This window comes from Nocardiopsis algeriensis, assembly GCF_014203695.1.
In the GTDB taxonomy this organism is placed as follows: Bacteria; Actinomycetota; Actinomycetes; order Streptosporangiales; family Streptosporangiaceae; genus Nocardiopsis; species Nocardiopsis algeriensis.
On record NZ_JACHJO010000014.1, the window covers coordinates 1 to 56134 of the forward strand.

At 69.4% G+C, this 56134-nt stretch carries 54 protein-coding genes and 4 tRNA genes; 26 read left to right on the top strand and 32 right to left on the bottom strand.

The genetic code is table 11. The features are described from left to right. Positions 1-711 precede the first annotated feature (711 nt). Positions 712-1020 (bottom strand): hypothetical protein, encoded by a 309-nt coding sequence (locus FHS13_RS19760; RefSeq protein WP_184293459.1) that lies wholly within the window; start codon positions 1018-1020, stop codon positions 712-714. A 294-nt stretch (positions 1021-1314) separates the two neighbouring features. Between FHS13_RS19760 and FHS13_RS19765 the strand changes: the two genes are divergently transcribed. From FHS13_RS19765 to FHS13_RS19780, 5 genes are all read left to right on the top strand, one after another. Beyond that, complete coding sequence (locus FHS13_RS19765; RefSeq protein ID WP_184293460.1) at positions 1315-2139, top strand: helix-turn-helix domain-containing protein; 825 nt, start codon at positions 1315-1317, stop codon at positions 2137-2139. Positions 2140-2237: 98 nt separating this feature from the next. Continuing rightward, positions 2238-2360: a DLW-39 family protein gene (locus tag FHS13_RS21220; protein WP_343065096.1), complete on the top strand. Its 123-nt coding sequence runs from the start codon at positions 2238-2240 to the stop codon at positions 2358-2360. Between the two features lie 203 nt (positions 2361-2563). Beyond that, positions 2564-2636: transfer RNA gene (locus FHS13_RS19770), tRNA-Ala, on the top strand. A gap of 827 nt (positions 2637-3463) precedes the next feature. Then, on the top strand, positions 3464-3793 hold the full coding sequence (locus FHS13_RS19775; protein WP_184293461.1) for a WhiB family transcriptional regulator: 330 nt from the start codon (positions 3464-3466) through the stop codon (positions 3791-3793). Between the two features lie 329 nt (positions 3794-4122). Next, positions 4123-4677: a DUF1707 and DUF4870 domain-containing protein gene (locus tag FHS13_RS19780; RefSeq protein WP_246405522.1), complete on the top strand. Its 555-nt coding sequence runs from the start codon at positions 4123-4125 to the stop codon at positions 4675-4677. Positions 4678-4794: 117 nt separating this feature from the next. Here the strand turns inward: FHS13_RS19780 and FHS13_RS19785 are convergent, their stop codons facing one another. Continuing rightward, positions 4795-5382 (bottom strand): hypothetical protein, encoded by a 588-nt coding sequence (locus FHS13_RS19785; RefSeq protein WP_184293462.1) that lies wholly within the window; start codon positions 5380-5382, stop codon positions 4795-4797. A 300-nt stretch (positions 5383-5682) separates the two neighbouring features. Here FHS13_RS19785 and FHS13_RS19790 point away from each other — a divergent pair, with 300 nt between their 5' ends. Then, entirely contained in the window at positions 5683-6204 is a 522-nt protein-coding gene (locus FHS13_RS19790) for a peptidylprolyl isomerase (protein WP_184293463.1), read from the top strand. Between the two features lie 230 nt (positions 6205-6434). Beyond that, entirely contained in the window at positions 6435-7232 is a 798-nt protein-coding gene (locus FHS13_RS19795; RefSeq protein ID WP_343065097.1) for a rhomboid family intramembrane serine protease, read from the top strand. A 178-nt stretch (positions 7233-7410) separates the two neighbouring features. Here the strand turns inward: FHS13_RS19795 and FHS13_RS19800 are convergent, their stop codons facing one another. The 8 genes from FHS13_RS19800 to FHS13_RS19835 form a co-directional block, all read right to left on the bottom strand. After that, positions 7411-7665 carry a cell division protein CrgA gene (locus FHS13_RS19800; protein ID WP_184293465.1) on the bottom strand — a complete coding sequence of 85 codons (255 nt, stop codon included), beginning with the start codon at positions 7663-7665 and terminating at the stop codon, positions 7411-7413. Positions 7666-7839: 174 nt separating this feature from the next. Beyond that, entirely contained in the window at positions 7840-9657 is a 1818-nt protein-coding gene (gene pknB / locus FHS13_RS19805) for a Stk1 family PASTA domain-containing Ser/Thr kinase (RefSeq protein WP_184293466.1), read from the bottom strand. A 67-nt stretch (positions 9658-9724) separates the two neighbouring features. Further along, a complete protein-coding gene (locus tag FHS13_RS19810; RefSeq protein ID WP_184293467.1) occupies positions 9725-11218 on the bottom strand; it encodes a protein kinase domain-containing protein in 1494 nt (497 codons plus the stop codon). Further along, complete coding sequence (locus tag FHS13_RS19815) at positions 11218-12663, bottom strand: peptidoglycan D,D-transpeptidase FtsI family protein (protein WP_184293468.1); 1446 nt, start codon at positions 12661-12663, stop codon at positions 11218-11220. The genes FHS13_RS19810 and FHS13_RS19815 overlap by 1 nt, the downstream gene beginning before the upstream one ends. Further along, positions 12660-14069 (bottom strand): FtsW/RodA/SpoVE family cell cycle protein, encoded by a 1410-nt coding sequence (locus FHS13_RS19820; protein WP_184293469.1) that lies wholly within the window; start codon positions 14067-14069, stop codon positions 12660-12662. Before FHS13_RS19820 ends, FHS13_RS19815 begins: the two co-directional genes overlap by 4 nt. 6 nt (positions 14070-14075) lie before the next feature. After that, entirely contained in the window at positions 14076-15458 is a 1383-nt protein-coding gene (locus FHS13_RS19825) for a Stp1/IreP family PP2C-type Ser/Thr phosphatase (protein WP_184293470.1), read from the bottom strand. After that, complete coding sequence (locus FHS13_RS19830; protein WP_184293471.1) at positions 15455-15952, bottom strand: FHA domain-containing protein FhaB/FipA; 498 nt, start codon at positions 15950-15952, stop codon at positions 15455-15457. The genes FHS13_RS19825 and FHS13_RS19830 overlap by 4 nt, the downstream gene beginning before the upstream one ends. 277 nt (positions 15953-16229) lie before the next feature. Further along, on the bottom strand, positions 16230-16994 hold the full coding sequence (locus tag FHS13_RS19835; protein ID WP_420222482.1) for an FHA domain-containing protein: 765 nt from the start codon (positions 16992-16994) through the stop codon (positions 16230-16232). 239 nt (positions 16995-17233) lie between these two features. Here FHS13_RS19835 and FHS13_RS19840 point away from each other — a divergent pair. Next, positions 17234-17316, top strand: a tRNA-Leu gene (locus FHS13_RS19840). A gap of 131 nt (positions 17317-17447) precedes the next feature. Here the strand turns inward: FHS13_RS19840 and FHS13_RS19845 are convergent. Then, on the bottom strand, positions 17448-17957 hold the full coding sequence (locus FHS13_RS19845) for an SSI family serine proteinase inhibitor (protein ID WP_184293472.1): 510 nt from the start codon (positions 17955-17957) through the stop codon (positions 17448-17450). Positions 17958-18038: 81 nt separating this feature from the next. On the opposite strand from FHS13_RS19845, the gene FHS13_RS19850 reads away from it, so the two are divergent. The 7 genes from FHS13_RS19850 to serS all read left to right on the top strand — a co-directional run bounded on the left by FHS13_RS19850 (position 18039) and on the right by serS (position 25132). Beyond that, complete coding sequence (locus FHS13_RS19850) at positions 18039-18371, top strand: rhodanese-like domain-containing protein (RefSeq protein WP_184293473.1); 333 nt, start codon at positions 18039-18041, stop codon at positions 18369-18371. Positions 18372-18447: 76 nt separating this feature from the next. Then, on the top strand, positions 18448-20505 hold the full coding sequence (locus FHS13_RS19855; protein WP_184293474.1) for a PAS domain S-box protein: 2058 nt from the start codon (positions 18448-18450) through the stop codon (positions 20503-20505). A gap of 122 nt (positions 20506-20627) precedes the next feature. After that, the gene (locus FHS13_RS19860) at positions 20628-21233 is read left to right on the top strand and encodes an ATP-binding protein (RefSeq protein ID WP_184293475.1); all 606 of its coding nucleotides are present in this window, start codon (positions 20628-20630) and stop codon (positions 21231-21233) included. A gap of 115 nt (positions 21234-21348) precedes the next feature. Continuing rightward, complete coding sequence (locus tag FHS13_RS19865; protein ID WP_343065098.1) at positions 21349-21705, top strand: STAS domain-containing protein; 357 nt, start codon at positions 21349-21351, stop codon at positions 21703-21705. 4 nt (positions 21706-21709) lie between these two features. Continuing rightward, positions 21710-22513, top strand: a complete 804-nt coding sequence (locus FHS13_RS19870) for a glycosyltransferase (RefSeq protein WP_184293476.1) — start codon at positions 21710-21712, stop codon at positions 22511-22513. A 38-nt stretch (positions 22514-22551) separates the two neighbouring features. Then, entirely contained in the window at positions 22552-23496 is a 945-nt protein-coding gene (gene pheA, locus FHS13_RS19875; protein WP_184293477.1) for a prephenate dehydratase, read from the top strand. A 373-nt stretch (positions 23497-23869) separates the two neighbouring features. Beyond that, positions 23870-25132: a serine--tRNA ligase gene (gene serS, locus FHS13_RS19880; RefSeq protein WP_184293478.1), complete on the top strand. Its 1263-nt coding sequence runs from the start codon at positions 23870-23872 to the stop codon at positions 25130-25132. Between the two features lie 97 nt (positions 25133-25229). Here the strand turns inward: serS and FHS13_RS19885 are convergent, their stop codons facing one another. After that, positions 25230-25775 carry a bacterial proteasome activator family protein gene (locus FHS13_RS19885; protein WP_184293479.1) on the bottom strand — a complete coding sequence of 182 codons (546 nt, stop codon included), beginning with the start codon at positions 25773-25775 and terminating at the stop codon, positions 25230-25232. A 33-nt stretch (positions 25776-25808) separates the two neighbouring features. Beyond that, the gene (locus FHS13_RS19890) at positions 25809-26783 is read right to left on the bottom strand and encodes an NAD(P)H-quinone oxidoreductase (protein WP_184293480.1); all 975 of its coding nucleotides are present in this window, start codon (positions 26781-26783) and stop codon (positions 25809-25811) included. A 185-nt stretch (positions 26784-26968) separates the two neighbouring features. Here FHS13_RS19890 and FHS13_RS21790 point away from each other — a divergent pair, with 185 nt between their 5' ends. Both FHS13_RS21790 and FHS13_RS19900 read left to right on the top strand, forming a co-directional pair. Next, positions 26969-28777 carry a MinD/ParA family ATP-binding protein gene (locus FHS13_RS21790; RefSeq protein WP_343065099.1) on the top strand — a complete coding sequence of 603 codons (1809 nt, stop codon included), beginning with the start codon at positions 26969-26971 and terminating at the stop codon, positions 28775-28777. Positions 28778-28973: 196 nt separating this feature from the next. Next, complete coding sequence (locus tag FHS13_RS19900) at positions 28974-29903, top strand: universal stress protein (RefSeq protein ID WP_184293481.1); 930 nt, start codon at positions 28974-28976, stop codon at positions 29901-29903. Between the two features lie 65 nt (positions 29904-29968). Here FHS13_RS19900 and FHS13_RS19905 read toward each other — a convergent pair whose 3' ends face one another. The 9 genes from FHS13_RS19905 to FHS13_RS19945 form a co-directional block, all read right to left on the bottom strand. Beyond that, positions 29969-30433 carry a hypothetical protein gene (locus tag FHS13_RS19905; RefSeq protein ID WP_184293482.1) on the bottom strand — a complete coding sequence of 155 codons (465 nt, stop codon included), beginning with the start codon at positions 30431-30433 and terminating at the stop codon, positions 29969-29971. Then, entirely contained in the window at positions 30412-32865 is a 2454-nt protein-coding gene (locus FHS13_RS19910; RefSeq protein ID WP_184293483.1) for a molybdopterin oxidoreductase family protein, read from the bottom strand. Before FHS13_RS19910 ends, FHS13_RS19905 begins: the two co-directional genes overlap by 22 nt. Before the next feature lie 87 nt (positions 32866-32952). Then, positions 32953-33258 carry a hypothetical protein gene (locus FHS13_RS19915; RefSeq protein WP_184293484.1) on the bottom strand — a complete coding sequence of 102 codons (306 nt, stop codon included), beginning with the start codon at positions 33256-33258 and terminating at the stop codon, positions 32953-32955. Further along, positions 33255-33620 carry a VOC family protein gene (locus FHS13_RS19920; protein WP_184293485.1) on the bottom strand — a complete coding sequence of 122 codons (366 nt, stop codon included), beginning with the start codon at positions 33618-33620 and terminating at the stop codon, positions 33255-33257. Before FHS13_RS19920 ends, FHS13_RS19915 begins: the two co-directional genes overlap by 4 nt. Positions 33621-33706: 86 nt before the next feature. After that, complete coding sequence (locus tag FHS13_RS19925; RefSeq protein ID WP_184293486.1) at positions 33707-33967, bottom strand: Txe/YoeB family addiction module toxin; 261 nt, start codon at positions 33965-33967, stop codon at positions 33707-33709. Continuing rightward, on the bottom strand, positions 33964-34245 hold the full coding sequence (locus FHS13_RS19930; RefSeq protein WP_184293487.1) for a type II toxin-antitoxin system Phd/YefM family antitoxin: 282 nt from the start codon (positions 34243-34245) through the stop codon (positions 33964-33966). Before FHS13_RS19930 ends, FHS13_RS19925 begins: the two co-directional genes overlap by 4 nt. Continuing rightward, entirely contained in the window at positions 34236-34739 is a 504-nt protein-coding gene (locus tag FHS13_RS19935) for a ScoMcrA-related endonuclease (RefSeq protein WP_184293488.1), read from the bottom strand. The genes FHS13_RS19930 and FHS13_RS19935 overlap by 10 nt, the downstream gene beginning before the upstream one ends. Before the next feature lie 95 nt (positions 34740-34834). Next, positions 34835-35215 carry a VOC family protein gene (locus tag FHS13_RS19940; protein WP_184293489.1) on the bottom strand — a complete coding sequence of 127 codons (381 nt, stop codon included), beginning with the start codon at positions 35213-35215 and terminating at the stop codon, positions 34835-34837. Between the two features lie 526 nt (positions 35216-35741). Next, positions 35742-35830 (bottom strand) — tRNA-Ser (locus FHS13_RS19945). Between the two features lie 105 nt (positions 35831-35935). Between FHS13_RS19945 and FHS13_RS19950 the strand changes: the two genes are divergently transcribed. After that, positions 35936-36400: a DUF4442 domain-containing protein gene (locus FHS13_RS19950; RefSeq protein WP_246405524.1), complete on the top strand. Its 465-nt coding sequence runs from the start codon at positions 35936-35938 to the stop codon at positions 36398-36400. Positions 36401-36503: 103 nt separating this feature from the next. Next, complete coding sequence (gene dnaN / locus FHS13_RS19955; protein ID WP_343065100.1) at positions 36504-37637, top strand: DNA polymerase III subunit beta; 1134 nt, start codon at positions 36504-36506, stop codon at positions 37635-37637. Between the two features lie 268 nt (positions 37638-37905). On the opposite strand, the gene FHS13_RS19960 is transcribed toward dnaN, so the two are convergent. From FHS13_RS19960 to FHS13_RS19970, 3 genes are all read right to left on the bottom strand, one after another. Next, positions 37906-38715: a DUF2786 domain-containing protein gene (locus FHS13_RS19960; protein ID WP_184293532.1), complete on the bottom strand. Its 810-nt coding sequence runs from the start codon at positions 38713-38715 to the stop codon at positions 37906-37908. An 87-nt stretch (positions 38716-38802) separates the two neighbouring features. Further along, on the bottom strand, positions 38803-39201 hold the full coding sequence (locus FHS13_RS19965; RefSeq protein ID WP_184293490.1) for a hypothetical protein: 399 nt from the start codon (positions 39199-39201) through the stop codon (positions 38803-38805). 225 nt (positions 39202-39426) lie between these two features. Continuing rightward, the gene (locus FHS13_RS19970) at positions 39427-39915 is read right to left on the bottom strand and encodes an NUDIX hydrolase (RefSeq protein WP_184293491.1); all 489 of its coding nucleotides are present in this window, start codon (positions 39913-39915) and stop codon (positions 39427-39429) included. A gap of 582 nt (positions 39916-40497) precedes the next feature. On the opposite strand from FHS13_RS19970, the gene FHS13_RS19975 reads away from it, so the two are divergent. Both FHS13_RS19975 and FHS13_RS19980 read left to right on the top strand, forming a co-directional pair. Further along, entirely contained in the window at positions 40498-40665 is a 168-nt protein-coding gene (locus tag FHS13_RS19975; protein WP_184293492.1) for a hypothetical protein, read from the top strand. A 112-nt stretch (positions 40666-40777) separates the two neighbouring features. Next, positions 40778-43774 (top strand): AfsR/SARP family transcriptional regulator, encoded by a 2997-nt coding sequence (locus FHS13_RS19980; RefSeq protein WP_343065101.1) that lies wholly within the window; start codon positions 40778-40780, stop codon positions 43772-43774. On the opposite strand, the gene FHS13_RS19985 is transcribed toward FHS13_RS19980, so the two are convergent. After that, positions 43741-44592 carry an oxygenase MpaB family protein gene (locus FHS13_RS19985; RefSeq protein WP_184293493.1) on the bottom strand — a complete coding sequence of 284 codons (852 nt, stop codon included), beginning with the start codon at positions 44590-44592 and terminating at the stop codon, positions 43741-43743. The two genes, FHS13_RS19980 and FHS13_RS19985, sit on opposite strands and share 34 nt — an antisense overlap. A gap of 508 nt (positions 44593-45100) precedes the next feature. Between FHS13_RS19985 and FHS13_RS19990 the strand changes: the two genes are divergently transcribed. Beyond that, the gene (locus FHS13_RS19990) at positions 45101-45643 is read left to right on the top strand and encodes a lytic polysaccharide monooxygenase auxiliary activity family 9 protein (protein WP_184293494.1); all 543 of its coding nucleotides are present in this window, start codon (positions 45101-45103) and stop codon (positions 45641-45643) included. A 490-nt stretch (positions 45644-46133) separates the two neighbouring features. Here the strand turns inward: FHS13_RS19990 and FHS13_RS21225 are convergent, their stop codons facing one another. The 3 genes from FHS13_RS21225 to FHS13_RS20005 form a co-directional block, all read right to left on the bottom strand. After that, positions 46134-46604 (bottom strand): hypothetical protein, encoded by a 471-nt coding sequence (locus FHS13_RS21225; RefSeq protein ID WP_221443239.1) that lies wholly within the window; start codon positions 46602-46604, stop codon positions 46134-46136. A 338-nt stretch (positions 46605-46942) separates the two neighbouring features. Next, complete coding sequence (locus FHS13_RS21985) at positions 46943-47365, bottom strand: CPCC family cysteine-rich protein (protein WP_425491201.1); 423 nt, start codon at positions 47363-47365, stop codon at positions 46943-46945. Positions 47366-47835: 470 nt separating this feature from the next. Continuing rightward, positions 47836-48657, bottom strand: a complete 822-nt coding sequence (locus FHS13_RS20005) for a transposase family protein (protein WP_184293496.1) — start codon at positions 48655-48657, stop codon at positions 47836-47838. Positions 48658-49660: 1003 nt separating this feature from the next. On the opposite strand from FHS13_RS20005, the gene FHS13_RS20010 reads away from it, so the two are divergent. The 3 genes from FHS13_RS20010 (at position 49661) to FHS13_RS20020 (ending at position 51721) form a co-directional block, all read left to right on the top strand. Then, positions 49661-50459 (top strand): IS5 family transposase gene (locus FHS13_RS20010; protein WP_246405546.1). Its coding sequence is split into 2 segments (ribosomal slippage): positions 49661-49840 and positions 49842-50459, totalling 798 coding nucleotides; the frame shifts between segments, so codons are not numbered across the junction. Between the two features lie 157 nt (positions 50460-50616). Further along, complete coding sequence (locus FHS13_RS21600; protein ID WP_246405526.1) at positions 50617-50862, top strand: hypothetical protein; 246 nt, start codon at positions 50617-50619, stop codon at positions 50860-50862. Between the two features lie 427 nt (positions 50863-51289). Continuing rightward, positions 51290-51721, top strand: coding sequence for a hypothetical protein (locus FHS13_RS20020; protein WP_184293497.1), 432 nt, complete (start codon positions 51290-51292; stop codon positions 51719-51721). 349 nt (positions 51722-52070) lie between these two features. Here FHS13_RS20020 and FHS13_RS20025 read toward each other — a convergent pair. After that, positions 52071-52144, bottom strand: a tRNA-Pro gene (locus tag FHS13_RS20025). Positions 52145-52217: 73 nt separating this feature from the next. Next, positions 52218-53135 (bottom strand): metallophosphoesterase, encoded by a 918-nt coding sequence (locus FHS13_RS20030; RefSeq protein ID WP_184293498.1) that lies wholly within the window; start codon positions 53133-53135, stop codon positions 52218-52220. A gap of 96 nt (positions 53136-53231) precedes the next feature. Between FHS13_RS20030 and FHS13_RS20035 the strand changes: the two genes are divergently transcribed. Then, a complete protein-coding gene (locus FHS13_RS20035) occupies positions 53232-53687 on the top strand; it encodes a GatB/YqeY domain-containing protein (RefSeq protein WP_184293499.1) in 456 nt (151 codons plus the stop codon). A 54-nt stretch (positions 53688-53741) separates the two neighbouring features. On the opposite strand, the gene FHS13_RS20040 is transcribed toward FHS13_RS20035, so the two are convergent. Continuing rightward, positions 53742-56123, bottom strand: a complete 2382-nt coding sequence (locus FHS13_RS20040; RefSeq protein ID WP_184293536.1) for a transglycosylase domain-containing protein — start codon at positions 56121-56123, stop codon at positions 53742-53744. Between the last annotated feature and the right edge of the window lie 11 nt (positions 56124-56134).

Sequence of the window (56134 nt, forward strand, 5' to 3'; positions counted from 1 at the left end):
GTAGGTTGCTGCCACGGTTTTTCTTGAGGGGGGTCGTCTTTGCGGGCGGCCCCTCTTTTTTTGTGTGTGGTGTGTGGGGGGTCCTGGCGGGCCCCTTTTTTTGTTGTGTGCGGGGTGCCGGCTTTGTGGTTGTGGTTGTGGGGAAGGGCCGCTTCCGGGGCCTGAGCCCCGCAGGAGGGTCTCGCCGCCGTCTCGGCCGTGGTGGAACGCAGCTCCGCGGCCCCGGCCTTGCGGCCAGGCCTCCGTCCGGGATCGCCTCGGACAGCGGACCCGGGTGGAGCCCGGCACCTGTTCCTCACCCCCTGGAGCGCAGGGAGAAGTGGGTTCCCGAGTCATGGCCGAGGGAGGAACGCCGCCATCGCTTCCTGTCCCGTGTTCCCGGCTGCTTCCGGGGGAAGCGGCCCGCGCTCCTTCCGGGCGTAACGGAGGAACGCGGGTGCCGAGCGGCCGGGGCGGCGGGTGCCCGCGTGAAGGGGACTGCGAAAGAGGGCTCTAGTCTTCGTCGGCTTCGGGGGACTCGACGAGCTGGCGCAGCAGCGCCACGAAGTCCTCGTCGCTCATGGCCGACCAGTCCACGTGATCGTTCATACCTGCGGTTTCCCCCGAACCACCGACCGGTAAGCCTCCGTTGGTCGAATTGGTGGGAGAAGTCTGGGTCGGCCTCCTGCAGCCCCGCGTGGCCTCCTGTTTCCCTTGTGGGTTCGAGACGGATCAGACGCGACGCTGAAGGGCGCTCCTGCACTCGGGGCAGCGACAGCGCTTGTTGTACCCCGTGACCGTCCCGTGGGGGAGGGAGGGGTCCCTCTGGTCCGTCAGGGTGGCGTCCAGCTGCTCTCCGAACGGCTTCAGGATCCTGGCGGTGGAGAAGACCTTCCCCGGGCTGAGATCCAGCTCTGCGGCCGCCTCGTCGATGTGTCTCCCCATGCGGAGCTTCGCGATGAGACGAGACCTGGTGCTGGGCGGCATCTCCGCCTCCGCGTTCTCGATCAGCTGTTCCGCATCGTCGATGGGGTAGTTCATGGGTTTCCTCTGTGTCTGCGGGAGAGCCCGCCGGAGCGGGCACCTCATGCATCGTACGTGGTTTCTTCCCACCGGCATCAGGTCAAGGCATACGAGACAGGTGAGGGTTGGGGTTCATGTGACCTGTGTTTTCATATTTTGTCACCATAGTCACGTCTGGTGACAAACGAACTGTTTGGTCAGGTCTTAATGCAGGAAATCAGGGGTTGTTTTCTAGAAACGCATTGCTAGATGCTAGACACCGTGTTTCGCTGGTCCCATACTCCCGACACTCAGCGTCATTGGATCAGTGCTATGACCAGTCCCACGGTTCGCCGCCGACGGCTGTCCGCCGAACTCCGCCGCCATCGGATGCAGGCCGGCATGACCCTCAGCGATGTGGCCCAGGAGTTGGAGTGGTCTCCCGCCAAGCTGGGCCACATCGAGACGGGCATCCGCAAATGGCCGTCCGTCATGGAGATCTCCGCCCTCCTGCGGCTCTACGGCGTCACCGGCGGGCGGAGGGAGGCGATTCTCACCCTCGTGCGGGAGTCGCGTCTGCGGCCGTGGTGGACCGAGTACGAGGATGTCCTCTCCTCCGCCTATGTCGGCAACGAGGCCGGCGCGGTCGCCCTCCGGGTGTACGCGGGCATCCTCGTTCCCGACCTGCTCCAGGTGCCGGACTACACGGCCGCGGTGGGCCGCTCCCTCGGGCGTTCGGAGCGCTCCGTGGACCGGATGGTCGCCGCCTACCTCAAACGCCAGGAGGTTCTGGAGAGCGCCCGCCTCCACGCGATCCTGGAGGAGGACGCGCTCCAGAAGATCTCCTACGACCGGGGGCTGCTGCGGGAGCAGGCGGAGCGGATCGTCGAACTGGCGACCGGCTCGGACCGGGTCACGGTCCAGTTGATCCCGACCTCGGCGGGTCCCCATCCCGGGGCGGCCGGGCCCTTCACGATCCTCGAGTTCGACGAGGGCGAGGAGGACCTGGTCTACGTCGAGGCCACCACCGGGGGCTCGATCGTCGAGGCGGAGGAGGCCGTGGACGCCTGCAAGGCGGTATGGGGTGATCTGGCCCGTGTCGCGGTCTCTCCGCAGACCACGGTGGCGATCCTGCGCCGGATGATGTTGCTTACCTGATGGCTTGCTAGTCTGCTAGGTGACAACCTCATAAAGTTCTCTGTGGAGCCTCCATCGGAGGCTTCGGAGGAAACCGGATCAACGAAAGGGTCCAGACAGTGAAGAAGATCATCGTTCTGGCGCTGGTGGCCCTCGGGGCTTTCGCCATCTACCGCAAGATCCAGGCGGACCGCGCCGAGCTCGACCTGTGGACCGAGGCCACGGCGGCCAGCGAGAGCTGATCAGGGGCCGGCGCGGACCGCGCCGCTCTCGGCCGAACACGAAGACGTGGGTGGGCCGTCGATCCCGGGGTGCGACCCACGGCTTTGTGGTTTCCGGTCCCTGAAGCGTGGCCCCCGACCTCCTGGTCCCGGCCATGTGAGCGGGACCGCTTCTCGATGAGGGTATGCTCTGCGTAGTGGCAGGCGCGTGCGCCCGGCCGCGAGGGGCCATAGCTCAGCTGGCAGAGCGCCGGTTTTGCATACCGGAGGTCAGGGGTTCGACTCCCCTTGGCTCCACTCTGTGCGCCGTACCCGACTCCTGGCATCGGAAGATGCCTCGGGAGCTCGGGTACGGCGCTTTCTGTTGCCCCGGTCCCGTGACCGAGGAGCCCGCGGATATGTCGTTCTCATGCCAGGCTGTCCCCCTTGGGCGATATGCGGATCTCGGGAGCTTGGTCGTCCTCCCCTGGGTCTCTGGTACCTATGGGTCCCGGCCGGCGAAAGGCAGAATGGGCCTCGGTGGTCGACGGTAATACCGTTCGGCGCCCAGGGGGGCGAATCCGATTATGTTACTAAACGGTAGTTCTGTATTGCCCGCAACTGCAGGCAAAGAGAAGGAACGCGCGGTTGCGGAGCGTGTGCTCCGACCGGTCCGCATAGCCCGTTCGGGTGACTTCCTGGGCGAAGGGTCTGATTCATCCGGGTATGTCTTTCTGGCGGATTCTACTTTTGTGAATCGGAGAAACCGCAGGTCGCGGCGGCCTTGAGGCGGTCGGTCCGCACCGGATTCCCAATGCGGTCACTGTAGGCTGCTTCTATCACATGACGTGACTCTCCGTGTGTGTATGATGACACTCCATCTAGGTGCAATGGTCCTACTGGGCCATATAAGAAATAGGCCAGTTGGGGTCTGTTGGTGAACTGGGACGGTCCGTAGTTTCGACACCAACGACATCGAGGAAGACAGCACACCGAAACGATCGACCCCCGAACCCGGGTAGGGCGGCCCCCCGTCCGCGCCCGTTCCTGTCCTCGAATCGGTTTGCTGCCTCCTCTTTCATCGAAAAGGCCGCGCTCTGGGCGCGGCCGTTCACCACACATGCTGATCTTGGGAGTGGGGCAACATGTGGAATGAGAAGATGGCGGTCCGCGCCAAATGCCGTGAGATCGATCCGGATGCCCTCTTTGTCCAGGGCGCGGCACAGAACCGGGCCAAGCTGATCTGCCGGGGCTGTCCGGTCCGTACCCAGTGCCTCGCCGAGGCGCTGGACAGCCGTATCGAGTTCGGTGTCTGGGGAGGCATGACCGAACGGGAGCGGCGGGCGCTGCTGCGCCGGCGCAAGGACGTGGTGAGCTGGTACGACCTGCTCACCAGCGCGGAGCGCCACTACCAGGAGCAGGAGGCCGAGAAGGAGGCCGCCCGCAGCGCCGAAGCGGTGGCGGCGGGTCAGTAGGCCGGGCAGGCCGCCGGGGAGGGGAGAGCCTGCGGCCGTGCGAGGGCGGTCGGCGGACCGCCGGGAGGAGTTCCGGTCCGCTGCCCGGGCCAGGATGCGCGGCCTTCCCCCGTACGAAGGTCGGTGGTGTCCCCACCGCAAGTACTACGGGAAGATCAGGGGAGAATCAGGGGCGTTCCCGATGGCATCGGCCGTCCCCCGTCACGCATCATGAAGGGAGTGCGGTCGTACCGGCCGCACTCCCGGCACGGGGGGAATTGGGAGTGGCTGTGCAGAACCCTCAGTACCCGGCGAGGCGTCCGTGGGATCGGCCCCAGCCGGAGATCAGGTTGACCCATGCGGACCGCGACGCCGTGGCGGAGGTCCTACGGGAGGCCTACAGCCAGGGTCAGCTGGACGAGGACGAGTTCGAGGAGCGTCTGGACCTGGCGATGAAGGCCAAGGTCGGCGCCGAGCTGGAGCCCCTCACCCGGGACCTGGGTGTCGAACCCCAGGGCGGCCCGGGGTTCCGGCCGGCAGGGGCCGGCGCGGCGCAGGGCGCAGCGGGCGGGACTTCGGCCAGTACACCGGTGGAGCGGGTGACGGCGGCTGTCGGGCACGCGGGGAACTACTTCTTCCCGGTCGTCGTCCCCCTGCTGCTGCTCGTGGTCAGCGACCGCGTCTCGCCCTACATCCGGCGGCAGGCCATGGAGTCGCTCAACTTCCAGCTGCTGTGCCTGGTCGGGGCACTCGTGAGCGCCCTCCTCTTCTTCCTGGTCGTGCCGCTCTTCGTGCTGGTGGTCATCGGTGTGGCCTGGGCGTTCCTTCCCGCCGTCGCCGCGATCGCGGCCCTGATGGGCAAGGACTGGCGCTACCCGATGCCCTACCGCTTCCTCAAGGACTGACGAGGGGAGCGGGCGGGGACATCGTCGTCCGCCGCCCGCCGCTCCTCGGAAGAAGGTCTCCGGCTGTCCCCGCGCGCCCCGGCAGGGCCGAAGGGCCCGCGGAGAACGCCCTCGGTCTCAGAGGTCGGCCTTGCCGTTCTCCTGGGAGCGGTCACCGGACGTGCTGCGGACCTTCTCCTTGACCTTGCCCGTGGCGGTCTCGGCGGTGTCGGCGGCCTTGGCCACGGTCTCCGAGGCCTTGTCCTCCAGGTTCTCGCGGGTCTCCCGGACCTGCTCGCGGGCCCTGTCGAGGTGCTCCTGCCACTCGGCGTCCTGCGAGGCCTGGCGCATGCGGATCAGCGAGTACACGAGCACTCCGCCGACCACGACGGCACTTCCGACCACGGCGCCGCGGGGAATCCGGAGCCCGGCCCGGCGCATGCCGAGCAGACCCCGGCGGGCCGGGCGGGGGCTGACCCGCTGGGCGGCGGCGGTGAGGGCGCCGGCCACGCGCGGAGCGACCGTCTTCTCGACCTGCTGGGCGGCGGCCTCCAGTCGCGGAGCGGTCCAGCCGCGGGCCTGGATGATCTTCTGGGCGGCCTGGTCCCGGGCCTGTCCGGCGTAGGGGCCGAGCTTCTCGGCCTGCTCCATGGCCAGCCCCTGGAGACGGGCGTAAGCCGCCTCGGTCTCCTTGCGGGCCCTGTGGCGCTTGGCAGTGATGGGCACGTCCGTCGCTCCTTCGTTCGCTCACCGTACGGTCCGCCCCGCCTCGGGGATCCCGGGCGCGGCTTTCCGCCGCCCCTCCCGTTATCGGGGTGTTATCTCAACATACGTCCTCTCCGCCGGCGTCCGCCGTTCGGACACCGCCGACGGAGAATGCCTTGGGGACCCTCTAACCGCGGAGGCCTCCCGCCTAACATCGACCGCTCCGCGCCGTCCCGGCCGCGCTGCCGCCCGCAGCAGCCGAAGTCCGTGGTCGTACGGGTAACGTGAGCACGTAAGCGAAGTCAACGGAAAGGCACATAGGTGTCGGACAAGGCCCAGCCCACCGCGCGGCTGAACACCTCCATGGGAACCATCGTCGTCCGGCTGTTCGAGGAGGAGGCGCCCGAGACGGTGGCCAACTTCATCGGTCTGGCCGATGGCTCGAAGCAGTGGAGCGACCCCGCCACAGGCAAGCTGTCCAACAAGAGCCTCTACGAGGGCACGATCTTCCACCGTGTCATCAAGGACTTCATGATCCAGGGCGGCGACCCGCTGGGCAACGGTCGCGGTGGTCCCGGTTACCGCTTCGGTGACGAGATCCACCCGAAGCTGCGCTTCGACCGCCCGTTCCTGCTCGCCATGGCCAACGCCGGCCCGGGCACCAACGGCTCCCAGTTCTTCATCACCGTCGAGAAGCCGTACTGGCTGGACGGCCGCCACACGATCTTCGGTGAGGTCGTCGAGGGCCAGGACGTCGTCACGGCGATCTCCGAGGTCGACACCGACGCCTCGGACCGCCCGCGCGAGGATGTCGTGATCAACAGCATCGAGATCGTCCGCTAGGACGCGTTCGGTGAGCGCCGGCACCCCTCGCCGGGACGGTCGGGGGTGCCGGCGCGCTCGGGCATCTCCCCACCGAGCCTCCGAGGAGTGAGAACAGGTCCATGAGTGCTTCCCCACCGCCCTCCGGAGCAGAGCCCAGGGGCACGTCTCCGCGCACGTGCTACCGGCACCCCCGTCGTGAGACCGGCGTCAGCTGCACCAGGTGCGAGCGGCCCATCTGCCCGGACTGCATGGTCGAGGCGTCCGTGGGCTTCCAGTGCCCGGCGTGCGTCGCCGAGGGGAACCGCGGGCTCCGCCGGGCCCGTACCGCCTTCGGCGGGCGGAGCGTCGACAAGCCGTACGTCACATGGGCGATCCTGATCCTGATGGGCGTCGGATACGTCGGGCAGATGCTCACCTCCGAGAACCTCCTGCAGGCGGGGGGATCCAGGCTGGTCTGGAACTTCGGCATGCTGGGGTACGGGATCGGCTCCGACGGCCCGATGGGAGTGGTCGCCGGGGAGTGGTACCGGCTGATCACCTCCGCGTTCCTGCACGGCGGCCTGTGGCACCTGCTGTTCAACGGCTGGGCCATGTACGTCCTCGGCAGCCCGCTGGAGCGGTCGCTGGGCCACGGCAGGTTCCTTGCCCTGTGGCTGCTCGGCGCGCTCTCGGGTTCGGTGCTCTCGCTCCTGCTGGCCCCGCCCAACCAGTTCTCCATCGGCGCCTCCGGAGCGATCTTCGCCCTGTTCGGCGCGGTGTTCCTGGTCGGTCGCCGACTCGGGGCGGACATGCGGGTGATCGGCATCGTGCTGGCGATCAACCTCGTCATCACGTTCGTGTTCCCGCAGATCTCCTGGACCGCGCACATCGGCGGCCTGGCGGCCGGCCTGCTGCTGGGGGCCGTGTTCACGTACCTGCCCTCCGGCTCGGCCCGGCCCGCGGTGAGGACGGCCGTCCACACCGCGGCCATCGCCCTTCTCGCCGTGGTGCTCACGGCCCTCGTGGTGGCGGCACCCCACCTCATGCTCTGGGCCCTCGTGCCCTGAGGGCCCCGAAGACGGCCGAAGGCCCCCGGAGAGACGCATGAACTGCGTTTCTCCGGGGGCCTTCGCCCGTGCGCTCGGACCGACCCCGGCACGGAGTACGTCGAACAGAGTTACCCACAGCCTGTGGACAACCCTGTGGAAAACACGGGGAGCCCGGTCCGCGGCCCCCGCCGCCGGGTCAGTGCCAGCGTGTGGCCAGCACGATGGCGACCACGATGCCGCTGAAGCCGATCAGCAGGTTCCAGTTCTGCCAGTCCTGCATGTAGGGCACGGAGGATCCGGCGATGTAGTAGACCGCGATCCAGAGGATGCCCGCGATGAAGAAGCCCAGCATCGTCGGAACGAGCCAGCGCGGGCTGACCTTCGGCTTCTCCTTGGAAGGAGGCGGCGTGTAGACGACCTTCTTCTTGCGATCGCTGCGGGACTTGGGCACGGTCGCTGCTCCAGTACGGGTGGGGCCGATCAGAACGGAAACACAGTCTACGCCCCAGGAGGCACCTACGTCACCGGTGGGCCACACCCTGTGGACGCTCCGCTCCTGGGCCGGAAACCCCGAAGGGACCGGGCACAGAAACCGGGCCGCTCCGAGGGAGCGGCCCGATCACCGTCACACGCCCGGGTTCAGGAACACGAAGCCGTTGTTCTCCGGTCCGCCCTGCTCCGGGCTCTCTCCGGGCTCCTCACCCGGAGGGCCCTCGCCGTTCGGCGGGCCCTCGCCCTCTGTCGGGGGCTCCTCGGGCGCTGAAGGAGCGATCGCCACCGTCACGGTCACGGTCGTTCCCGGGTTGACCGTCTGGCCGGGCTGGATGGACTGGCTCACCACCGTGTTGGGCGCCTTGGCCGGGTCCTCCACCTCGTGGAAGGACACCGCCAGACCGGCCGACTCCAGTGCCGACTGCGCCTGCTCACGGGTCATACCCGTCAGGTCGGGCACCGAGATCTGCTCCGGACCGCTGGAGACGTACAGCGTGATCTGGTCCTCGGGGGCCACCAGCTCCCCCGCCGCGGGGTCGGTGCTGATCGCGTTGCCCGCCGGAACCTCGGAGCTCGCCTGCTCCTCGACGGAGACGTTCTCCAGGCCCGCGTTGTTCAACGTGGTGACGGCATTGCTCTGGCTCTGGCCGTCCACACTCGGGATCTCCACCTCGCCCGGGCCGCTGGAGACGAAGACGGTGATCTCCTCGTCCACCGGGGCCTCGGCACCGGCTTCGGGGTCGGTCTCGATGACCGTCCCCTCCTCCGCCTCGGGATCGGCCCGGGTCTCCTCCACGACCTTCTCGAAGCCGGCCTCGGTGAGTTCGGCCTCGGCCTCCTCGAACGTGGAGCCGGCCACGTCGGGCACCGCGACCTGCTCGGCCTCGTCGGAGCCTCCGCCGCTGAGGAGGACGAAGACCAGGATCAGCGAGGCGATCACACCGACGCCCAGCAGGGCCCACAGGGCGGTCTTGCCCCCCTTGCCCTTCTCGTCGCGGTAGTCGTCGTCGTAGTCGTCGTCGTAGCGGTCGTCGTAGCGACCGCCCTCCGCGGGGGGCATCATCGTCGTCGAGCCCGCCGCGGCCATCGCCATGGTGCCCGCCTGGGTGGGCATGCCCGCCAGGCCCCGCTGGATGTCGGCACGCATCTCGGCCGCGTTCTGGTACCGCTGGTCGCGGTCTTTGGTCATCGCCCGCAGCGTGATGTCCTCGAGCCACTCGGGCACCTGCGGGTCCACCTGCGACGGCGGTACGGGCTCCTCGCGCACGTGCTGGTAGGCGATCGACACGGGGGAGTCACCGGTGAAGGGCGGGCGACCGGTGAGCAGCTCGTAGAGCACGCACCCCGTGGAGTAGATGTCGCTGCGCGGGTCCACCCGCTCACCCCGAGCCTGCTCCGGCGACAGGTACTGCGCGGTACCGATCACCTGGGAGGCCTGGGTCATGGTCGCCTGGTCGTCGTTCATCGCCCGGGCGATGCCGAAGTCCATGACCTTGACCTCGGCGTTGCGGGTCAGCATCACGTTGGCGGGCTTGATGTCGCGGTGGACGATCCCGTTGTCGTGGCTGTACTCCAGCGCCTTGAGGATGCCGTCGACCAGCTCGGCGGACCGCTCGGGGAGCAGCTTGCGGTTCCCGTCCAGCAGCTCCTTGAGGGTGCGGCCGTCCACGAACTCCATGACGATGTACGGGATCGAGAGCCCGTCGACCATGTCGTCGCCGGTGTCGTAGACGGCGATGATGGCGGGATGGTTCAGGGAGGCGGCGGACTGGGCCTCCCGGCGGAACCGGGCCTGGAACACGTGGTCGCGGGCCAGATCGTGTCGGAGGGTCTTGATGGCGACGAGGCGGTCGAGCCGTAGGTCGCGGGCGCGGTAGACCTCGGCCATGCCGCCGCGCCCGACGATGGTGTCGAGTTCGTAGCGTCCGCCAAGGAGCCGGGGCTGGGACATGTCGTGCACTGATCCTTGTTCATCCGGCGGTGGCCCGCGGCCACCGCCTATTCCGAGCGTCTCTCGCTCATGGCCTCGTCATGGTGTCGTTCTGTCCGCCCCCGGTGCCTCCGCTGTCCGCCGGAGGGGTCGTACCTCCGCCGGAGCCGTCACCGGGGTCCCCTCCTGGATCTGGGGTCTCGGTCCCGCCTCCGGGATCCTCCTCTTCCGCGCCGTCCTCGCCATCTTCGGGCTCGGAGGTCTCAGCCGCGTCGTCAGTGGGTTCCGAACTGGGTTCGTATGTGGGTACGTCGGGCACATGAGGGGTCCACTGGGGTGTGTCCTGCTCCACCTGCGGGACGTCCGTGCCGTCCGTCTCCTCTTCCTCCGGCTCGGGTGCGGAGGGCGAGGGAGAACTGTCCACCGCGGCCGGGGGTTCGACGGAGTCGTTCACGTTGTCGGCCTCGGAGGTGCTGCCGAAGTAACCGGCCAGGACCGCGACCACGACCAGGACCGCGGCACCCAGGGCCGCCAGGACCACGGGCAGGCCCATGCGGCGCTGCTCGGACCGGTCGGCCTGCTGCCCTTCCTCGTCCTCGGTCACGACCTGCTGGCCCGACGTGCGCCGGGGCAGCGAACCGGTCCTGCGGCCCGAGTCGGGCACAGGGCGCACCATCATGGTCGGCGCCAGACCCTCCAGACCGGCGGCCGGGGTCGGCGGGCCCGTGCCGGCGTTGGAGCGCAGGACCGCGGCCATGTGGGCGACCTCGCCGGCCGATGACGGGCGCTCCTGCGGGTCCTTCAGCAGGAGGAGGGACACCAGCTCGTCCACCTCGTCGGGGATGTCCTCGGGCAGCTCCGGCGGCTCGTCCCGCGTGTGTGCGAGAGCGAGGGCGATCGGGGTGTCCCCGGTGAAGGGCGGCTGCCCGGTCAGGCACTCGTAGGCCACCACGCCGAGCGCGTACAGGTCCGAGGCCGGTGTCGCGGGACGCCCCGAGGCCTGTTCGGGGGAGATGTACTGGGCCGTGCCCATGACCATGCCGGTCTGGGTGAGGGTCACCGACATGTCCCCGCGCGCGATGCCGAAGTCGGTGAGCTTGAGCTTGCCCTCCGGGGTGACCAGGAGGTTTCCCGGCTTGATGTCGCGGTGCACCACGCCGCGCGCGTGCGCGGCCGCCAGGGCCTTGGCGGCCTGGCAGACGAAGTCCAGGGTCGTGTCCGGGGAGAGGGCGCCGTTCTCCTTCAGGATCTGGGAGAGCGGTTCGCCGACCACCAGTTCCATGATGAGGAAGGCCCGGCCGTTCTCCTCCCCGTAGTCGAAGACCTGGGCGATCCCCGGGTGCGAGAGGCCGGCGGTGATCCGGCCCTCGGTGCGGAAACGTTCTCTGGCGGTGGGCTCCGCCATCTGCGCCGGATGCAGCAGCTTGACTGCCACAGGGCGGTTGAGCAGTGTGTCCGTGGCCTTCCAGACCGATCCCATACCGCCGGAGCCGATCTGCTCCTCCAGCCGGTAGCGGTCGCTCAGAACGGTCCCGGTCAGATCACCGGGACCGTTCTGGGAAGACGGTTCGTAGGCGCTCACTACTGAACCACTGCCTCCATCATCGAGCGTGCGATCGGTGCCGCGAGCTCGTTGCCGCTGCCGCCGCCGAACTCCACCACCACCGCCACCGCGATCTGTGGGTCGTCCGCGGGGGCGAATCCGATGAACCAGTTGTGGGTCAGGTCGGTACCGTTCTCCGCGGTACCGGTCTTGCCCGCCACCTCGATACCGGGGATGGCCGCGTTGGTTCCCGACCCGTTGGTCCCGGTGACCAGCACCATCATCTCGGTGAGCTGCTCGGCGGTACTGGCGCTGACCGCCTCGGAGTAGGTCTCCGGGCTGGTCTGGGTGACCACCGAGAGGTCGGAGTCGCGCACCGTGTCCACTACGTAGGGTCGCATGACCTCACCGTCGTTGGCCACACCTGCGGCGACCATCGCCATCTGCAGCGGGGTCGACTCCACGTTGGACTGGCCGATGCCGGCACGGCCCAGGATGTTGCGGTCCGTCTCCACCGGCGCGTAGCTCTCGGTCACCTCCAGCGGAACGGTGAGCGTCTCCTCCGGGTTGAACCCGAACTTGCTCGCCTGCTCGCTGAGGTTCTCCCCGCCGACGTCGATGGCCCAGTTGGCGAACGAGGTGTTGCAGGAGATCTGGATGGAGTGCGCCAGTGTGTCCGGGGCACCGCCGTTGCAGCTGCCCATGGCGTTGGGCAGGTCGACGCCCAGCGACAGGATGTCCGGCGCGTCCTGCTCGCTGTCCGGGCCGGCGTCCAGGTACTCGATGGCCGCCGCCGCGGTGACGACCTTGAAGGTCGAGCCCGGGGCGTAGCGCTCGTTGAGCGCCCGGTTGAGCAGCGGCTTGCGCGGGTCGTTCTCCAGCTCGACGTAGTTGTTGACGGCCGTGATCTCGTCGGTGATGCTGACGACCTCGTTGGCGTCGTAGGAGGGGTAGGACACCGCACCCAGGATCGCCCCGGTCTCGGGGTCGAGGGCCACCGCAGCGCCGTTCTTGTCGCCCAGGGCAGCGAAGGCGTCGTAGCCGGCCTGCTGGACGTCGGGGTTCAGGGTCAGCTGGATCTGGGCGCCCTCGGGCTCCCGCCCGGTGATGATGTCGCGGAAGTTGCGCACGGCCAGGCGGTCGTCGGTGCCGTCGAGCAGGCTGTTCTCCGCACCCTCGATGCCCGAGGCCCCGTACTGCCGGAACGAGCCGACGATCGGGGTGTAGAGGCCGCCCTCGTTGTAGAAGCGCTGGTAGCGGGCGGGCTTGCCCTCCTCCGCGATGTCCTCGGAGTAGGCGACGTTCTCACCCGCGACCTGGATGGGGCCGCGGGGCTCGCTCAGCCGCTCGCTGAACTGGCGCCGGTTGAGGGGGTCCTCCAGGATGCTCTGGGCCTGGAAGCCCTGGACCCAGGTGACGTTGACCATGAGGACCAGGAACATCAGCAGGCAGAAGATGCTCAGTCTGCGGATCGTCGTGTTCATCGTCGGATCACCTGGGTCGCGCCCTCGTCCTGGATCGCTTGCGGTGCGGGCCGACGTGCGTTGTCACTGATGCGGAGCAGAATGCCCATCATGATCCAGCTCGTCATCAGAGCGGTACCGCCCGCGGACATGAACGGAGTGGTGGAACCGGTCAGCGGGATGACCCGGGAGACGCCGCCGAGGACGATGAAGGTCTGGTAGACGAGCACGAAGGCCATACCGCTGGCCAGCAGCTTGTTGAAGGTTCCGGTGGAGGCCAGGGCGACGCGCATGCCGCGCTCGACCAGGACCAGGAGGACCATCAGCACGGCCAGCAGGCCGGTCAGGCCCAGCTCCTCGGCGATGGAGGCGAGGATGAAGTCGCTGTCCGCCGCGAAGATCTGGTGGGCCTTGCCCGCGCCGATACCGGTTCCGAACAGTCCGCCGTAGGCCATGCCCACGATGCCCTGGACCAGCTGCTGGCTGCCGCCGACCTGCTCGTAGACCTCCGGGTCGAAGGCGTTGACCCAGATGTTGACCCGGGCCCGCACGTGCCAGAACAGGAAGTAGGCGATGGTGGCGCCGGCCCCGAACATCACCAGGCCGATGGTCACCCACGACGAGCGCTGGGTGGCCACGTACAGCATCGCCAGGAACGTGCCGAACAGCAGCAGGGAGGTGCCGAGGTCGCGCAGGACGACCAGCATGCCGATGGCCAGCACCCAGCCGACCAGGATCGGGGCGAGGTCGCGGGCGCGGGGCAGTTCGATGAGGGTGAAGCGGCCGACCTTGATCGGCTTGCCGACGATCTGGAGCACTTGGCGCTTGCTCATCAGGTAGGACGCCAGGAAGATCACCAGTGCGATCTTGGCGAACTCCGACGGCTGCATCGTGAAGGGGCCGAGCTTGATCCACAGCCGGGCGCCGTAGACCTCGTGGCCCAGACCGGGCAGGGCCGGCAGCATGAGCAGAACCAGAGCGACCAGGGCGCTGATGTAGGTGTAGCGCTGCAGGACGCGCGGGTCCTTCATGAACACGATGATGAGGAAGCAGCAGATGAGGCCGATGGCCGTCCAGACCAGCTGCATGCCGACGCCGGCGCGTTCGATGTCCTCGGTCGTGATCGCGTTGAGCCGCCAGATCATGGCCACGCCGACACCGTTGAGGAACAGCGCGCACGGCAGGATCAGGGGGTCGGCGTAGGGTGCCACGAACCGCATCGCCACGTGTGCCGCGACGGCGAAGGCACCGAAGGTCAGGCCCACCGTCCAGGTGGCCGCGGGCACGCGTCCGTTGAGGTTGATGCCCGCGATCGCGATGCCCACCATCGTGATGACGACGGCGAGGATGATGAGGACCAGCTCGGCGTTGCGTCGCTTGACCGGCGGAAGCGCGGTGGGAGCCTCCGGTGCGGAAGTGTCACTCACGAGGTCTCACCCTGTTCCTTCCTCGGGAGCCCCGCCCCGGTCGCCGGCCTCGCTCCCGGGCTTCTCGGCGGCAGCGGCCGTGCCCTCGCGCAGGGCCTCCACGGTCTCGCGCGCGTTCTCCAGGCTGTCGGCCGGGATGTTGTTCGACACGTGCTCGCGGTCGGCCTCGGAGAGGTCGTTCAGGGCGATCCCGGTGTCCTCGCGCTGCTCGGAGAGGCTGAAGCCGGCGATGTCGGTGTCGATGCCTTGGTAGATGGCCACGGTCTCACCGGACCGGGAGGGCCCGACGTAGAACTGACTGTCGACGTACTGGCGGCCGAAGTAGTAGGCGGCGCCCAGGGCGACCGCGACGACGACGAGGAACACGAGCACCATCGGCCACCAGCGGCGGGTGCGGTACTCGGGCGCCCCCGCCGGAGGGGCGCGGCGCTCCGAGGGGGGCGCCTCGTAGTCCTCGTAGGAGTCGTCGTAGGAGTCCTGGGAGGAACCGGAGTAGGACGGCCCGTCGGAACCGTCGTCGCGGATGGGGTCCATCTCGGCGGTGTCGCCGCTGCGCAGCTCCTGGGCGCGCCGGGCCGGGGTGTCGGTGGACTCGACACCCTCGGAGCGCTGGCCCGCGGCACCGACCACCTGCGAGTCGCGGGTGGGGCCCTCGCGGTCGTTCTCGATCTCGATCACGTCGGCGACGACAGCGGTGATGTTGTCCGGGCCGCCGCCGCGGATGGCCAGGTCGACGAGCTTCCGGGCGGCCGCATGGAGGTCGCTCTCGGTCGCCAGGGTCTCGTGGATGGTCTTCTTGCTGACCACGCCGGACAGGCCGTCCGAACAGAGGAGGTAGCGGTCGCCCGGCTTGGCCTCGCTGACGGAGATGTCGGGGTCGACCGGGCTCTTGCCGTCCAGGGCCCGCAGGATGAGGGAGCGCTGCGGGTGGGTGGCGACCTCTTCCTCGGTGATCTTGCCCTCGTCGACCAGGGTCTGCACCAGGGTGTGGTCGTGGGTGATCTGCTCGAACCGGGAACCGCGCAGCAGGTAGGCCCTCGAGTCACCGATGTGGATGAGGGCCACGCGCGAACCCGACCACAGCATGGCGGTCAGGGTGGTGCCCATGTTCTCGAGCTGGGGCTCCTCCATGATGCGCCGGGAGAGGGAGGCGTTGGCCTGCTCGACGGCCTTCTGGAGGGTCTCCGCCATCTCGTCGGCGCGGTGTGTCACGCTGTCGAGGCGGCGGATCGACGAGATCGCGATGGAGCTGGCCACCTCGCCGCCCGCGTAGCCGCCCATACCGTCCGCCACCGCGAGGAGGTTCTGGCCGGCGTAGCCGGAGTCTTCGTTGCCTTCGCGGAGGCATCCTACGTCGGAGTACGCCGCGTATCGGAGAGCGATTGTCATTTGCGCAGTTCCAGGACAGTTTTGCCGATACGGATGGGCTGACCCACCGTGATGGGCTGGGGGCGGTTCAGCTTCTGCTGTCCGAGGTAGGTGCCGTTCGTCGAATTGAGGTCCTCGACGAACCAGCGGCCGTTTTCGGAGTAGACGCGCGCGTGGCGGCCCGAGGCGTAGTCATCGGTGATGACGAGGGTCGAGTCGGGGGCGCGGCCGATGAGGATGGGCTGAGAGCCCAGTTGTACCGTGGTGCCGGACAGCGGCCCCTGGGTCACGGCCAGGACGCTGGGCCCGCTGCGGCGTGAACGCTGGGGCCGTGCGGAGGAGTGCGAAGGGGCGGATCTGCGTGGGGCCGGCCGGGCGGCGGGACGCGGTTTCCTGGCCTTCCTCTTGGAGGGGCCGAAGAGGTCGGTGCGGATCACACCGATCGCCATGAGGATGAACAGCCAAAGCACCGCGAGGTACGCGATCTTGATCAGTATGAGGGTCAAGTTGGACATCGAACTGCTCTTCAGCCCCTGTCGTGCTCCGGCCGGGGTGACGGTCGTCGGAGCCGTCACCGTGTCTTCCCCACCTTCGTTCCGGTGAGTTGGGGTCGCCGGCCGCAACCTGTGGTCACGGCCATTTTGCCCGATCGGTCGGGTCTTTGCGGAGACTACCTTCCTGGCCGGATATCCGACAGCAGGTCCGTATCGACCCGACCCGGATCTGGTTTCTGAGACGCCGGCGCCGAGCCGTTGGTTGTGCCCTGGTCGCCCGTTTTCGGAGCGGCCGGCCTCAGTCCCGGCGGAAGGTCATCGTGGTACGGCCGAGGCTGATCCTCGTACCGTCGACCAGCCGGGCCTGGCTCACCTGTTGGCCGTTGACGAAGGTGCCGTTGGTCGAGCCCTTGTCGACGAGGATGGCCTCGTCGCCGTCCAGGCGGATCTCCACGTGGTGGCGGGAGACCCCGTTGTCCACCAGGCGGAGGTCGCAGTCGGTGCCGCGGCCGAGGAGGGTGACCGGGGTGGTCAGCTCGAAGGACTGCTGCATCCCCTGGCCGGCGATGTTGCCCTCCGCGGTGGCACCGCCGGGGGAGATCAGCAGGCGCGGGCGACCGGGCTGGCGCGGGGCACCCGAACCGGGGTCGCCGACCGGCTGGCGGACCTCGCCCTCCTTGCTGACCATGGTCCCGCGCACCACACCGGACCGGATGCGGAAGCGGCCGGTCTTGAGGTCCTCGTTGGACCTGAAGTGGACCCGAACCGGTCCGACGAAGGAGTATCCCTGCTCTGTCGCGTAGTCCCGCGCGAGCTTGGACAGCTCCTGTCCGAGGCTGTCCGCGTAGACCTCCAGGCGCTCCTTGTCACTGGCGGCGAGTTCGACGATGAAGTCGTTGGGCACCAGCGTGCGGCCCTGGGCGACGATCGCTGCGCGCTCGTCCATCTCCCGCTGGACGGCGCTCGCCACCTCGACCGGTTGAAGCTCCGACTTGAAGGCCATCGCGAAGGTGCCTTCGATCATGCCCTCAAGCCTGCGCTCGAAGCGTTGGAGCACTCCCACGAGGTACCTCCTTTTGTCTCCACATCCGTATGTGTAGACGATCGTAACCGGGTAGCGGTGCCCCTGGTTTCATGCGTACCCCCGCGCAGCCTCCGGAAGGGCCGGCCGGGGCGGCGTCCGTCCCCCTTCGGAAACGGGTGTGCGACCTGCGTCCAGACCGTGCTAGCCTTATCCATGTCGCCAGGGGAACCGGACGAAAGCCCGGATCACCAGACAAAACAAGTGAATGCATGTCACTCGGGCGGGTGGCGGAACGGTAGACGCGCACGGTTCAGGTCCGTGTGTCCGAAAGGATGTGAGGGTTCAAATCCCTCCTCGCCCACACAGGCCCGTGCGGAAAACGATCGCAGATCGTTAGCCGCACGGGCATCTGCTTTGCGTGGATACTTCTGTCACCTGCCACGATACCCGCAGTGGTCCGGGCCGGGTATCCCCTTTTCTCCGGCTTCTCGGTCAGGGGTCGACAACCTCGGCCACCGTGTCGAAGCGCTCGATCTCGCAGCCGTTCTGCTTGGTGAACTCGGTGTCGATCTCCGTGCCGTCGATGTGTCCGGTCACACGGACGACCTCGGACCCGCCGTACTGCAGGGTGCACGGCACGTCCTCGTCCTGGCCGTCGGAGACGAAGGGGTCCGTGCCGACCTCGTCGATCCGGGCGCACGCCTCCTCGGGGGCGGGGTGATCGCCGCCCGCCGGAGCGCAGGTGAGCGTCCAGGTCCCCTCCTGGAAGTCCAGCCCGGGGGCCGCCTCCCCGTCGAGGGAGCGTTCGATGGCGAGCTCGGTGCCCTCTCCCTCCCCGGGAGGGGCATCCTGTTCAGTGGTGGAAGGAGCGGAACCGCCGTCCCCGGGGGAGCCCGGGGCCGTCCCGGAGGGTCCGTTGCCGCAGGCCGCGGCGAGCAGGACGACGGCGGCGAGTGCGGTGAGGCGGGCCGGCAGGGCCGCCGTGAAGGTGTGCTGAGCCATGGTCCTTGGACGCCTCACCACCGCATCGGGTTCCCCTTCTTCCCTACATTTCATCACAGACCAGATATAGGGGGTAATTACATGTTCGGCAATGGTGTTCCCGAGACCGGTGTGACCGAGGTGCCCGAGGACGGCTACCTGCTCGACGTGCGCGAGGACGACGAGTGGAGTGCGGGCCACGCACCCCGCGCCGTGCACGTCCCGCTCGGCCGGCTCGACGAGCGTGCGGACGACATCCCCCGCGACCGGAAGGTCTACGTGGTCTGCCGCGCGGGCGGCAGGTCCGCGCAGGCCGCCGCGGCGCTGAACCGGGCGGGTTGGGACGCGGTCAACGTGTCGGGCGGGATGCAGGCCTGGGAGCGGGCCGGGCTCGACATGGTGGCCGACACCGACGGCGAGCCGAGAGTGATCTGAGTCGCATCTTCGGCTGAAGGCGGCCCGATTGCCCAAAGCCCTGCCTCACCGGGGCTGCGGGTGGCACTATGACGACGTGAGTTCCGAGCGCGGGTTCCTCAGCGCCGAAGCCGTCCTGGCCTCGTCGGCGGACGCGGTGGTCGGTCTCGACAGCGAGCTCCGGGTCTGCCTGTGGAACCCGGCCGCCGAGCGCCTGTTCGGCTGGCGGGAGCAGGAGGTGCTCGGGGGTGAGCTGCCGATCGTCCCCGCGGAGCTGAAGGCCGAGCACGGCGCGGTGCTCGAACAGGTGCGTGCGGGAACGCCTCTGACCATCCACACGCGCCGCGTGCGCCGGGACAGCAGCGCCATCGACGTCCGGATCAGCACCAGCTCCGTGCCCGCTGCCGACGGCGGGCACGGAGGCTGGGTGCTCAACGTCTACCCGACCGACACCGAGGTGCAGGCACAGGCCTCGGCGATGGAGCGGGCCCGACTGGTCCGGCGGCTCACCGACGTGCTGGCGGACATCAACGCCGATCTCAGCCTCGGCTCGGTGCTGGACCGCATCTCGAACGGCATCACCGAGCTGACCGGTGCGGAGGCGGGGGGATTCGTCCTGCTCGACGAGGACCGGGTCGAACTGGTGAGCACCTCCCGGATGCCGAAGGACCTCCGGGGGTACAGCACCCCGCTCGAGGGCAGCCTGTTCGGTGAGCTGCTGGGCAGCGGCAAGTCGGTGCTGCTGGCCAACGACGACACCCGGGGCCTCCAGGGACTGGCCTGGGCCGACCTGCCCGGTCTGCACACCATCGCCCTGTGCGTGTCCAACGTGCACGGAAGACCCTACGGAGCCCTGTACGCGCTCTACAGCCGGCGCAAGGTGGGGCATGTCGAGCTGGAGCTGTTCGAGCTCCTCGCCGCGCACGCCGGGGTGGCCATCGGCAACGCGCAGGCCTACGAGGAGCTCCAGCGCCAGCGCGTCCACGAGCAGGCCGTGGCGGACTCCAGCGCCGACGGGATCGCGGTCCTGGACGCGGGCGGCCGCGTGCGCAAGTGGAACCGCTCCGCAGTGGAACTTACGGGGTATCCGGCCGACACGGTGGAGGGGAGGCACCCGCCGTTTCCGCTCCCCGCCTGCCACGGCCGGCCGATCAAGCACCGCCTGGAGGACGGGCGCTGGCTGGAGATCCTCATGGCGCGGATCCCGCCCACCCACGAGTGGGTGGTGGACTTCCGCGACATCACCGCGCAGAAGGCCATGGAGGACGAGCGGGAGACCTTCCTGGCCACGACGGGGCACGAACTGCGCACCCCCATCACCGCCATCCACGGCTTCGCCACCACCCTGGTCCGCAAGTGGTCCCGGATGAGCTCCGAGGCCCAGCTGGAGGCGGTGCGCAACATCGTCGACCGGTCCACGGCGCTGACCCTGCTGGTGGAGCGGCTGAGCCTGGGGTCGGAGGCCGTGCGCGGGGAGATGGACGTCGACCCCGGCATGTTCGACCTGGGCCGCGTGCTGAGACAGGCGGTGACGACCTTCCGCTCCCTGTCCGAGCGGCACGAGGTGGTCCTGAGCTCTCCGCCCGAGGAGGTGCCCGAGGTGTTCGCGGACCCGCTGGCCACGGGCATCATCATGGACCAGCTGCTGGACAACTCGATCAAGTTCTCCCCCGACGGTGGGACCATCCGCGTCTCCGCGGTGCCCGAGGGCGGGTTCGTCGCGGTCTCGGTGGACGACGAGGGCCTGGGTCTGGGTCCGGGGGACGAGGAGAAGGTGTTCGACCGCTTCTTCCAGGGCGGGGTCCGCGGGGACAGGCGCAGGTTCGGCGGGCTGGGCCTGGGGTTGTACATCGTGCGCAAGCTGGCCCGGGACCAGGGCGGCGACGTCAGGGTGGTGCGGTTGGAGCGGGGGACCCGCATGTGCTTCACGCTTCCCCTGTTCCCCGGTGCCGGCGCGGAGCCGGACGGTCCGCCCGAAAGCGTGGTGGAGGAGCCGGGCGTGGCTGCGGTGCGGGCGGGGGTGACCGGGGGGATGCCTTCTCTGAAGAAGTCCCATGGGTCACCACATGCACATGAAGTACCAAAAATATCTCAAAGCCCTGAAGCCCTGCCACGTCAGCGTTCTCGGGGTTCCGGTACCGGTCGGCACCGCTGATTCGCCGGGGTCAGGGTTTCCTTCCCCGGTGATCGGGGCACTTCCACCCCTGCGGAATTCGCTGCCGCACTTCGGGCGAGTTCCGGTCTGCCCGAGAAGCAACGAAGCGCAGGGACCGATCCGTGTCTGGAGACAACAACCCACTCGACGCCGGGGCGAACCTGCACAAGGTCGAGCGGAGCGTCGTGCTCCCCTACGTCCCGGCCAGCGTGGCGGGTGCCCGACGGCACCTGTGCGGTGACCTGCGCGCCATGGAGATCGTCGAGGAGCGGATCGACGACGCGGCCCTGGTGCTCAGCGAACTCGTCAGCAACGCCTTACGGCACGCCGGACCCCTGCCGGTCCCGGCCCACCCGGAGAACACCCTCGGGGTGGCCTGGAGGATCGAGGTGGACCGGGGCGCGGGGAGCGGCGGCTGGCTGGAGGTATCCGTACGCGACGGCGGGTCGGGCACCATGCCGCGCCTGGCCAGACCCTCCGTCTCCGACCTGGGCGGCCGGGGGCTCGACATCGTTCAGCACCTGTCGGGGCGGTGGGGTACCGAGATGGACGCGACCACCACCACGGTCTGGGCGGTTCTGGACCTCTCCGCGTCGGACGTGGGCCCCGCACCGCGCGACGGGACCGACGGGACGCCCCAGCAGGAGAGCTCGCCGGGCCGGGAGAGCAGCGGTCTCACCGCCCGGGACCTCGCGAAGGGCACGCGTTTCTGGAGCGTGCTGCACTGAATCTGCCGTTATGGCGGGGATGTCCGACGGCCGGTGTGGAGGAACGGGCAGCGATGCCGCGAAACGCCGCCATCGAGGTGGCCGGGCTCTTGAGCTGGACGCTACAGTCGCGACTGTGGAGTTGAAGATATCGAGCCGATCTCAGGACGACGTCGCGGTGATCACCGTGGGCGGTGAGATCGATCTGTACACGGCACCCCGGTTGCGCGACGAGCTCGTCGGGGCCCTGGAGGACGAGGCCCGGCGGCTGGTGGTCGACATGTCGCGGACGGAGTTCTGCGACTCGACGGGCATCAGCGTGCTGCTCTCGGCGATGAAGCGCGCCCGCGACAAGGGCGGGGATCTGGAGATCGCGGCTCCCCGGCCGGCGGTCATGAGGGTCCTGGAGGTGACCGGGTTGGACGCCGTCTTCGTCATCCACCCCGACACCGACGCGCTGCCCGTGCCCGCGGGAACCGGCAGCGCCGAGTAGCGGCGTGGCACAGGGGGAGGACAGCGGGTTCGGGGGGACACGCGTCGCCGTGGTGATCGCGGCCAAGGACGAGGCCGAGCGCGTGGGACGTACCGTCACGGCGGCCCGCGCCCTGCCGGGGGTGGACCTGGTCGTCGTGGTCGACGACGGCTCCGGTGACCGTACCGCCCGCATCGCGTCGGAGGCGGGGGCGCGCGTGGTCCGGCACGGCCGCAACCGCGGCAAGGGGCGCGCGATGGAGACCGGCGCCGCGGAGGTCCGGATCGCCGAGGAGCACGAGGTCCGCGACGGGGCGCCGCCCCGGCATCTGCTCTTCCTCGACGCCGACCTGGAGGCGACCGCCGCCGGCGCCGCGCCCCTGATGGAACCGGTGGCCGAGGGCAAGGCCGACATGTCCGTCGCGCTGTTCCCCGCGACCCGGATGCGCCTGGGCGGCCACGGGTTCGTGGTCCGTCTCTCGCGGGAGGGGGTGCGCAGAGCCACCGGATGGGAGCCCGAACAGCCGCTCAGCGGACAGCGCTGCATCACGCGCGCGGCGTTCGAGGCGGCCGTGCCGCTGGCCTCGGGGTTCGGTGTCGAGACCGGACTGACCATCGACGTCCTGCGGGCGGGTTTCCGGGTGATCGAGGTGGAGGTGCCCCTGGAGCATCGGGCCACCGGTACCGACCTGCGGGCTCAGCTGCACCGCGCGCACCAGTTCGTCGACGTGGCCCGGGCGCTGGCGGTCCGCAAGCTGCCGCCGCCGGTGCGCCGAGGGTTGGAGCGGGGCCGGAGGGGTGCGGTGCCCGCGGCCCGCGAGGAGGCATGAGCGCACCCGGGTGCCCCGGCGGCATATAGCCTGGGCACATGCCCAACCGCTACGCCTACCTCGGCCCCGAGGGCACCTTCACCGAAGCAGCGCTGCGCAGCCTGCGGCCCGATGCGCCGGCCGAGGCGCGCGTCCCCTGCGAGGGCGTCGCCGCGGTCTTCGACGCGGTCCGCTCCGGCTCGGTCGCCGGAGGCGTCGTCCCGCTGGAGAACTCGGTCGAGGGCGGGGTCACCGCGACCGTCGCCGAACTCGTCAACGGGGACCCGCTGCTCATCACCGGTGAGACCGCGGTTCCGGTGGAGTTCGCACTGTTCGCCCGTCCGGGCGCGGCCCTGGAGGACGTCAAGCGCGTGGCGACCCACCCGCACGCCTTGGCGCAGTGCCGCGGTTGGCTGGCCCGCAACCTCCCCGGCGCCGAGGCGCACACCGTCTCCTCCACCGCCGCGGCGGCGCGTGCCGTGGCCGAGCCGGGCGCGCCTTACGACGCGGCCATCTGCGCGGTCATCGCGGGCGAGAGGTACGGGCTGCACGCCCTGGCCACGGGCGTGGGGGACCGCTCCGACGCCGCCACCCGATTCGTCTACCTGTCCCGGCCCGGCGCACTGCCCGAGCCCACCGGCGCGGACCTGACGTCGCTGGTCGCCTTCATCGCCGACGACCACCCCGGCGCGCTCATTGAGGTGCTCACCCAATTCGCGCTGCGCGGGGTCAACCTCACCCGGCTGGAGTCGCGGCCCACCGGCGACGGCCTGGGCAGCTACTGCTTCTTCCTCGACGCCGAGGGGCATGTCGCCGACGCACGCGTGGGGGAGGCCCTCATGGGGGTCCGCCGCGTCTGCCGCGACGTGCGCTTCCTCGGCAGCTATCCGCGCAGCGGGCGGCCCGACGAGACCGTTCCGCGGCTGCGTGCCCGGCCCGCCACCGAGGCCGACTTCGCCGAGTCCGAGCGCTGGCTCGCCCGCGTCCGCGAGGGCCGTAGCTGATCCGGCGTCTGTGCTTGCTTTGGGGCCTCCGCTTCGCTTTGGCCCGCCCGTCGCCCGCCACCACCCTCAACGGACGGCCTACGGCCGCAGCCCCCTTGTTCGGGCGCCTTTGGGGCGCGGTTCTTCGTCGCTCGCTCACGCCCTCGTTCCTCGGGCGTTCGCTCCACTCCTGCAGAACCCCGCCGGCGCCCTCACGGCACACCCCCTGGGGTGCGGGTGTGCTTTGCGGGGAACTGGTGCGTCGGCCCGCCCGTCGCCCGTCGGCGCCCTCGACGGACGGTTTTCGGCCCTGGCTTCCCTCCCGGGCTGCTTTCAGGGCGCCCCCACGGGAAAGATGTGGGGGAAGAGCCGGCCTGACGGTAACCTGCAAGACGTGATCGACCTTCGCGCTCTCCGAGAAGACCCCGAACAGCTCCGCGCCTCGCAGCGCGCCCGCGGGGAGGACCCCTCCGTCGCCGACCGGCTGCTCGAGCTCGACGCCGGCCGCCGCGCCGCGCTCAGCCGCTTCGAGACACTGCGTGCGGAGCAGAAGAGTGTGGGCAAGTCGGTCTCCAAGGCCTCTCCGGAGGAGCGGGAGACGCTCCTGGTCAAGGCCAAGGCCCTGGCCGCCGAGGTCAAGGAGGCCGAGGCCGAGGCCGACCGCCTCGCCGGCGAGCTGGACGCCCTCGTGTCCGGGGTGCCCAACCTCGTGGAGGAGGGTGCTCCCGAGGGCGGCGTGGACGACTTCCGGGTCCTCGAGACCGTCGGCACCCCGCGTACCTTCGACTTCACCCCGCGCGACCACCTGGAGCTGGGGGAGAAGCTCGGCGCCATCGACATGGAGCGCGGTGCGAAGGTGTCGGGTGCCCGGTTCTACTTCCTCACCGGTGTGGGTGCGCAGCTCGAACTGGCCCTGCTCAACATGGCCATGAACCAGGCGGTCGCCGCGGGCTTCACCCCGATGATCCCGCCGGTGCTGGTCAAGCCCGAGACGATGGAGGGCACCGGCTTCCTCGGCGAGCACGCCGACGAGGTCTACCGTCTGCCCGCCGACGATCTGTACCTGGTGGGTACCTCCGAGGTGCCGCTGGCCGGGTACCACGCCGGGGAGATCCTGCCCACCGACGCCCTGCCCCACCGGTACATCGGCTGGTCGCCGTGCTTCCGCCGGGAGGCCGGCTCCTACGGCAAGGACACCCGGGGCATCATCCGCGTCCACCAGTTCAACAAGGTGGAGATGTTCGTCTACACGCACCCGGACCAGGCGCACGAGGAGCACAAGCGCCTGCTCGCCTGGGAGCGGGAGATGCTCGACAAGCTCGAACTGCCCTACCGCGTCGTCGACATCGCCGCCGGCGACCTCGGCACCAGTGCGGCCCGCAAGTACGACTGCGAGGCGTGGGTGCCCTCGCAGGAGGCCTACCGCGAGCTGACCTCCACGTCCAACTGCACGGAGTTCCAGGCCCGCCGCCTCAACGTGCGCTTCCGGGGCGAGGACGGCAAGACGCGCTTCGCCGCCACCCTCAACGGCACGCTGGCCACCACCCGGTGGATCGTCGCCATCCTGGAGAACCACCAGCGCGAGGACGGCTCGGTCGTCGTTCCCGAGGCCCTGCGCCCCTACCTGGGCCGCGACGTCCTGGAGCCGATCCGCTAGCGGATCCGGATCCCTGGCACGAGAGGAGCCCGCCCCTCGGGGCGGGCTCCTCTCGTCTTCTGCGGGGGAGGAGAGACCGGGTTCCGGGCCCTCCGGATCAGAGGTAGAGGCCCGAGCCGTTGTCTTCGCCCTGGCCGGAGGAAGAGGCCGGGCCACCCTGAGCCTGGAGACCGGCGATGCCCTGCGGGAGGGCCTTGCGCATGTTCTCCAGCTGGGCGCGCGCCGCCATCTGCTGGGCGAACAGCGTGGTCTGGATTCCGTGGAAGAGGCCTTCCAGCCAGCCCACGAGCTGCGCCTGGGCGATGCGCAGTTCCGCCTCGCTGGGGGCGGAGCCCTCGGCGAAGGGCAGGGTCAGACGGCTCAGCTCGTCGATCAGCTCGGGGGCGAGTCCGTCCTCCAGCTCCTTGATGGAGGAGGTGTGGATCTCCTTGAGGCGGGTGCGGCTGGCCTCGTCCAGGGGAGCGGCCTTCACCTCCTCCAGGAGCTGGCGGATCATGCTGCCGATCCGCATGACCTTGGCGGGCTGCTCCACCATCTCGGCGAGGGAGCGCGGCTCCTCCTGCTCCTCGGCCTCGTCGGTGCGCTGGTCCGCGCCGAAGACCAGCATCTTCGGTTGTTCCTTCTGGTCGTCCGTGTTGCTCATCGGTTCCCTTACGTGGATGTCTCCGGCACGCTGTCAGCGGGTCAGGAGGATCTTGCCGGTGTGCTCGCTCGATTCCATGACGCGATGCGCCTCCGCCGCGTTCCGCATGGGGAGCACGCGGTCGACGACGGGGCGAATCGCTCCCTGTTGTACCAACGGCCAGACCTGTTCCAGTACTCCCGAGACGATGGCCGCCTTCTCCTCACGGGGGCGCGAGCGCAGGGTGGTGGCGTGGACGGAGAGTCGTTTGACGAGCATGCGGCCCAGGTCCGCCTCGGCCTTGCGGCCGCCCATGAGGCCGATGACCACGAGGCGCCCGCCCACCTTGAGCGAGCGGAGGTTGGCGTCGAGGTAGGAGCCGCCCATGATGTCGAGGACGACGTCGGCGCCGCCGATCTCGCGCATGCGCTCGGCGAAGTCCTCGGTGCGGTAGTTGACGGTGGTCTGCGCGCCGAGTTCACGGCAGCGCTCCAGCTTCGCGTCGCTGCCCGCGGTGACGGCCACGTGGGCCCCCAGGGACCGGGCGAACTGGATGGCGAAGGTGCCGATACCGCTGCCGCCGCCGTGGATCAGGACGGTCTCGCCCTCGGTGAGGCGGCCGGTCATCACCAGGTTGGACCACACGGTGCAGGAGACCTCGGGCAGGGCGGCGGCCTCCTCCAGGGAGACGCCCTCGGGCACGGGCAGGAGCTGACCCACCGGCACGGCGACCTTCTCGGCATAGCCTCCTCCGGACAGCAGAGCGCACACCCGGTCGCCGACGGACCAGCCGGAGGCCTCGGTGCCCCTGCCCAGTGCCGCGACGGTTCCCGAGCACTCCAGGCCGGGGTACTCCGGGGCCCCGGGCGGCGGCGGGTAGGAGCCCTGGCGCTGGGAGACGTCGGCGCGGTTGACCGCGGTGGCGGCCACCTCCACGAGGACCTCGCCCTCGCCGGGGACAGGGTCGGGCACCTCTGACCAGGTCAGGGCCTCGGGGCCGCCGGGTTCGGTGATGAGAATCGCGTGCATGGAGCCGACAGTACCCAGCAACGGAGGAAAGGGACCGTTTGCAGCGCACTCTGTTCACGCCCGGGAAAGTGATGCTTTGCTGGTGCGGGACGGGTAAGAGTGATCCCAAGGGAACGCCGTTCCCGCTCCTTGGCGGTGGTTTCCCCTCCCTCCACAGCACACCCCCTTCACTCAGGAGAGTTCCGGTGTCACACCAGGATCAGAACGGGCCGGGTCGAGGCTTCGAACAGGACCCCGAGGAGCGCCCGGAGCCGCTCTGGACGCGGTCCGAGGACGACCCGAGCAGTACGGGAACGGCCGACACCGCGCCCCGGACGGCCCACGCGCCCTCTCCGAGGGAGCAGTGGTTCGGCGGGTTCGAGGGTGAGGCGCCGCCTCCGCCCCCGTACGCGCGGATGCCCGAGGACACTCCCCCCGGTGGAGAGGAACCGCCGGCGTTCCGGGAAGGCCCGGTCGGACGGGAGGAGGACGCCGAGGAACGCGAACCGGAGGAGAAGCCGGAGGACCGGCCCGCGGAGGAGTACGCGGCGGAGGAGCGGAAGCCGGAGGAGCACCCCGCCGAGAGGATCGAGGAGACCGCGCCGGACGGGACCGAGCCGGACGAGGCCGAACCGACCGTGCGGCTGATGCCGGGCGGCCGCAAGCGCTCCCTGCGCCGTCCGACACGTCCCGGAGGCCCCCGGCCCGGCGACACCGATCCCCTCGGCCCGCGCAGGCTGCGTTCCGACCCCGACGTCCCCGAGCCCGAGCAGCTGCCGCCCCTGGAACCCGCCGGCGCCGAGGAACCCCCCGCCGACGAGAGTGCCCCGGCGCCCTGGGCCGCGGCACCGCCGCCGGTGTCGGCGCCCCTGTCACGGACCGGGCCGGAGCCGCTGGCGGAGCCCGCGGCGGATCCGGATCCCCGAGGGGAACCCGCACCCGACCCCGGCCCCTGGCGCGAGCCCGCACCCGATCGTGGCTCCTGGCGCGAGCCCGGGTCGGACCGGGGGCCCGGGCGGAGCCCCCTCCCCGACCCGTCTCCCTCCTCACCGCCGGCCGAGTCGGCACCCGCCGGCGGGGCACGGGAGACCTCCGACTCCCTCAGCGCCGCGACCCTCGTCCGGAACCGGCACCAGGGCCCCAGCGGCGGTTGGCGCAAGGCCGTGCACGCCGTCACCCTGGGTCTCGTCAACCCGGGGGAGTCGCCCAAGGTGCTGCGGCAGCGGGAGCTGACCGCGCGCGCCTGCACGCCCGTGGCCACCGGGCACCACCGGGTCGCCGTGCTCAGCCTCAAGGGCGGGGTCGGCAAGACCACCACGACGGTCGCCCTCGGCGCGACCCTGGCCTCTCTGCGCGGCGACCGGGTGCTCGCCGTGGACGCCAACCCCGACCGCGGGACCCTCTCGGACAAGGTCCGCCTGGAGACCGCCGCGACCATCCGCGACCTCCTCAACGAGCGGAACCTGGTCTCGCGCTACGCCGACATCCGCGGGTTCACGTCGCAGGCCCCCAGCAGGCTGGAGATCCTGGCCTCCGACCGCGACCCGGCGGTGTCGGAGGCCTTCAGCGACGAGGACTACCGGGAGGTCGCCCGGATAGTCGAGCACTTCTACTCCATCTGCATCACCGACTGCGGGACCGGCCTGCTGCACTCGGCCATGCGCGGTGTGCTGGGCCTGGCCGACCAGGTGGTCCTGGTCAGCTCGGCGTCTGTGGACGGCGCCCGCAGCGCCAGCGCCACCCTCGACTGGCTGGAGGCCCACGGGTACGGGCAGCTCGTCCGCGGCGCGGTGGTGGTGCTGTCCATGGTCCGCTCCAACAGCAAGAGCAGCGTGGATCTCAACCGTCTGGAGGAGCACTTCGCCTCCCGGTGCCGGGCCGTCGTCCGCGTTCCGTGGGACGACCACCTGGAGGAGGGAGCGGAGGTGGACCTCGCACAGCTCGCCCCGGCCACCCGGGACGCCTACCTGCAACTCGCCGCGACCGTGGGGGAGTTCTTCGGCAGGCACCGCTAGAGCGCGTTTTCCTCTTCCCCGTTCGGACAGGGGGGAGGAGGGTCGGGAAGCAGAGGGCGGGTCCCGCGGGCCCGGGACGGTCCGCCTCCGCGGCCGACGACCCATGTCCCGCGAGTCGGGGCTTTGGTCCTAGGCGCCTTCCGGTCGGAACTGATGTACTCGAAGACGACGGTGGACACCGTCGGAAGGGGGAGAGATGGCACACACTGAACAGCGTTCACCCAGGGTCGTGGTGGGCGTCGACGGTTCCGAGCACGCCCAGGCGGCGGTGGAGTGGGCCGCGGCCGCGGCAGCCCGCCGTGACCAGGAGCTCGTCGTCGTGTACGCGCTGGGCATGCCGGTGATCGTGTCCGCCTACGGCGGTCCGGCCCGCTTCGCGCCCTCCGAGGACATCGACCAGCAGGCCGCCGGCCTTCTGGAGGAGGTCCGCGACCGGGTGGCCAAGCTCCAGCCCTCGGTCGAGGTGCGGACCGTGACCGCCCTGGAGGAGGCGCCGCTGGCGCTGCTCCGCAACAGCCACCCCCACGACCTGGTGGTCGTCGGCACCCGCGGCATGAGCTCGTTCAAGTCGATGTTCGTCGGCTCGGTGAGCATCCGCGTCTCCGCCCACGCACCCTGCCCCGTCGTGGTGGTGCCCGACAAGGACGGCAAGCCCGCCTCCACCTCCATGAAGCGGATCGTGGTCGGCGTCGACGGCTCCTCGCACGCCCGGCGCGCCCTGAGCCACGCCATCGACCTGGCTGCGGAGAACGACGCCGAACTGGTGGTCGTCCACAGCTGGCAGGTGCCCTACCCCTACGACCCGCTCGTGATGACGGCGGCCGGCTACATGCCCCAGGACGACCTCTTCGAGAAGCAGTCCGAGCGTCTCGTCGCCGAGCTCATCGCCGAGGCGATGGACGAGAAGCGCGACGACACCCAGGTCGACGTCACGGTGGTACGCAGCGAGAAGGATCCCGCCACCGCCATTCTCGAGGCGGCCGAGGGCGCGGACGCGATCGTGGTGGGCTCGCGCGGGCGCGGTACGGTCCGCGGCCTCCTCCTCGGCTCGGTGAGCCAGGGGATCCTGCACCGCTCCCGCATTCCCGTGGTGGTTCTGCCCAGGCACGCCGACGAGGACGAGTAGGCCCGGCGGCGCCACCGCCTTCCGGGACACCGTGCCCGGCGGCCCGTGCCGCCGGGCACGCCGCCTCAGCTCGTCAGGACCTGGGGCGACGTGGTCTTGAGCATCGCGTTGGCCCACGTGGCCTGGCGCACCGTCTGCGGGTGGCATCGCTCGGTCAGGTGCAGCAGCTCCCGGTCCCCCAGTGCCTGGGCCCCCTGGCCCAGCAGTTCCCAGTCCACCGACACCCCGGACGCCATGCGGTGCAGCTGGCGCAGGTCGGCCAGGAGTTCCAGGTCCGGGTCGCCCGGTCCCCCCTCCACCGCGTCGCGCTCCTCCGCCAGCGGTTCCCCGCCCTCGCCGCCCAGGTCCATCCCGTAGCGCTCGCCCGTCCGGGCGAGCTCGCGCATGTGCTCGCGCGACCAGCGGGCCAGGTCCTTGGACACGTGGACGATCTCGTGCTCCCCGCTGTGGCGCTCCGACAGCGCGAGCAGCGCCTCGACCATGTGGCCCTCCGCGCGGTACAGCTCTCTCAGCGCGATCTCGATTCCCATTCCCCACCTCCGGCGATGTGCTCCCCGGCCTCCGCCCGCACGCCTCCCCTGGTCCGCGGAACCCTTGCGTCCAGCGGCCGGGAAGCGGTGGTCGTCGGCGCGGGGGCGGGCGTGCCGCCGCCGGCCTCCAGAAGCCGGATCCGGGCGGCGGCGGTCTTGAAGAGAGGCTGTTTGGACACCGGATCCCAGTCGTTGACGGTCATCTCGTTGGCGGCACGGTCGTGGCCGCCGTCCCAGTAGCCGTAGTGGAACGGCAGGAACAGCACCCCCGGGCGGATGCCGCAGATCCGGGCCCGGGCGTGCACCACCCCGCGGGGAGAGGCCACCTCGACGAGGTCCCCCTCGCCGATGCCGAGCTCCTCCGCGTCGGACCCCGACACCTCCACCCACACCTCGGGTGCCGCCTCGTTCAGCTGCGGTGCGCGGCCGGTCTTGGTCCGGGTGTGGAACTGGTACAGGGTGCGTCCCGTGGTGAGTGCGAAGGGGTAATCGCCGCCGGGTTCCTCGTGAGGCGGCAGGTACTCGGCCGCTCGGAGGATCGCCTTGCCCTCCGGGTTCATCGCCCGGTACTCGACCTCCTCCATCGGGGCACCGGTGACCAGGTCGCGGCCGTAGCTCTCGCAGACGTCGGGTGCGGCCCAGAACCGGCCGTCCCCGTAGAGGCGCTCGGTGCCCTCCGGCCGGTCCTCGTTGCACGGCCACTGGATGCCGCTGCCGCCCCGCAGCCTGTCGTAGGTGATGCCGGTGTAGTCGCAGGGGCGACCTTCGGTGGCGCGCTTCCACGCCTCGAAGGCCGATTCCGGGTCGTGCCACTGCGGGAACGGGTTCCCGTCCTTGTCGCGGAAGTCCATCCTCCGGGCGTAGTCCAGGAAGATGTCCAGGTCGGGCCTGGCCTCGCCGGGCGGCTCGACGGCCTTCTCGGACAGGTGGACCGTGCGGTCGCTGTTGGTGAACGTGCCGGTCTTCTCCCCCCAGGTGGCCGCGGGCAGCACCACGTCGGCGAGCTCGGCGGTCTCGGTGAGGAAGAGGTCCTGCACCACCAGGAACAGGCTCTCCTTCTCCAGGACCGAGCGGATGCGCGCCAGTTCCGGCAGCGACACCGCCGGGTTGGTGCCGCTGATCCACAGGAAGCGGATCGAGCCCTTCTCGGCGTAGCGGAAGATCTGCATCGCGTGCGTGGGCGGTGTGTAGTGCGGGATCCGCATGTGGTCGATGTTCCACACCGCGGCCAGATCGGTGATGTGCTCGTCGTTGTTCCAGTTGCGGAAGGCGGTGAGATCGCCGTCGGCGCCGCACTCTCGGGTGTTCTCCGCCGTGGGCTGGCCGTTCATCTGCAGGAGCCCGGCCCCCGGTCGGCCGAGCATGCCGCGCAGCAGGTGCACGTTGTTGACCTGGACGGCCGCGGCGGTCGCCTGATGGGACTGGTAGAAGCCCTGGAGCACGGTGGAGAACAACCGCTCGGCGCTCCCCAGCATCTCCGCGGCCTCCCGGATCCGCGCGGCGGGGACGCCGCAGATCTCCGCGGCGGTCTCGGGCGGGTGGTCGCGCACCTGCCGGGCGAGCTCCTCGTAGCCGACGGTGTGCGACTCCACGTACTCGTGGTCGACCATGTCCCGGCGGATCAGTTCGTGCAGGATGCCGTTCATCAGCGCGACGTTGGTCCCCGGCAGCGGTGCCAGGTGGAGATCGGCCGCGCGGGCGACCGGTGTCGCACGCGGGTCCACGCACAGGACCCGGGGAGGCTCGGGGCCGGCCAGCCGGTCGAGCACCCGCGCCCACAGCACGGTCTGGGTCTCGGCCATGTTGTGGCCGTAGAGGGCGAGAACGTCCGCGTGGTCGATGTCGGCGTAGGACCCGGGCTGACCGTCGCAGCCGAACGACTCCTTCAGCGCCGCCGCCGCGGTCGCCGTGCACAGGCGGGTGTTGCCGTCCATGTGGTTGGTGCCGATGGCCCCGTGCCCCACCGCCGCCAGGGTGTAGTACTCCTCCAGGAACAGCTGCCCGCTGGTGTAGAAACCGATCGCGCTCGCGCCCTGCTCGTCGAGCAGCTCCTTGCTGCGCCGCACCACGCGTTCCATGGCGGTGTCCCAGTCGGTCTCGACCAGCTCGCCGTTCTCACGCACCAGGGGGCGGGTGAGCCGCTCACGGGAGTTGTTGGCCTGCCATCCGAACAGGTCCTTGGGGTCCAGTCGCCCCCTGTTGACCCGGTCCTCGGCACGCCCCCGGACCCCGACGATCCGCCCTTCGCGGACCGCGATGTCGAGGGCGTCGCCGTTGGAGTGCAGGATCGACGCGCTCTGCACCCACGCGTCCACCTGGTCGGGGGAGCTTCCGTCCCCGAGATAGGTGTCCACCCGGGTCGGCCATTCCTCCCCGGGCCCGTAGGGCGTCCGCGTGCCCCACGGTTCGGCGATCCGGTCCTTGGACGGCATGGCGGCACCTCCAGCTCGGCTGCCCGCGCCACTACCCGGGGCGCCCGGACACAAACTGAGCAGGGCCAAGGGCGGAAAGCCGAGAACTCACTCCGCCGTGTCGCTGTGCCGCCTCTTGCGGATGTGCAGAAACCAGGTGACGCCGACGGCCAGGAAGAGGAGAGCTGCCGAGGCCCCGTAGATGAGGGCCTCATCAGTACTTTCGCGGCTCAACGCCCTGGCCGACATGACGCCGCACAGGGTGGCGAAGACCAGGTGGAGAAGGACCGAGATTCGTTCCAGAGCAGGATGGCTCCACGCAGGGGGCTTCTGGTGGTCGGTCCTCCAGTTGCGGTGGCCGGGAGATTCCTCCGGGTGCAGCGGTTCGGCAGATTCCTCGCTCGGAAGGCTCATGCGGAGTACTCCAGACAGAACGGGTGTCCGGCGGGGTCCGCATAGATACGGAACAGGTCGTCGGGGTCGTCCTCCGAGACCCCCAGTTTGCGGGCGCCGAGCTCCAGGACCCGCGCCTCGGCCGCCTCGATGTCCTCCACCCACACGTCGAGGTGCATCTGCTGCGGCCTTTCGGGGTCCGGCCACGCAGGAGGCTTGTGGTCGGGCGCGCGCTGGAAGGCGATCTGCGGCCAATCCTCGCCGATCACCACCCAGTGCTCACTCCGCCGCACCACGCTCAGGCCGAGCAGTTCCCCGTAGAACTCCGCGAGCGCATCGGGATCGGGGCAGTCGATGGCCAGGGCGTGCAGTCGTCCGATCATGCCTGCGGTTTTCCCGGAAGCCGACTCCCCAACCCCGCCGGCACGCGCCCCGAAGCCCTCGCACACGCGAATTCAGGGGAATTCGGTCATTCATAGTGGTACCGGGCGCTGATGATCCTCAGCTCACTGTCATCGGCTCGGTAGACCAATCGGTGTTCATCGGTGATCCGGCGCGACCAGTACCCGGACAGATTCGCTTTCAAGGGCTCGGGCTTGCCGATGCCCTCGAAAGGACTCCGCTGAGCCTCGGATATCAGACGGGCCAACCTCCGTGCGGTCTTCCTGTCTGTCGCCGGCCAGTAGGTGAAATCCTCCCAGGCGTTGGGGTCGAAGCGGATATCCCTCACTCGTCATCCGCCAAGCCGGTCAGTTCGTCCGTGGCCATGGTGACAGTGCTGGTGTGGTCACCCTCCTGGTCACGGGCGATGGCTTCCAGCAAACGGGAGGCGTTGGCGGGTGAGCGGAGAAGGTAGACGGTTTCCTGCCAGCCGCGCCAGTCCTCCTCGGACATCAGCACGGCGTTGCCGTACTGGCGGGAGGTGATGTGCACGACGTCGTGGTCGTCGTTGACTCTCTTCAGAAGGGGAAAGAAGGAGGCACGTGCCTCGCTCGCGCTCATGGCCATGTCCATACTCCTTGAGAAGACGTACAGGTTTGCCGTACCACTTTGAGGGGTGCGGGGCAGGCCTTCGGGCACCCGGTGCAGACCGTCTTGGAGCCGTACCTCTTCCCCTGGCGGTGCAGGGCGTAGGTGCGTGCGGGCTTGTAGCCGTAGTTGCTCAGGAAGTCGTCCTGGCCGAGTCGGTTGTACTCGGCGACCGCCTCCCGAACGGTGCTGCGGATGATGCCTGCCAGGCCCATGGCAGCAGACTGGGGCCTCGTTCCGCCCAATGGATCGTCGGTCCGGATCGCCGGCGGGTCCACCTGCCGGAGAAGTACGGCAACCGACGAGGCGTCCACAACCGGTGGGCGCGCCGACGGTGTGTCCTGCTCAGGGGAGTGCGTGATCGTGTGAAGAACAACGCTCACCCCCGCCGCGAGGATCGCCTCAGCTGTCCGGGAGCGCTTTTCCGAGCACCGAAGGAGCTGGACCATTTCGACCAGGTCGATGGTGTCCACCGACCTGATCGAGTACGGCGAGACCCCTGGTCCGGTTCTCTTCGGACTTGGAGGGAGACCCTGGACGTCTGGTACCGGAATATGGCCAGTGGGGGTCAGAGCGGGTCGAGGCGGGCCTTGAGCAGGCAGAATTCATTGCCTTCGGGGTCGGCCAGGACATGCCATGGCTCCTGCCCTGTCTGGCCGATGTCGGCCGGGCGTGCACCGAGCTCCAGAAGGCGTTCGAGCTCGGCGTCCTGATCGCGGTCGGTGGCGTTGACGTCGATGTGCAGCCGGGATTTTCCAGGCTCCGGCTCTTCTCTGTAGCTGAGGATGATCGTCGGCTGCGGACCACCGAACCCCTCACGCGGCCCGATCTCCAGCGTGCCGTCGTCCTCGCGGTCGAGCACGACGAAGTCCAGGACCTCGCACCAGAACCGCGCCAGCAACTCGGGGTCGCGGCAACCGAGTACGAGTTCGCTGATACGACACGCCATGGACACAATCTGCTCTCGAGCTGGGGATTTCCGAAGGGAGCGCATGAGAATTCCATGGCCCCTCAACGATGAAAAGGCTCCGCGATCGTAGCGGACAGGGTGGGCACGGGAAAAATGTTTTTCAGGACCAATTCTGTTCGGGCAGGTGAGAAGGAGTTCGAGCGTGCAGCAGGGAAGCTGGTTTCGAGGCACAGCCCGGTGGCGTTCACGAAGACGGACGGATCCGGCGGGTGGTGATTCCCTGACGTGGAGCTTTCCCGACGTGGGGATTTCGCGCGCATGACGCCGCTCGCTCTGCAGACGCGGCGCTTTTCCGGAATGTTTGCCGGCCGCGCCGCCGGCGAACGCCCTCGACGTCCGATCCCTGGACGACCGTGCCGGCAGGGAGGAACACCGCGCGCCTGCGGGTACCCGCCGGATGAGCCCTACCGGCCCGGGGGACACCGAAGGCCGGAGGTCCTCTGTGGACCTCCGGCCTTCGCCGTGTCTTCCGGGAGCCTTCCACCTGGGAGGCTCCTCGACCTTGCGGAGGGTGTGGGATTTGAACCCACGAAGCCCCGTCAAGGACTTGGTGCTTTTCAAGAGCACTGCACTCGGCCGCTATGCGAACCCTCCACGGGGAGACCCTGTCTCCTCCGCGTGTCATGGTAGCCCACACCCCGCGGACGTCGGGGCGGACCGGGTGACGCATCCGACCGGCGCCTGAGTAGCATGCCGCGCATGGCAAAGATGAACGCTGAGACGGCGGAGCTCACCCAGTCCGGGTTCCTCGGGACTGTGCCCTTCGCGCGTACTCTCGGTGTCGCCTTCGACGACATCGACTTCGGGCGCGCCGTGATGCGCCTGGCCGACCGGCCCGAACATCACGACCACCTCGCCTCCCCCCACGCCGGCGCCCTGTTCACACTTGCGGAGTCCGCCGCCGGTGCGGTCGTCCTCGGCAGCTTCGGCGACCAGCTGGGCCGTGCGTTCCCTGTGGTGGTGAGCGTGGAGGCCCGCTACGACAGGTCCGCGGTCGGGGACGTGACCGCCGAGGCCGTACTGGCCCGGCCGCGGGAGGAGATCCTCGCCGAGCTCGACGAGGGGAGGAACCCCGAGATCCCCCTCGATGTGGAGCTGCGCGACGGCGGCGGTGTCGTCGGCCGGGTGCGTGTCACCTCGACCCTGCGCCTCCAGAGCCGGTAGGGGCGGGTGGGGCCGGGAGCCCGGATCGTTCGGCCGAAACCCCCTCTGAATGTCGGTGCCTCTGGGTAGGTTGCCCTGGTAACCACCCTTGAGGAGGCCGATCGTGAAACTGCGTGTGGACCGCGACGCGTTCGCCGAGGCGGTCGCGTGGACGGCCCGGGCACTCCCCGGTCGGCCCGCCGTGCCCGTGCTCGCCGGCATGCGGCTGGAGGTCGCGCAGGACGGCCCGTCCCTGCACCTGTCCGGCTTCGACTACGAGGTCTCCAGCCGCGCCTCCGTCGAGGTCCTGGCGGAGGAGAGCGGTGCGGCCCTGGTCCCCGGGCGGCTGCTCGCCGAGATCGTGCGCAACCTGCCGTCGGGATCGGTGCACATCGACACCGACGGCACCCGGCTGCGGATCTCCGGCGGCGCCGCGCGCTTCACGCTCATCACCATGCCTCTGGAGGACTACCCCACGCTGCCCGGAATGCCGGGGCGGATCGGCTCGGTCTCCTCCGACGCCTTCGCCGAGGCGGTGCGCCAGGTGACCCCCGCCGCGAGCCGGGACGACACCCTGCCCATGCTCACCGGTGCCTACCTCGACTTCCGCGGCGACACCCTGAGCGTGGTGGCCACCGACCGCTACCGGATCGCGGTGCGGGAACTGTGGTGGAAGCCGGAGGACCCCGGTATCGGGGCCTCCGCCCTGGTGCCGGCCCGTACCCTCCACGACATGGCCCGGAGCCTCATCGCCAGGTCCGACGTCGACATCGCACTGGGTGCACCGCAGGCACAGGGCGAGGGCATGATCGGCTTCGAGAACGGCGGGCGCCGCACGACCACCCGGCTCATCGACAGCGACTTCGTGAAGTACGCGTCGTGGTTCCCCGCCGAGTTTGCCGGGCGCGCCGAGGTCGCGGTCGCGCCCCTGGTGGCGGCGGTCAAGCGGGTGGCGCTGGTCGCCGACCGCAACACCCCGCTGCGGTTGGCCTTCTCCGAGGGGGAGGTCGTGCTCGAGGCGGGCTCGGGTGAGGACGCCCAGGCGATCGAGGCGATCGGCGTGGCCTACGAGGGGGAGCCGCTGCGGCTGGCCTTCCGGCCGGATTACCTCCTGGACGGCCTGACGGCGGTGGAGACCGACACCGCCCATCTCAACTTCACCGAACCGACCAAACCCGCCGTGTTCACCGATGCCCCGGCCAAGGAGGGCGACAAGCCCTCCTTCCGGTACCTCGTGCAACCGTTGCGGGTGGCCTGACCAGGGGTTCCGGTCCCTCTCCGGAGCGGCGTCGAGTTTTCCACAGAGTTATCCACAGGAGGAAGAGTCTTCCTGTGGATAACTTGGGGCGATCGGGCCCCGTAACGGCCTTGTTGGCCCGTTTCTGCTTTCGCCTATGCCCTGTGGCATGCAGAAATGCTCCTCAGGATGGCTCTGTGCACAGCCTGTGGAAAACTCTTCGGCACGCCCATGTGGAAATGTGGAGAAGGCGCACCAAGGCATCGCCAAAAGTGCGAAGCGGCTCGAACTACTCGTTCTTCGGAAGTGCGGACGTACCGCCACTGGTGACGGGTGTGTCCAGGCCCAGATCGGCCTGGCGCCCCCTGCGGTACCCCGCCCGATATCCGGCCGCGCTGTGCGTCCGTTCCGGCCGGTGCTTGCGCAGCTGCGGGAACTGCTTCTGGAACTCCTCCTGGACCCGGTGCACGTCGTCGCGCAGCACCAGGTCCGCCCCGCGGGCCGAGGCCTGTGATCCCTCCGCCGCGCCGGCCGCACCCTCTCCGGACGATGCCGACTCGTGTAGCCGGGCCCGGAACTCGCGGATACGCTCGGCCACCGCCTGCCCGTAGGCCCGCACGAACGACCGGTAGTAGCGCTTGCGCTCCGTCTCCAGCTCAGAGCGCGTGTAGTTGCGCAGCTCGCGGATGTCGGACACGTGCGCCGAACTCATGAACTTCGCCGACGCCTTCATCTGCATGGAGATCGACGGCATCAGCATGCGCAGCGCGTCCAGGGCACTCACCGTGCCGACCAGGATCATCACGCGCTCGGTGTTCTCCGAGTTGTTGCCCCGTACCGCCGACTGGCATCCGTAGGCCGCGGCGATGTCGGCCAGCGCCCGCACCCGGGCCTTCCCGTGGCCGCCGACTCCGGGGACGGTGTAGTCCATCCGGCTGATCGCGTCCGGCTCCTCGCCCCGCTCGGCGCGGGCCTCGGCCTCCGCGATCGCGTGGCGGGTCATCAGCTCGGCGGCCTTGGCGGTGAACGCCTGGCTCTCGGCATCGGTGACCGAGGGGTCCTCCGCCATCCGGAGGAGCCCTCGGACCCGCTCGACCATCTTCTGACGAGCAGCTTCTGTCATGGGCGCCCGGTCGTCTCCCGTAGATGTCGTCTCACGTCCGCACGTGAGCGGAAAACACCGAGCCTAGTTCTTGCTGCCGGCCACCATGGCGATGACTCCCACGATCGCCCAGATCGCCAGGCCGAGGAACAGGCCGCCGAAGGGCGCCAGATTGACCAGGGCGTAGCCCACACCGCCCACCACGGCGGGAACTGCGGCGTACCGGAACGGGTAGGAGGCCGCGTAGCGCCTGCCGCGGCGGTCCGACTTCTTGCTGAGCACACCGCCGATTCCGCCCACGAGGGAGAAGAAGATCACGGCCGTGCCCAGGCCGCCCATGACGGCGGGGAGGAGACCGCTGCTCAGGCTGAGCAGGAAACCGAGGGCACCTCCGGCCGCACCTCCCAGGAGGGACGTCGTCCAAGGCCAGATCATCGTCGCCGAGGCGACGGGAGTGAATGCGTTACCGCGCTCCAGCGTCATGTCCACTGCTCCAGTCGAATCGCGTGACGACCGCTCTTCGCCGGGCCGTCCCCTCCAGCGTGCACCACCGGGGCCCCGCGCACATCAGGGCCCTTCCCTGATCTACCCCCGAGTCCGCGCCCCACCCTCCCGGGGTGGGGCCGCGGGCACCGGTGCGGCCCTCTCGGAGGGACAACGGTCGGAGGTGCCGCAAAGTGCCCGCGGCGCGTGAATCCGGTCCGGGCGTCAGGCCCCTGAGGTCTCCGAGGGGGCGCCCAGGCCTGCCAGCAGCTGCGGCCAGGCGCTTCGGAAGGCGGGCAGGAGCGGCAGCCCTCCGGCCTCGTCCAGGGAGACCCAGCGCACCTCCAGGCTCTCGGAGTTCCCCGGGTGGAAGGGCACCAGCTCCGGCATGCGCACCAGGAACGTGTCGTAGCGCCACACCGAGAGGTCGTGCTCGTGCACCCCCAGTACCGTGTACTCGCTCAGGTCGCCCGTGACCTCCTCCCGGAACTCACGTACAGCGGCCTCCAACGGGGTCTCGTCCCGGTTGCGGGCGCCACCGGGGATTCCCCACAGACCGCCCATGTGTGTCCACTCCGCTCGGTGCTGGAGCAGCACGTGGCCGGTTCCGGACATGTCGTCGGCATACAGCAGCAGCCCGGCGGCCCCGTAGAGACCCCACCTCCGGGAACCGTCCGGAAGGCTCACCCAGCCGTTCCCGTCGCCGTCCTGCATCGGGGCATCCTCCTTCACGAACCGTGTCGCGGGCGCTGTCCACTCCCTGTGGACAACCAACCAACACCGGTGTTTCATGCCCGCCATCCCCGAACCTATGGCCCAGCACACAGCTTCCGCAGCCCCTCGGCCGAGACCGTGCGCATCGGAAGGCGGGCGGTGGACGGACGCCGCGACACCGCGTGCTCTTGGGCACCATCGCGGAGTGCATTTCGGGACTTGTGTCGGAAAACTCGTGACACGGTGTGCGTGAACGGTTCTGGAAGGCGGGGGGAATTACTCGCGGGATTCGAACGAAATCCCTGTTCGGAGGCTGTAAGGAGACTGAAAGCGGGGTGGAAGAGGATCTCTCTAGTGTTGAACACGTTCGGCGCGGCCGGTTCCCCCCCCGAGAGGACGGCTCGGGGGCTCCTGGACCGGCGCGGCGTTCGTCGGACACATGCACCCGCGGTGAGCCTGAGGCGGAGGCCGCCGCGGGTGACCCGTCCGGTGAGGGACGGCGGAGGTTCCCCCATGATGCTGCGTAGACGGCGCAGAGCCACGTTGCGGCTCTACACGAGTGCTGTGAGAAAAGGAGTTCGCGTGCCGAAGATGCTGACCGTGGACGAGCGGTTCGAGGCGCTCGTCGCCGAGATCGGGCCCGAGGCGAAGATGGTCCCCCTGCAGGAGCCGGACCCCGAGAAGCCGACCCCGGCCGAGCAGGCGCCCGCCGAGGGCGCTCCCGCCGAGGAGGGGACCGGCGACCGGTAGGCGCCCGCAGGGTGATTCCCGAATTGCTCCGAGTACCCGAGGGAGGAGGTGCTCGGAGCTTTTGCCGTGCGGGATTCCATTCCGCCGAAATCCCCCTTGCTAGGGTTCCCCTGTGGAATTCGGAGTGCTCGGCCCCATCGCTGTGTGGTCCGGGGGCAAGCCGGTCCCGGTCGGCGGCCCCCGCCAGTGCTGTGTGCTCGGAGCACTCCTGGTCCACGTCGGCCGCGAGGTCACGGTCGACCAGCTCATCGACTACCTGTGGAGCGACCACCCCCCGCGCACGGCCCGCTCGGTGATCCAGGTGCAGATCTCCCACCTGCGCAGGGTGCTCCCCGACACCATCTCCACGACCTCGGGCGGATACGCCATCCACGTGGACCCCGACAGCGTCGATCTCCACCGCTTCCGCCGACTGCGGAGGGCCGCCGCCGACGCAGAGCCGGAGAAGGCCCTCGAACTCCTGGACCGGGCACTGGCCTGCTGGCGGGGCGTGCCCTTCTCGGGGGTCGGCTCCGAGGCCCTCGAGCACTCCCTGGTCGCCCCCCTGCGGAAGGAGCGCTGGAGCGCGGTCGTGGCCTGGGCCACCTGCGCGCTGGAACTCGGCCGGTACCCGGACGTGGTCTCCCGGCTCACCCCCCTGGTCGGGGAGGACCCTCTGGGGGAACGGCTGCACCACCTGCTCATCACCGCGCTGTGGCGGGACAACGAGCGCGCCCGCGCCCTGTCCGTCTACGAGGGGTTCCGCTCCCGGCTGGCCGAGGAACTCGGGATCGACCCCGGGCCCGAACTCACGGCACTGCACGGCCGCATCCTGCGGGAGGACGCCGAGCAGGTGCGCGAACTCCACGAGCGGACGGCCGAACCCGGATTCCGCTACGTGGCCCGCAGCGACCTGCCCCGGGACCTGCCCGACTTCACCGGCCGCCGGGAACACCTCCGCGCGCTCGAGGAGGCGGCCGCCGGCGAGGACGGCCACGCCAAGGTCTGCGTCATCACCGGGGCGGGGGGCGTGGGCAAGACCGCCACCGCGGTGCGCTTCGGCTACGAGGCCGCGCAGCGCTACCCCGACGGCCAGCTCTTCCTCGACCTGTACGGGTACACGGCCAACAAGGAGCCCCTGGACGCCTTCTCGGCGCTCGGCGCCCTCCTGCGGGCGGTCGGCGTGGAACCGGACGCGGTCCCCGACTCCCTCGACGAGAGGGCCGCCCTGTGGCGGGCGACGCTCATGGGGCGCAGGGCCCTGCTCGTCCTCGACAACGCCGTCAGTTACGCGCAGGTCAGCCCCCTGCTGCCCTCCTCGCCCGAATCGCTCACCCTCATCACCACGCGCAACGAACTCCCAGGCCTCAGCGGTGCGCGCTTCCTCTCCCTGGGCATGTTCGACGAGCGTTCCGCGCTGGTCCTGCTCGGCCGGGTCCTGGGAGAGGAGCGTGTCCGGCGGGAGGAGCGCCAGGCCAGGGAGATCGTCCGCATCTGCGGGGGGCTGCCCCTGGCGCTGCGGGTCGTCGCGGCCCGCATGCTCAGCCGGCCCAGGTGGTCCTTCGCCCACGTCGCCCGGCGCCTGGGTGAGCAGAACCGCAAGTTCCGCGAGCTCAGGGTGGAGGGGCAGAGCGTCGAGTCGGCGATCGACCTCTCCTACCGCAGCCTCAACGCGCAGCAGCGGCGGGTGTTCCTCCAGCTGGGGCTGATGATCGGCAAGAACCTCGACCTGGCCGGCGCGGCGGCCATGCTGGACATGACGGTGGAGGACGCCGACGACGTCCTCCAGGAACTCGTCGGCGTGTGCCTGCTGGACGAGCCCCAGGGCGACGTCTACCAGCTGCACGACCTCATCCGGGCCTTCGCCCTGGACCGCTCCGCCGACGTGCTGGGCGACCGGGAGGCCGAGGCCGCCAGGACCCGGCTGGCCGAGTACTACCTGGCCACGGCGCAGCGCGCGGCCGAGCTCCTCGGCCCGAGCGTGCGCGACGACCCGGGCACCGCGGGGCCCGTGCACCGGACGGAGCTGTCGGGGCGCGAGGACGCGGAGAACTGGTTCTCGCTGCACCGCGAGAACCTCGCGAACACGATCGACTACTTCGCCTCGCGCGACAGCGGCGACAGCGCCTGGCGGATGGCCGAGGCCGTGTGGCGGTTCTACGCCATCAACGGGCAGATGGGGCTCTTCGTCAGCTCGCACGAGAGAGCCCTGCAGATCAGCGACCGGCAGGGCAACCGGCGCGGCCGGGCGGTGACCCTCATCGGCCTGGGGATCGCCCACTACCTGTCGGGGCGCTTCGACGACTCCCTCGACCTCCTCAGGGAGGCCCACGACCTTCTGGAGGAGGTCGGCGACGAGCGGGGGGTCATCCGCGCCCTGTCCAACCTGGGGATGGTCTACGAACGCCTCGGACGGTTCGGCGACTCGATGGCGGCCATCCGCAAGGTGCTGGACCACGCGGTGGAGACCGGCAACACCAAGATCGAGGCGCTGCAGTGGAGCAGCCTCGCCGTCCTCCACCAGACCCTGGGCGAGTACGAGGACGCACTGGAGTGCGCGGAGAAGGCCCTCCTCCGCGCCTCGGAGGAGGAGCTGGGGGAGGTCAGGTCGGTCGCCAAGCGGGTCATGGGCGAGGCGCAGACCGGACTGGGCCGCCTCGACACCGCCTTTCGGGAGCTGAAGGAAGCACTGGAGCTGACACTGAGGCTGCGCCTGGTGGGGCACCAGATCTACGTTCACAACTCCCTCGGCATCGCCCACCGCGCCGCCGGGCGCTGGGACGAGGCCGTCGGCGCGCACACCGAGGCGCTCGTGCTCTCCGAGCGGTCGGGGGACCGCAGCGGTGATGCCGAGATCCTCACCGACCTCGGCATCACCCACGCCGCGGCGGGACGGCACGAGGAGGCCGCGGCGGCGCTGGGGGAGGCGTACACCGTGGCGGTGGAGCGCGCCGAGCGCTACGCCGTGGCGCGCGCCGCGCTCGCGCTGGGCTCCCTTCCCGCGTCGGTGACGCCCCCGGACCGGGCGGCGGCACTGCTGCGCGAGGCCGAGGAGATCTTCGCGGACCTGGGCCTGGCCGGCGTGGAGCGGGCCCGTCAGGCGCCCGCGGGCCCGGCGGCCGCCGGCTGACCGGACGCGACCCGCCCGGAGCCGCGACCCCGGCGGCGCGGGCGCACCCATCCGCCGTTCCGCCGCATGGAGCGCAGGCACAGGGTGGCGGGCAGGGTCCGCACCGAGCGCGGCAGCCGCGGGTAGACCGTCCGGGTCGTCGCGACCACCGCGTCGAACACCCGTTGCCGGCGGTCGGACCACGGCAGTCCGAACGCCTCCCGCATCTCGGGGGAGAGCAGTCCGGTGGTCAGCAGCTGCTGCAGCGGCATCAGGATCCGCAGCAGCGGTTGCTGGGGGTGGAACAGCTGCCGGGTGATCTCCCGCGCCTCGTCGCCGATCTTCAGGCGGGCCGTCTGCTCCGCCCAGTAGGCGTCGAACTCGGCGGGGCCGGTCGGCCACGCCTCCTCGGACAGGCCCAGTGCGGTGCCGAGCACCGCAGCCTCCCGCACGTAGGCCGCGTACTCCTCGTCGTCGAGCCCGCCCATGGTCATCCCGTACAGGCGAGCGCCCTGGTGGCACAGGGTGGCGGCCACCCACAGCAGGAGGTCGTCGTCGAGTGCGCGGTAACCCGGGCCGGTCACCTTCTTGTGCATCGCCCGCACGATGGCGTGCAGGCGCTCGCGCTCGGCGTCGGTGCCGTAGACCGTGCCGTACACGTAGTAGAGGGTGCCGATCAGCCGTGCGAACGGTCGGGTGGCGAAGGTGCTGTGGTCCCCCACCCCTCGCGCCACGCTCGGGTGGGCGATCTGGAGCAGCACGGCGTAGCCGGCGCCACCGAGGAGAGAGGCCTCGGCGGTGACTTGACGCAAGGGTGACTCGCGGGAGGAACGAACCATACCTCGGATCGTACGTCAGTACCCCATACCGAAGTAAAAGGCTTTTGACGTGGCCTTTTGCACAAATCCGGCAGGCCCTTCGGAACCCCGGACCAGGGGAAACCCTGCCCTCGGTAAGGGGAATATGGCGGCATGGACAGGTCTGCCGTTCCACCCTTGGGCTGAACCGATTGGTCCACCCGCCGCCCTCCAGGACCGGTTCCCTCCTGCCCCTGTGTCACTCCTGTTCACAGGCGAAGCGGCACGGCGCCGACGGCCGTACCAGTGCCGCGGCCGCGCGGATTGGCTCTTCCACCGGTCCGGTCGCCCGGTCCCCGGCGCCCCCACCAGCGGCCTTGACCCCCCGTCACCGCCTACCTACATTCTCGGCAGCGGGCGGGGTCCCCGTGGGCCGTCGGCGCACAGGGGTGTCCGAACCCCTCCCGTGCCCGTCCTGGACCGGTTCCGGTCCTGGTCATCCCGCTACCCGCCCCCGCGTGCCGGGGGCCGTGACCCAGAAGGGCCTTCCATGCAGACCACCACGTCCCCCCGGAGCCGCCGCAGGTTCCGTTCGGTGTCGGCCGTCGCCGCGGCGACCGCCCTGTTCTTCACCCTCATGCCCGCCGGGGCCGCCAGTGCCCACGGCTACATCTCCTCCCCCATGAGCCGCCAGGCGCAGTGCGCCGCCGGCATGGTTCCGTGCGGCGGCATCCAGTGGGAGCCGCAGAGCGTCGAGGGCCCCAAGGGCCTGACCAGCTGCTCGGGCGGCAACGCCCGCTTCTCCGAGCTCGACGACGACAGCCGCGGCTGGCACGTCACCCAGGTGGGCACCTCTCAGACCTTCACCTGGAGGCTGACCGCCATGCACGCCACCGCCACGTGGGAGTACTTCATCGGCGGTCAGCGCGTCGCGGTCTTCGACGACGGCGGCGCCCGCCCCGGCGAGATCGTCCAGCACACGGTGGACCTGTCCGGCTACAGCGGCCGGCAGAAGATCCTCGCCGTGTGGAACGTCGCCGACACCGCCAACGCCTTCTACGCCTGCGTCGACGTCGACGTCCGCAACTACTAGGAGGCCCCCGCCCCGGAAGCAGCGGGGACCGTCGCCCCGTCCCGGCCCGGCCCGCACCGGATCGGGGCGGGGCCTTTCCTCACCACACCGGTCCCGCCGGCCACCGCGACACGCATGCTCTCGTTTCCTTCTCCGTACGCTGAGAACTGGCGGGCCCTGGCCTCCTGGTGGAGGAGCTCCATACCCCACACGGGGGACATGGTGAGCGGGATTTCTGGCCGTGGCGGGGGGTAAGGCTGGTCTTACTCCCATGCCACGGCCGCTCGTGCTGGGCAGAGGCTCGGTCACCCCGGCAGCGCCGACACCGGCCCACCGATCCCTGAGGCCCCGACTGGGGAAGCGAAGAACGGGTGCTCACCTGCCTGGACACCGTGTAGACGGTCCATGGCGCACGACAGTGCACGCATGACGGGCGCCTGCCGGCCTTTCCGCGGGCTGCGAAGTAACACGGATCTCGCGCTCGGTCGGCTGCGGCCGTGCCGAGGAGGCCTTACCCAGAGCCAGGACGGTGCTGATACCGATCGAGCGTGGATTTGGTGGTGGAGGCGTCTTGAAACACCAGCTCCCACGGGCCGGTGTCCACGTCGAAATCCTTCCCGAAGCCAACCCACTTTCCGGCCATTCGTCGTCCGGTCGGTTCGATCAGCAGCTGGATCGCTCCGTGATAGCGCGCGCCGCGATAGTAGCCGTCCTTGGACGTCTGCTCGGTCCAGGTGCCGGTGCAGACCGTGCCGTCAAGGGTGAGATCCATCGTCAACGAAGATTCCGATGAGCCGGGGATGCTGCGCACGGTGAGTCGTTCATCGTGCTGAAGCAGGACTACGTAGTGCTCTCCGGTGAAGCTGGAACCTCGGCCGGTGCTGACGTACTCGTAGCGCGAGAGCCAAACTCCTGAATAGTTGGCGTATTGGCTGACCTGGGTCACAGCGGTGTCTGGCTGAAACTCGTCATGAGGGGCCATGTCCTGTCCTCGGTCGTGATTGACGGGGCGTACCCCCGGCACCGACGGAGCGAACCCGAGAGCTTCGATGGGTGCTCCTAGAACGTCCTCCAGTGCTCGAGCGTAGCTGGGCCTCGGGGTTACGACAGTGCCTGCTTCCCAGCGCTGTACGAGCCGTTTCGACGCCCCATCGACCCCGGCGTCACGCAGGGCTTCAGCTTGGGAAGCCGAGAACGCCTCGGTCGAGTGACCTCGCGGCCTTTCTACCTGCGCTGACGCGGTCTGTCTCTCGGTAATTCCCCGTGGTTGTCCGTCTGATGTAGCACAACAAACGAAGAGAGAAGTTGCAGACCAGAGCCTCATGACGACGCGTGGCCACTGTGCCAGAACGAAGGGAGCCACCAATAGAGCATGGAGCGGTCTTCCGGCCATGGGAGACGTTCCTCTGCTTCCCAGTCTTCGAAGGAGTCGCGTGTGAGATCGATCGGGAGCCATGCCGGATCGAGCGGCTCGTCGGCTGTCGGGGGCCTGCTGAACAGTCGACCGACTTGGTCACATGCGCTGAAGCTCTGGTAGTTGCGTTGAGCCTCGACCAGGGAGGGTCTGTTCGCTCCGCCCTCCATGGTGGACCAGCGGAGTTGGACTGCGTCGTCCTCCCAGAAGCACACAGGGCAGGTCTCATGGGAACCGAGCGGCTCGTCCAAGACCAGATGTCCGCAGCAAGGGCACGGGTGGCGTCGGCTCATCCGCACAGCGTAGGGAGGAGCCGGCCCGCGTGCCATGGCTTTCGGCGGTCAGGGCTGTTTCAAAGTCGGGGTCGTGACCCATCAGCGCTGATCACAGCCTCGTAGCGATCCGGTCGAAGCTTGCACCGACGAGCAACGGAGCCCGCGAGAAGATCAGGGACTCTCACATCTCTGACTTCCAGAGGGACTCCGTTGCGCCCCCAGCCTGTCATGCCCGCCACCGGGCCCATCGGCCTTCTCGGTAAGTTCGCCCCTGGCCGATCCCCGCTCGCCGCGGGGCCGCCACCACAGCCTGACCAGCGTCGTGCTGTGCGCCCTGTGCACGATGCTCGCCGCCTGACCGACGGACCGGCCTCACCCCTGCCATGTGCACCGCGCCCTTGAGTGCTCGGACAGGGGAAAACGAAGAACGGGTGTCCACCTGTGTGGACACCCATTCCTTTGTCGGGGTGGCGGGATTTGAACCCACGACCTTTTTGTCCTGAACTCGAATCAGTGAGGTGATCTCAGTGAGTTTGCTTCTCGATATTGGTCAGAGCCAACGCGGCTTGCACGATCGCGCCGATTTTGGACGGGCTCATCGTGGTGTGGCGCAGCACTCTCCACCGTCCGGTCAGGACCGCCATCGCGCGCTCGCCGATGCACCGCAGGCCGCGTAGCAGCCGGTTGTAGGCCCGGTCATCGACATGCCAGCGATGCTCGTCGACCTCGGGCGGACGTTTGATCGGCGTGCGCACCCCCACACCAGCGCCGTCGTAGCCGGGATCGGCCAGCACTACCACCCCGTCGGCCGTGGCCTTGTGCACAAGCGGAAACACGTGCCGGCGTGCGGCGGTGATGTCGGGCGTGGACCCGGGCTCGACGTCGGACACCCATAGCGGTTCTCCTCGGGCATCGGAAAGGAACTGGATATTGCCGCCGTGGCGGTGTTTGTGGCCGCTGTACCAGAGGTCGCTTTGACCGGAGGGGCCAGGCTCCGAACAGCGGTCGGAGACAAACAGCTTTCCGTCAAGGATCAGGGGATCGTCGGGGGTGGTGCGGGCGTGTTCGAGGACCTGGTGCAGGTCGGGGGCCTGGTCGGCGAGCACGTCGATGCCCTCGTCGACGTAGCGGTAGCCGGTGGCCCGGGAGATGCGGTTGTCCCTGGCCAGGGCGTCGATGGCGGTGCCGTCGCGAAACCACCGCAAGACCAGGACTGCCTGTTTGTAGCAGGTCAGGGCGCGGGTGCCCGTGCGGGTGCCGCGGCGTTGGCGTTCGGCGTTCAGCAGGGCTGAAAGGTGCCAAACGGTGGCCTGGTCCACGTCGAGGGTGGCAGTATAGGGAACCACGTGGAGCCTTTCAGGTGGTCCGGTGGAGATTCGACACCTCGCCTTCTACCTGGGGCTCCACGTCTGTGTCAGGGGAACGGAAATTCACCCATGGATGCACTTCTCGTCTTTATTGCCGGTTTTCTACTGCTTCCCGATTGCTGAGATCACCTCAGTGGGAGAGCTTTCTGGGTGAACCGATTGTGAGCTGCCCAGAGGACATCGGCAGGGCCCGCCCCGGTCCGCATGCGTACGTCTCCTGTGGCCCCCCATATGGTCTCCTCATAAGACCCCTGCGCGGGAAGTTCACGGCCATGATGGAAACACCTTCGCCTGGTAGGCGTGATCTCAGGAGGTCGGTTCTCGGGCTTGCGCACACGGATCCTCAAGGGCCACTGTCGTCGCTCGCTGAAGCTGGCAGTTGTCCACTCAAGGGGTCAGGAGGCTTGGCAGATAGGGGGTGTCGGTAAGCGGAGTGTGTCACCAGGTGCCAAGCAACCGGTGAGTAGCTTGTCGATGGTTCTCGCTGTTGCGATACTGAGAGAGCGCTGAATTGAGCTCAGCACTGCTGGGTTCCGGACTGTTTGTACTCGTGGCTCTCATGTTCCGTCACCTTCCCAAGCCTGTCGGTGCTGTTCAGACCGTTCGCGAGAGGATGATGGCCATGGTGGTTTCCCTGAGGGATGCTGGTCGCCAGGTGGTTGCCAGCGTCTGTGAAGGTGTCGTTGGCGGAGTCTGCTCTGCCTTGATGATGGGTGCAGCAGTGCCGGGCTGAGTTCAGCGAAACGATGGCGTGCTGAAGGCCCTACACATCGAGCGGATGTAGGGACTTCGTCTGACTCAAGCGAACATTCTCGCTGCCTGGCGACGCGCCCCTTGCCGATGCCTCAGGTACGGCCTGCCATGTGTCAGTTCGCAGAACGGGGCGCTGGTCATGCGCGCACGGGCGCCAAGGAGCCCGATAACCTGCCTCTTTGATAAGAGCTCATCTCATTTGGGTTCTCGGTAACCTGCTCCTGTGTCGATGGCGGAACGGCTGGTGCCGGACGAGCTGTGGGAACTGTTCCAGCGAGTGGTGCCCGAAGCACCCACCCGTCCCCAGGGCGGCGGGCGGCGCAGATACGGCGACCGCCAAGTCCTGGCCGCGATCATCTTCGTGGCCACCACCGGCTGCACCTGGGCCCAGCTTCCACCGGTGTTCGGCCCCTTCCGGTCCGACCGCGCACCGGCGGTTCACCGAGTGGACCCGGGCCCGGGTCTGGGCCAAGCTGCACCGAGTGGTACTGGACGAACTCGGTGCCCGTGGCGAGGTGGACCGGTCGCGGTGCGCCATCGACTCGGTGAACATGCGGGCCCTCACAGGGGGGGACCTGACGGGCCCGAATCCTGTGGACCGGGGCAAGAAGGGGTCGAAGATCCATCTGATCACCGACCGGGCCGGTCTGCCGCTGTCCATAGCGATCTCGGGGGCCAACACCCACGACAGCCAGGCCCCGCAACCCCTGGTGATGGGGATACCCCCGATCCGCTCTTGCCGCGGACCCAGCCGACGCACACCGGACAAGCTGCACGGCGACAAGGGCTATGACTACGCCCACCTGCGCCGCCGGCTGCGCAAACGCGGGATCGTGCACCGCCTGGCCCGCCGGGGTGTGGAGTCCTCGCAGCGGCTGGGGCGGCACCGGTGGCAGGTGGAACGCACGATGGCCTGGCTGAGCGGATGTCGTCGCCTACACCGCCGCTACGAGCGCAGAGCTGATCACTTCCTGGCCTTTGCCGACATCGCCTGCACCCTGATCTGCTACCGCAGACTCACCAAATGAGATGAACTCTGAGTGCACCCAATCGACGCGCGCTGGAACTGCACAGCGTCGGTATGTCCACCGCCTACTTCGAGGCTCAGGGGTGGTCCGTCAAGGACGTCGGGGCCACGGAGTCCTACGACCTGCTGTTGAAGCGGGGGGACGCCTGCATGTGGAGGTGAAGGGGACCACCTCCGAGGGCACCCAGGTGATCCTCACACGTGCCGAGGTCGACAAGCAGCGCGAGCTCGCGCCCGAGAACGCCCTGGTGGTCGTCCACTCGATCGGCCTGGACCGGAGCGTGTCACCACCCACGGCGAGCGGTGGCGTCCTACACTGCACCTCGCCGTGGGAGATCGAAGAGGAAGATCTCACGGTCGTCTCCTACATTTACCGATCCGGGGTTGAGCAGGCCTCTGAGTAGCTCTCCGCGCCAACACGCTTTCTAATCCCGCATACGGGCGTTCGCCGCCGGTCGGCAGTGTGCTGACCAAGGAACGGAACTTTGGGGCGGACCAGTCCAAACGGCCCCGGACCGCTGGGAATGAGACTAAAACTGAGGCTACGAGACGGCCCTCAGAACGCCTGTGAGCAGCGACTGATTGGACACGATGGGATCGCTCGCGGGTGCTCAGTCAGGTTCGGCCAGCAGGAGCCATCACCCGCGCCTACAACCTCCACCGCGGCCCTTACCTGCACCTGGAGCGACAGCGCCGGGCACAGCAGGCAGAGCAGAATCGGCGCAGGGGCGACCTGCTGGTGCAGACCTCGCCTTCCGCTCCCGTTTTCGATGACATGGCCGAGCTGCGCGATCTGGTGCGTACAGCCATCGCGGTTGGGGCGGTGCGGCGATGACCCCCGACCCCTTCCACTTGATGGCCGATCGGGAGGCCCTGACCGCCTGGGCGCGGGAACACGGCGTGCGGGTGCGGGTGGCTGGTGAGGACTGGGAGTCCATCACCTACGAAGCCACCACCTCCGGACCGGACGGAACCTCGGTCGTGCGACGGTACCGGTGCGTGCTACCCCCGGCTATGGCGCTGCGACGGCTGCGGCTGACCTACGTGGTCGGCCTGTGCCACGACGCCGGCGGGGCGGTCTGCAACCACGTCCGCCGCGTCGTGCCCCCGGTGCTCTCCGCCGCCGACGAAGCAGCCCGCCACGACGTCACCTTGGTGGCCGCAGCGCTGGTGGAGGCAGAACGCCGCGCGGTGTGCGGTGCCACGGTGCACAACCTCGCCGTGTACACCGTGCAGCGTGCCAAGGATTGGCGGCCGTACTGAGAAGACCCCCGCGTGCCCTGCTGTCTGTCCGAGACCACGGGGCCCAGGGCACGCGGACCGTTCTTCGAATCGTGGCCAACCTGTGAGGACAAGCCGAACGCCACACGGGGACCTCGCCCACAGGCTTCCGCAACCGGAGGAACTCCACACCCCACGCGGGGGACATGGTGACCGGGATTTCTGGCCGCGGAGTGGGGTAAGGCCGGCCTTACCCCACGCCAAAGCCGCCCGTGCTGGGCAGAGGCGCAGCCGCACTGGCAGCGCCGACACCGGACCACCGCGCCCCCTGAGGGCTCGGGCGGGGGAAACGAAGAACGGGTGCCCACTTGTATGGACACCCGTTCCTTTGTCGGGGTGGCGGGATTTGAACCCACGACCTCTTCGTCCCGAACGAAGCGCGCTGCCAAGCTGCGCTACACCCCGAAGCAACGTCCCCAAGTCTAGCGGACATCGGGAGTGGTCGCGCACCCGGTTTCGGAGGAGACGCGTCACACGGTCAGGCGGCCACCAGGTCCAGCAGTGAGGCCTCCGGGCGGCAGCAGAAGCGCACCGGCGCGTAGGGCGAGGTGCCCAGGCCGCCGGACACGTGCAGCCACGCTCCCGCGTACTCGTGCAGGCCCCAGGCCCGCTTGCGGTCGATCCCGGAGTTGGTGACCAGCGTCCCGTAGAACGGCAGGCACAGCTGGCCGCCGTGCGTGTGGCCGGCGAGGAGGAGCTGGTAGCCGTCGGCCGCGAAGCGGTCCAGGTTGGCCGGTTCGGGGGAGTGCATCACCCCGAGGCGCAGGTCCGCCGTCGGGTCCGCCGGGCCCGCGACCTTCTCGTACCGGTCCAGCTTGATGTGCGAGTCGTGCACGCCGGCCAGGGCCACTTCGAGGCTGCCCGCCTTGAGGTGCCCCTTGCGGTTGTTGAGGTCCAGCCAGCCGGCGTCCGACATGGCCGCGCCCAGCTCCCGCCAGGGCAGGTCGGGATGCCGGCGCTTCTTGTAGTCGCTCTTGCTGGTCCGCCACAGGTAGCGGGCGGGGTTCTTCAGCTGCGGCGAGAACATGTCGTTGGATCCGTACACGAACGCGCCCGGCTTCTCCAGCAGAGGTCCCAGGGCGTCGATGAAGGGGCCCACGGCGTCCGGGTGCGCCAAGGAGTCGCCGGTGTTGACCACCAGGTCCGGTTCGTACTCCGCCAGCCTGCGGATCCAGTCGATGAGCATCCTGCGCCCCGGTGTCAGGTGCGCGTCGGAGAGATGCAGGATGCGCAGACGCGGGCTCCCCGGAGGCAGCAGCGGCAGCTCGTAGCGGCGCAGCCGAAACCAGTTGCGCTCGATGACCGACGCGTAGAACAGGCCTGCCGCACCCACGGCGCCCGTGACCGCCGCTGCCTGTCCGGCCCGGCGCAGCAGCCTTCCTCTGTCGGTCCCCATCAGTCCTCCTTCGTTGTCGAACGATCGTCTCAGATCCGCGCCGCAGCGCGGACAAACCATTGGTGGGGGCCTCCCCGCTCCCCGTAGGATCAGGCCATGGCCGAACTCAAAGACCGCCTCAAGAACGACCTGACCACCGCCATGAAGGCGCGTGACAAGGTGCGCACCGGCACCCTCCGCATGGTCCTGGCCGCGATCTCCAACGAGGAGGTGGCCGGTGACAGCCCCCGTGAGCTCACCGACGACGACCTCCTGCGCCTGCTGACCCGCGAGGCCAAGAAGCGCCGGGAGGCGGCCGAGGCGTTCGAGAAGGGCGGCCGCCCCGAGCAGGCCGAGGCCGAGCGGGCCGAGGGCGAGATCATCGCCGGCTACCTGCCCCAGCAGCTCACCGACGACGAGCTCGCCGCGCTGGTCGCCGCCGCGATCGAGGAGACCGGCGCCGAGGGGCCCAAGGGTATGGGGCTCGTCATGAAGGCCGTCAAGCCGCGTGTCGGCGAGCGGGCCGAGGGCTCCCGGTTGGCCGCCGAGGTCAAGCGGCAGCTGGCGGGCTGATCCGACGGAGAGGGGGCCGCGGCATTGTGCCGCGGCCCCCTTTCGTGTCCGGTGTCAGTCGTCCGCGCGCGCCATCGGCGTGGTCGCGGGTTGGACCTGGAACCAGTGTTCGTCGTCCTCCTCGGGAGCACCGGCCGTGCCGCCGCCCGAGCTGAGGAACACGTTGACCGTGGCCCCCTCCGGCAGTCGCGTACCCGCGTCGGGGTTGACCGCCGCCACCGTGCCCTCCGGCTGGGCGGAGCGGATCCGGGTGCCGGACACGTTCACCTCGTAGCCTGCGGCCCGGAGGGCGGCCACCGCGTCCGACTCGCTCTGGCCGACCACGTTGGGCACGCCGCCGGCGTCGGCGGCCGGGTCGGCGCTGGCCTCGGGCTCGGGCTGGCGGGGCGGGGACGTCGAGCCGAACTGGGACGGCGCCGACGCCAGCTGCTCGACCTCGAGGCCCTCGTGGGCGCCCCGCATGGTCTCCTGCCAGATCGGGCCGGGGATCGTCGCACCGTAGACCACGCCGAAGTAGCGGTCGCCGATGGTGACGTTGCGGAGCGGGTACTGCTGCGGGCCGCGCGGGTCGCCGACGAACACCGCCGAGGACATCTGCGGGGTGAAGCCGGCGAACCAGGCCGCCGCGGAGCCGTCGGTGGTGCCGGTCTTGCCGGCCGTCGGGCGGCCGATGCCCAGGGCGCTGGCGGTACCGCCGTTGAAGGTCTGCGACAGCAGGTAGCTGACGCCGTCGGCGACCTCCTCGTCCAAGACCCGCTCGCACTCGGGCTCGATCTCGATCGTGGTGTTCGACTGGTTGTCCACGATCGTGCTGATGGCCTGGGGCTCGCAGTACATGCCGCCGGAGGCGAAGGTCGCGTAGGCGTTGGCCACCCGCAGCGGGGAGACCTCCTCGCTGCCCAGGGTGAAGCTGCTGTTGGCCAGCGAGTTCTCGTTCTCGGTGAACAGGGTGCCGTCGGCGCGCTTGAGACCCAGCCTCTCGGCCATCTCCATCACGTCGCAGATGCCGACCCTGGCCTGGAGCTGTGCGAAGTAGGTGTTGGACGAGGCCTTGGTGCCCGACACCATGTTGTGCACGGTGCTCGACTTGGTGTCACCCGCGTTGCTCGGCGTCCACGTCGCCAGGGTGCCGCCGTTGCAGCTGCGCTGGCCCGAGACGGACACGCTCGTCGGAGAGTTGAACGCCGTGCTGTAGGGCAGGCCCTCGTCCAGTGCCGCAGCCAGGGTGATCGCCTTGAACGTCGACCCCGCCTGGAAGCCGATGCTGCCGCCCCGGTCGGCGTCGGTGGTGAAGTTGATGGAGGTCTCGCCGAGCTTGCTCTCGTCGGGGCCGTAGTTGCGGCTCTGCGCCATACCGAGGATGTGGCCGGTCCCCGGTTCGATCACGAGTTCCGCGGCCACCTTGCGTGACTCGTTGGTGCGCGGCACCCACTTGTCGACGGCATCCTGGGCGGCCTGCTGGGTCTGGGGGTCCAGGGTCGTGTGGATCTCCAGGCCCGCGGTGCGCAGCCAGCGCGCCCGCTCGGTCTCGTTGGGGCCGAAGCGCTCGTCCTTCTCGATCTCCTGCACCACGTAGTCGCAGAAGAACGGCTGGTCGCTGGGCACGCACCCGTTGGGCTCGGTGCTGAGGTCCACCTCCAGCGGGATCCCCTTGGCCTCCTCGGCCTCCGCCTCGGTGATGGCGCCGGTGGCGACCATGCGGTCGAGGACGACGTTGCGCCGCTCCTCGGTCTGCTCGGGGAAGAACCGGGGGTTGTAGAGGTAGGGGTAGCGGACCAGGCCCGCGATGGTGGCGGCCTGGTGCAGCTCCAGCTCGCTCGCGTGGATACCGAAGAAGTGCTGCGCCGCCGACTCGATGCCGTAGGCGCCGTCGCTGAAGTAGGCGATGTTGAGGTAGCCCTCGAGGATCTCGTCCTTGGTCATCCGCTGCTCCAGCGCGATGGCGTAGCGCAGCTCCCGGATCTTGCGCGAGATCGTCTCCTCGCGGGCGTACTCCAGCTCCTCCTGGGAGGTGGCCGCCTCGATCTGGACGTTCTTGACGTACTGCTGCGTGATGGACGAGGCACCCTCGGTGTTACCGCTCAGTGTGCGCAGGGCGGCGCGCATGGTGCCGGTGATGTCGATGCCGCCGTGCTCGTAGAAGCTGGAGTCCTCGATGGCCAGGATCGCGTCGACCATGACCGGGGAGATGTCGTCGATGGAGACGAGCTCGCGGTTCTGGTCGAAGATCTCGGCGATGACACCGCCCTCGCTGTCGTAGATCGTCGAACGCTGAGGAGGAGGCGGGGTCTCCAGATTGCTGGGCATGTCCAGGAAGCCGCTGGCGACGTTACGGGCCGTGATTCCCAGGCCGCCGACCGCAGGCAGCGCCAGTGCGGCAACGAGAAGGCCCGCGATGGCGCTGACGCCGACCAATTGGCTGATTCTTTGAAGCAATGTCCCCTGAC

Excerpts from the sequence above, each read along its gene's own strand:
- FHS13_RS19795 (WP_343065097.1), top strand. The coding sequence starts at position 6,435 with ATGGTCGAGGCGTCCGTGGGCTTCCAGTGCCCGGCGTGCGTCGCCGAG.
- FHS13_RS19815 (WP_184293468.1), bottom strand. The coding sequence starts at position 12,663 with ATGAACACGACGATCCGCAGACTGAGCATCTTCTGCCTGCTGATGTTC.
- FHS13_RS19990 (WP_184293494.1), top strand. The coding sequence starts at position 45,101 with ATGCAGACCACCACGTCCCCCCGGAGCCGCCGCAGGTTCCGTTCGGTG.
- FHS13_RS19830 (WP_184293471.1), bottom strand. The coding sequence starts at position 15,952 with ATGTCCAACTTGACCCTCATACTGATCAAGATCGCGTACCTCGCGGTG.
- FHS13_RS19890 (WP_184293480.1), bottom strand. The coding sequence starts at position 26,783 with ATGCACGCGATTCTCATCACCGAACCCGGCGGCCCCGAGGCCCTGACC.
- FHS13_RS20020 (WP_184293497.1), top strand. The coding sequence starts at position 51,290 with ATGACCCCCGACCCCTTCCACTTGATGGCCGATCGGGAGGCCCTGACC.
- FHS13_RS19985 (WP_184293493.1), bottom strand. The coding sequence starts at position 44,592 with ATGGTTCGTTCCTCCCGCGAGTCACCCTTGCGTCAAGTCACCGCCGAG.
- FHS13_RS19765 (WP_184293460.1), top strand. The coding sequence starts at position 1,315 with ATGACCAGTCCCACGGTTCGCCGCCGACGGCTGTCCGCCGAACTCCGC.
- pheA (WP_184293477.1), top strand. The coding sequence starts at position 22,552 with ATGCCCAACCGCTACGCCTACCTCGGCCCCGAGGGCACCTTCACCGAA.
- FHS13_RS19900 (WP_184293481.1), top strand. The coding sequence starts at position 28,974 with ATGGCACACACTGAACAGCGTTCACCCAGGGTCGTGGTGGGCGTCGAC.
- FHS13_RS19915 (WP_184293484.1), bottom strand. The coding sequence starts at position 33,258 with ATGAGCCTTCCGAGCGAGGAATCTGCCGAACCGCTGCACCCGGAGGAA.
- FHS13_RS19970 (WP_184293491.1), bottom strand. The coding sequence starts at position 39,915 with ATGCAGGACGGCGACGGGAACGGCTGGGTGAGCCTTCCGGACGGTTCC.
- FHS13_RS19930 (WP_184293487.1), bottom strand. The coding sequence starts at position 34,245 with ATGGCCATGAGCGCGAGCGAGGCACGTGCCTCCTTCTTTCCCCTTCTG.
- FHS13_RS19965 (WP_184293490.1), bottom strand. The coding sequence starts at position 39,201 with ATGACGCTGGAGCGCGGTAACGCATTCACTCCCGTCGCCTCGGCGACG.
- FHS13_RS19775 (WP_184293461.1), top strand. The coding sequence starts at position 3,464 with ATGTGGAATGAGAAGATGGCGGTCCGCGCCAAATGCCGTGAGATCGAT.
- FHS13_RS19850 (WP_184293473.1), top strand. The coding sequence starts at position 18,039 with ATGTTCGGCAATGGTGTTCCCGAGACCGGTGTGACCGAGGTGCCCGAG.
- FHS13_RS19910 (WP_184293483.1), bottom strand. The coding sequence starts at position 32,865 with ATGCCGTCCAAGGACCGGATCGCCGAACCGTGGGGCACGCGGACGCCC.
- FHS13_RS20030 (WP_184293498.1), bottom strand. The coding sequence starts at position 53,135 with ATGGGGACCGACAGAGGAAGGCTGCTGCGCCGGGCCGGACAGGCAGCG.
- FHS13_RS20035 (WP_184293499.1), top strand. The coding sequence starts at position 53,232 with ATGGCCGAACTCAAAGACCGCCTCAAGAACGACCTGACCACCGCCATG.
- FHS13_RS19825 (WP_184293470.1), bottom strand. The coding sequence starts at position 15,458 with ATGACAATCGCTCTCCGATACGCGGCGTACTCCGACGTAGGATGCCTC.
- pknB (WP_184293466.1), bottom strand. The coding sequence starts at position 9,657 with ATGTCCCAGCCCCGGCTCCTTGGCGGACGCTACGAACTCGACACCATC.
- FHS13_RS19760 (WP_184293459.1), bottom strand. The coding sequence starts at position 1,020 with ATGAACTACCCCATCGACGATGCGGAACAGCTGATCGAGAACGCGGAG.
- FHS13_RS19885 (WP_184293479.1), bottom strand. The coding sequence starts at position 25,775 with ATGAGCAACACGGACGACCAGAAGGAACAACCGAAGATGCTGGTCTTC.
- FHS13_RS19905 (WP_184293482.1), bottom strand. The coding sequence starts at position 30,433 with ATGGGAATCGAGATCGCGCTGAGAGAGCTGTACCGCGCGGAGGGCCAC.
- FHS13_RS21225 (WP_221443239.1), bottom strand. The coding sequence starts at position 46,604 with ATGGCCCCTCATGACGAGTTTCAGCCAGACACCGCTGTGACCCAGGTC.
- FHS13_RS19960 (WP_184293532.1), bottom strand. The coding sequence starts at position 38,715 with ATGGTCGAGCGGGTCCGAGGGCTCCTCCGGATGGCGGAGGACCCCTCG.
- FHS13_RS19950 (WP_246405524.1), top strand. The coding sequence starts at position 35,936 with ATGGCAAAGATGAACGCTGAGACGGCGGAGCTCACCCAGTCCGGGTTC.
- FHS13_RS21985 (WP_425491201.1), bottom strand. The coding sequence starts at position 47,365 with ATGGCACGCGGGCCGGCTCCTCCCTACGCTGTGCGGATGAGCCGACGC.
- FHS13_RS19940 (WP_184293489.1), bottom strand. The coding sequence starts at position 35,215 with ATGGCGTGTCGTATCAGCGAACTCGTACTCGGTTGCCGCGACCCCGAG.
- FHS13_RS19845 (WP_184293472.1), bottom strand. The coding sequence starts at position 17,957 with ATGGCTCAGCACACCTTCACGGCGGCCCTGCCGGCCCGCCTCACCGCA.
- FHS13_RS19920 (WP_184293485.1), bottom strand. The coding sequence starts at position 33,620 with ATGATCGGACGACTGCACGCCCTGGCCATCGACTGCCCCGATCCCGAT.